Below are 57,671 nucleotides of genomic sequence, written 5' to 3'. Positions count from 1 at the left end.
GTTTTTACCGATAATACACGGCACTCCCATACAAATATCTTCCTGACCATATTCACCTTCAAGGAAAACCGAACACGGAATCATTTTTCTTTGATCGTTCAAGATACTATCTACCAAATACGCCACTGAAGCACCTGGAGCATACCAGGCGGAAGTTCCCAGCAATCCGGTTAAAGTCGCCCCTCCTACCATCGTATCGGCAGCCACCTTGTCCATTTCTTCCTGAGAAAGATAAGTGGAGACCGGAGTTCCGCAATAAGAAGCTAAACGTGTCAACGGAATCATGGTTGTATCCCCGTGACCACCAATTACCATTCCGTCCACATCATTTGACGGTTTGTTTAACGCTTTTGACAAATAATATTTAAAACGGGAACTATCTAAAGCACCACCCATTCCGATGATTCTGTTTTTAGGCAATCCGGTTGCTTTTAGAGTCAAATATGTCATCGTATCCATTGGATTAGAAACCACCACGATAATAGCATTTGGAGAATGTTGCAACACATTTTCAGCCACACCTTTCACAATTCCGGCATTGATTCCAATCAACTCTTCACGAGTCATTCCCGGTTTTCTCGGAATACCTGATGTAATTACCACCACATCGCTTCCGGCCGTTTTCGAATAATCATTTGTACTTCCTGAAACACGTGTATTAAAACCTGTTGTTGTGGCACATTGTGAGATATCCATAGCCTTACCTTCCGCAAAACCTTCTTTGATATCCAACAAAACCACTTCACTGGCGATTCCCCTGTAAGAAATCACGTCCGCACAGGTAGCACCTACATTTCCTGCACCAACTATTGTTACTTTCATAATCTTTTTATATTTTTTTTGGTTGATTAATAAATGAGGTGTTAAATATATTAAAATTCGTATTGAATAGAAAAATTAGTATTGACAAATTTTCCAAATCCGATTACCGGTTGCAAAAAAACTTTTTTAATCTGATATCTTCCGGAAATTTCCCCAATGACATTTGTTTTAGTTTTACTGATTTCTTCCAGTTTCATATTCAGAATATCCTGCAACGGAATCAACTCTTCAATTTCTCCTTTTTCACCCCCGACAATATATCTAAATTTACTGGTATTAACGATAAGCCCTCCCATCAGTTCAAAGTTTTTAAATTCTTTCGAACCGTTTAACTGAAACTGCCAGGTATCAACCAAACCGTTAAGCTGGTTAATTCCCAAACTTCCGTATTGGGTCGGAATCGTAATGAAGTCGAAACTTATATCTTCCTTGGAATACGCCACCAAAGCCGATAAATGGATTTTTCTTGGTTCCAGATTTTTGAAATACTGACTGAAATTATGTTTCAAACCGAAGCCATACACCTGATAATCGCCTTTTTTCAGTTTGGTTTTAGGAGAAAACTTCGCCACAAACTCCGTTCCGTACCACAAACCTATCGAACCCTGGAGATACGGATAAAATATCGTTTCCTGATTCACTCCCTCCGGAGTTTTCAGACGGATTTGTTCACCATCCAAATCACCAACCAAATACACTTGGGAATCATCCCCTAATGCGGTAGGCACGGTAGCCGATGTCGCTCCCTCAATCTGAAAAAAAGTAAAATCACTGTTCTTTATTTCAAAACTCCTGTCGCGTTTGGGCACAAAAAAAACATTCGAATGCAATCCCAGTGTCACATCCCACAACTTTCGTTTTTTGGGAGAAGTAATCCATCCGGAAGCGGCCTGATAAACCGCCGCATCCGTAGCTGGAGTTATGTATTGATCCGAGTAAAACAAAGCGTCATTAAGCAGATTTTCAACGTCCTGAAAAGTTTGCGAAGATTGTGCTTTTACCGTATTGGAAAAACACAAAAAAGCTACAAACAACCCTGCTGAGAAAAAAGATTTACGCATCAATCTTAGCGTAAGCGGCATTTTTCTCGATAAATTCCCTACGTGGCGGAACTTCATCCCCCATCAACATAGAGAAGACACGATCGGCTTCCGCCAAACTGTCAATCCCCACTTGACGTAACGTTCTGAACTCCGGATTCATTGTAGTTTCCCACAACTGTTCCGCGTTCATCTCTCCAAGACCTTTATAACGCTGGATATTGGTTCCTCCTCCTAATCTTTCGGAGATCTCATCACGTTGGGCATCGGTCCACGCATATTCTTTCTTATTTCCTTTTTTCACCATGTATAATGGCGGAGTAGCAATGTAAACATATCCGTTCTCAATCAGTTCTTTCATATAACGGAAGAAGAACGTCAGAATTAATGTTGAGATGTGACTACCGTCGACATCGGCATCACACATGATGACTACTTTATGATAACGCAGTTTTTCAAGATTCAAAGCCTTACTATCTTCTTCTGTTCCGATAGTCACCCCTAATGCCGTGAAAATATTACGGATTTCTTCGTTTTCGAACACCTTGTGATGCATTGCTTTTTCCACATTCAGAATCTTACCACGCAATGGCATGATTGCCTGAAACGCACGGTCACGACCTTGTTTAGCCGTTCCGCCCGCCGAGTCTCCCTCGACAAGGAATACTTCGCATTTTGCAGGATCCTGCTCGGAACAATCAGACAATTTACCCGGTAGTCCTCCACCGCCCATAACGGTTTTACGTTGCACCATTTCACGCGCTTTTTTCGCCGCATGACGTGCCTGAGCCGCAAGAATTACTTTCTGAACAATGATTTTAGCGTCATTTGGATTTTCCTCCAGATAATTCTCCAACATCTCCGCAACCGCCTGAGAAACAGGTGAAACTACCTCTCTGTTTCCTAATTTGGTTTTGGTCTGTCCTTCAAACTGAGGTTCTGCCACCTTAACCGAGATAATCGCCGTCAAACCTTCACGGAAGTCATCTCCGGAGATTTCGAATTTCAATTTATCAAGAAGTCCTGAAGCGTCCGCGTACTTTTTAAGCGTACGGGTTAATCCCATACGGAAGCCTTGCAAATGCGTACCCCCTTCGTGTGTATTAATATTATTTACGTAAGAGAAAATATTCTCCGAATAACTTTCATTATAAATCAGGGCAACTTCCACCGGAACCTCCCCTTTTTCGTTCTCCATACTGATTACATGGGTGATAATCGGCACTCGGTTTCCGTCCAGGAACTTAACGAATTCCTTCAATCCTTCTTTGGAATGAAAGGTTTCACCAACGAAGTTACCGTCTTTATCCGTTTCCCTTCTGTCGGTAAGAGTAATTGAGATTCCCTTGTTAAGATATGCCAACTCTCGCATACGCGCCGCCAACGTATCATACGAAAACTCCAAAGTCTGCTGAAAGATGGTTCCGTCCGGCTTAAACCAAACCGTTGTACCACGCTTATCGGTTTCACCAACCTGTTTAACCGGATACATCGCTTTTCCTCTTTCATACTCCTGCTCATACACTTTTCCTTCTCTGAAAACCGTAGCCTTCAGATGATCGGACAACGCGTTAACACACGATACCCCAACCCCATGCAAACCTCCGGAAACTTTATAGGAATCTTTATCAAATTTACCTCCGGCACCAATTTTGGTCATTACCACCTCAAGTGCGGAAACTCCTTCTTTTTTATGAATATCTACTGGGATACCACGCCCGTTATCTTCAACGGTAATGGAATTATCCTCGTTAATGGCTACAAAAATAGTATCACAATGTCCGGCCAACGCCTCATCAATCGAGTTGTCCACTACCTCATAAACCAAGTGGTGAAGTCCTCTTACACCAGTATCACCGATATACATCGAAGGACGCATCCTTACGTGCTCCATTCCTTCAAGCGCCTGAATACTGTCTGCCGAATAACTACTCTTTTTTACTTCTTCGCTCATAATCTAAATTCTGATTGTATTTTTTGTCTAACGAGCAAATATATGAAAACGAAGATGATTTTTAGTTAAAAATAAGCCTATTAAAGCTTTAAGTTATTAACAAAAACAGCGCAATTATTAACCTTATTTCGATTGCTAATTCATTTAAACCTTAACCCTTTTTCTTCAAAATTTCCATTTTCCCATTTGAGAACGGATTTCAAATTTACACTATTGGAACCAAAAAAAACAGCATCAAAGCCCGATTATAACCAATTCGTTAAAAAAATATTTCTATATTTACACGTAACATTTTAACATAAAAAAGTATGAGAAAGTTAATATTACCATTTGTTTTTGCATTATTCTTTAGTTATGCAAATGTTTTTGGACAAGCCAGAAGTGAATTGAATTTTGGTCTTGTAGGTGCTAATTATGAAATTCCTGTTCATGAAGATATTACAATTGCTCCCGGCGTCGGAACAGACCTGGATTTTGATTGGTTAAATCTGGGAGTAAAGGCGAACTATTATTTCGATAATGTATTTGGGATTTCAGATGATGCTTGGGATGTTTATGGTGGAGCCAATTTGGGATACGCTATTTTCACGGGAGACCATGATAACAACGACAATGATGATGACATTAATTTAGGCCTTCACGCTGGAGGGCGTTGGTTCTGGAATGACAAATGGGGAGTATATCTGGAACTTGCCGGCGGAAGTACTTCTGGTTTTTCTCCCGGAATTGGATTAACAGTGAAGTTATAACTTGCATAATTCTGCAATACATTAGAAGTCCTGAGAGAAATTTCAGGGCTTTTTTATTGCTTCTTTTGACAAATTTTCTCTGCAGAAATATGCTACAAAATTATTCAGATATGCTCAGCAAAACATGTTCATACCTTCCACTCTATCTTTAGCTCCTCTCGTTAAAAAATGTAATTCCCAAAGGACGCCACTCCTCCCAATAACTATCGGGACAGGACTAGAAAATTGCTTTTATTACTTTGAAATGTTTGAGAAATAAAAAACGTCAGCATTACTGCCAACGTCTTTTACAAACAAATCACATTTTGAAATTATATTGTCGTCACGACCAAATCACTTTTTACGTGAGCTGTATTTGCTCTACCGCTCGGATCTTGGTTCGTTTGCCATTTTGGAATCCATTTTCGAACGGTCTTAGCCGCGCTTTCCTGCGGGAAATGTTTATGAAAAATCGCTCTATAGAAAAATGCTTCTTTTGTAGCCGGTGTGTTGTATGGGAATAATGTTTCAGCTTTTGCAAAATCCACATCAGAAACTTGGGAAGCACAATAATCAATCAACGTATCAATCCAGTTGTAACCCACGCCGTCCGAAAACTGCTCTTTCTGCCGCCATAAAACCGATTCGGGTAAATACGGCTGCTCTAAGGTATCAAACGCTTTACGAAGGATGTATTTCTCAATTCCGTCATAGGTTTTCGGCATTTTTTCTTCGGGCTGAATTTTAATAGCCAATTCTAAAAAAGCCTTGTCCAAAAAAGGTACGCGGGCTTCCAACCCATGTGCCATGGTGGATTTATCGGCGCGAAGCAAATCGGCAGTCGACAGGCGTTGCACCCTTTCAATAGTTTCTTTCTGAAAATCGGTTACGCTTGGGGAATTTCTGAAATATAAGTAACCTCCGAAAATCTCATCAGAACCTTCTCCTGAAAGTACCACTTTGATTCCCATATCCGTAATCGCTTTCGACAGAAAATACATTGGCGTACTGGCACGAACGGACGTCACATCATAAGTTTCCAGATGCCAGATCAGTTTATCCAGAATTTCGATTCCCTCTTCTATCGTAAAATGAATTTCGTGATGCTCCGTCCCTAAAAAATCAGCCACGTCTCTTGCTGCCACGGCATCCGGAGCGGTCGCATCCAAACCAATGGAAAACGAATGCAGTTTTTCACCACCTTCCTCTTTCAATAATCGAGATGCGATTGACGAAATCAACGACGAATCCAATCCTCCGGAAAGCAGCACACCGATGGGCACATCGCTCATTAAACGTTTTCTTACCGCTTCGGTTAAGGTTTTACGAATCGCCTCTAAATCCAGTTTTCCAACCGCAAGTGATTCCTCTTCCCATTTCGGCCGATAGTATTTTACCAAACCGGTTTTTGGAGTGTAATAATGTCCCGGAGGAAAAGCTTCGAACGTTTCGCACTGATCGGCAACAGCTTTCATTTCGGATGCAAAATACAAACGGCCTTCACTGTCTTTTCCGTAATACAAAGGTTTCACTCCCAGCGGATCACGCCCGGCGATGAAATCGTCGCCATCGATTACCACGAAAGCGAAAATTCCGTCCAGCATATCACAAAAATCATATCCGAATTCTTCGTACAGATGAACAATCACCTCGGAATCGGAAGTGGTTCTGAAAGTATGGTGACGCAATACTGTTTCGCGCAGTTTCTGGTGGTTGTAGATCTCTCCGTTATGCACCATCCAAGCTGAAGATGTTCCCTGAATAGGTTGTTTTCCGGTGTGTAAATCTACTATCGACAAACGTTCGTGACTTAGAAGATGTCCTTTTTCGGTGATGTGTAAGTCGCTTTCATCGGGTCCGCGATGAGACATTCTTTTGGATAATTGCTTTACTAAAGCTTCGTCTGTCGTTTTTCCTATAACTGCCAATATTCCGCACATAATTATTTCGTTTTAAGTTTTATTATGAAACAAAATTGCGTTTTAAAGTTTTAATTATAAATCATAAACACATATTTAGTTACTATTTGAAACTTAATAATTCAATTTACGATTAAAATGAAATATACATCTTTAAAAATGGGTGTTTTGGATTACAGATTGTAATTTCACAGAACTATTTCACAGAGATTCGGAAAGGAGAAAGAGAGTCTCTCTAAATTTTTGCAGTTAGAGTAACAGCTTTTACTGATAAAGACACCCTCTTTTTTCAGAAACCTTAACAAAAAGTAAATGGCTTATCCTTTAGCCCTGATGGGAGTGACATCTTTTATACCTGACAGGTTTTAAAAACCTGTCAGGTATAAAAATACAACGGACAGCAGGAATAAGGCTCACTGACAATCCCGAACCTCCCGATAGCTATCGGGACGCTCCAAAAAAAATCCCAAACTTTCGCTTGGGATTCTGTTTTATTTTACCTGTTTTCCTTTGACGAAGGTATTTTTAGGCTTGACAGCCGGAACCATATCGATTGGCATGGTCATGATATCGGCGTCAAAAATGGTGAAATCGGCCCATTTGCCGGCTTCCAGACTTCCTTTTTCGTTTTCTTCAAAATTGGAATAGGCCGCCCAAATGGTCATTCCCTTCAGTGTTTCTTCACGCGTTAAGGCATTTTCAGACTGGAAACCTCCCTGAGGCCAGTTTTTCAGATCTTTTCGCGCGACGGCCGCATAAAAAGTGTACATCGGATTAACTTCTTCTATAGGGAAATCGGTTCCCAACGCTACTAAACCGGCTTTTTGCAGCATTTTTTTGTAGGCATAAGCATTTTTAATGCGATCCATACCGAGTCTTTCCGTTGACCAATACATATCAGATGTGGCGTGTGTGGGTTGAACAGATGGAATAATGCCGAGTTTAAAGTAATCAAAATCTTTTTCCTGCATGATTTGGGCGTGTTCGATTTTCCAGCGTCTATCTACTTTGCCGGTCAAAACTTCCTTGTAGATTTTCAGCAACACTGTGTTTGTGGAATCGCCAATGGCGTGTGTATTCATCTGGAAATCGGAATTCGCGATCTGTTTGGCAATCGCACGGATGTCTTTCACCGGTGACAATAACGCTCCGAAATGCTTCGGTTTATCCGAATAAGGTTTGTGCAGGCAGGCACCACGCGAACCCAAAGCCCCGTCACCCATAAATTTAAAGGAACGCACGTTGAGTCTGTCGGTTTTATAAATACCCTTTTTAGTATAATAATCCACATTTTCTTTGGATGCTTTTACCATGGCATAGATATTAATATCCATTCGGTCTTCCCGCTGCAAACTGTCAATCAGGTTTATGACATCCCTATCCAGTCCCGCTTCGTTTATGGTAGTCAGACCGTGATCAAACATTACTTTTTCAGCGGCTTTTAAAGCGCTGATTTGTGTTTTTCTGGATGGTTTCGGCATACTTTTATATACCAATTCCATTGGATTATCAATCAGGATTCCTGTCAGAGCGCCATTTTTAACTTCAACCTGACCGCCTTCGACTTTGGTTTTCGGAGTGATCCCAGCCAATTCCAAGGCTTTTGAATTTGCCAGCAGCGCATGTCCGTCAATACGGGTAAGCACCACCGGTATGTCCGGAAAAATTAAGTCAAGTATTTGATTGTTTGGAAATTCTTTGATCTGCCAGTCATTCTGATCCCAGCCCCTGCCCTCGATAAATGCCGGATTTTTTGATTTCCGAAACTGAGTTACCCTTTCAATAACTTCTTCAAAGCTTTTTGTACCTCTCAAATCCAGGGTCTGAAGATTCATTCCGTAACTATAAAAATGAGCATGGGCGTCATAAAACCCGGGGTAAATAAACTTATTCTTTGCATCATAAACATTCCCGGAAACAAATTCATTCATGATGTCCTCCGTTTTTCCGATGGCGACAATTTTACCTCCGGAAACCGCAAATGCTTCTGCCTTATCGAAGTTTTTATTAACCGTATAAACGGTCGCATTGGTTATGATAAAATCGACAGGTTGCTTTTGCGCATTGGCTAAAAAAGTAACCAACACAGAGAGTAGTGCAATTTTAAATTTCATTTTCAGCAGTTTTAAACTTCCTGACACCTTTGAAAGACAGGAAAATTGGTTGTCCAAATATACCAATTAAAGATTAGGATTACAAATACAGAAGCAATTCAGAATTAGACTTTTAAGTCACATTCTTTTACAATGATTTTGCCGTTACATTAAATTCTGCCTATTTCCTTATTTATTAAAGTTTCATTTTCATCATCAAAACAAACAAAGATTACTTTTTCAATCCCACTGTGCTTTGACAGAAAATCCGAAACGGTTTTGACTGCAATATGTGCCGCTTCTTCTTTTGGAAATCGGTACACACCGGTACTGATACTTGGAAATGCCACCGATTTACAATTGTTTTCCACAGCAAGTTGTAAGGAATTTTTATAGCAGTCGGCGAGTTTTTCGCTTTCATTGTTACTTCCGCCGTTCCAAATCGGACCGACTGTATGAATTACGAATTTGGCCGGAAGGTTTCCTGCAGTAGTAATCACCGCTTGTCCGGTCTTACAACTTCCTTGTTTGGCGAGGATTATTTTGCATTCGTCCAGAATTGTATTTCCTCCGGCTCTGTGAATTGCCCCGTCAACCCCGCCGCCGCCCATAAGCGATGAATTGGCTGCGTTAACTATTGCATCTACTGAAATTTTTGTAATATCACTTTTTATAACTTCGATCATAATTTCGCGATTTGAGATTGCATTACTGACAACCACTAATTTAGCAAATTATGAAACAACTTCAATTTCAAATTTGGAACCGTTTACCTCAACAATATCACCGATTTGTTTTCCCATAAGCTGCGAGCCTAAGGGCGAAAGCGGAGAAAGAGCCAATACAGAAACCCCGTCGATGGTGATTTTAGGTAATGCCGCACTGATGAAAAGTTGCAAGCCATTGGTTTTTACCAGACTCCCCATAATTACCCTGCGGCTTTCTGCTGAAACATCAATCTTACCCAAAACCTCTTTAAAATGAATTGCTTCCTGAAGCTTAGCGCTGAGTTTCTCCTGTTCAAGGTGCATCATGGACAAGGCTGTTTCGTGTTTGTCTCCGGCCGAACTTTTTGCATCGTTTTGCGCATCATCGGCCAGACCGGAAATCATATCGCGATAGACATCAATTTTATCCTGAAGTAAGGTTAAATGATGGTGAAGTATTTTTTGTTTGAAAGTCATATTTTAAGGCGCTAAGGCTCTGAGGTTCTAAGGTACTGAGGTCATGAGTTTGGCTTAAAACCTTAACACCTCAGTTCCTCAGTCCCTAAGAACCTTTTTAGAAATCAAATTTATAGTTTGCACCAAGCAAGAACTGGAAGCCCTGAACCGGATAATTCATCCAACGCTCGTATTGCTGGTTCGCGATGTTGTTCAGTTTCAGAAAACCTGTTAAACGTTCGCTGTGTTTGTATCCTAAGTGGGCATTTAAATCGAAGTAGCTATCTAATGTTACTGTTTTTGATAACGGTTCCGATAATGTTATATCGCTATAATAGAAATAGTCCTTACGATCTCCTACAAAGAAAACGTCGGCTCCGGCGTACCATTTTTTGGTAATATCCACATCCAGATCAGCACCTATTTTTAAACCAGGTAAGTTCCATGCTTCTCGCTGATCGGTTGTATAACTGTTGAAAGTACCGTTTACTCCGAAAGCTACATTTTTGGAAAAATCCATTTTAAGTTCACCGAAGAAACTCACCGTTTTAAGTTTGTCATATACCACTCCGAAAGAGTTGCCGTATTCATACGCGTCATTTACAAAAACAGTTACGAATGGATTTGCCGTAAAGAAAGCCTTATCTTCTTCCGCCATGTATGAACCTCTTACATTAAATGCTACCGTATTAGCTAATTTCCCTTTAAGCCCAACATAAATATCATATTGCTGATTGGTTGGAGCAATGCCCAGGGTTGGCGAAACGAATTTGTTTTCTTCCACGAAATCGGCGAAAGAATTTTGTTTCAGATTTCCTTCCGCGCCGGCGTAGGCAATCATAATATCCCCCACAAGCTTATAAGAGGCTTTTATCTGCGGGAAAATATAAAATTTACCATCTGTTTCATCATTGATTACTCCCCTACTGTAGAAAAACCCTGCTCCTGCCTCAACCGATAAATCATCCTTTTGCAATAAAATGGCAGGCACTACTCCGAAATTCAGGTAACTGTAACTGATATCCGAAATCTCGAAATAATCTTTTTCGAAACTTCCGCCAACGTAATCGGCTACGATATCGGCTTTGAATTTATAGTTTTCCACTTCAAAATCGAATCCCGGTTTGATAAAGAATCTGTTTTCTTCAGAACCGTGCGAATCCCAAAACCGTTTGAACTGCATGGAAGTTTCGTTCATTAAACCTTCTTTCACACCTACTTTAGCCCCTAACGTAACGGTTTGGTAGGTTTGTTGTTCATCAATTGCATTGATAGCATCTTCGGTAAAAGTGACAAATTCCGTTGGAAGTCCGTACCAGTTGTACATTTGGTGTTTGTATCCTAAATCTGCATTCCAGTCTACTTCGCGAGTGCGGCTGCCATACGTCACATCAAATGCCGTATTGTAGTAGTCGTCATCCAGTACCACATCATTAATTCCTCCCTGCGATGATAAATGACGTAACATACCGCCCACGTAATCATTGTTGCTCAGATCTTCGGTTACAAACAATTCCGCATTCACGGTTCCGTAGTTTCCAACACCTAACGTCGCATAATTTTTAAACAGACGCTCTTTCGCAGCTTTGTCAACATCGGCCGCTCTACCCTTTGCAGGTGTAAATGTTGATGCAACCGGAAAAGAAAAAATATTGTATTTGATTTCTTCTTTCTGTGCGTTGGTTTCGTCGTCGATAACCGGTGTTTCTTTTACTTTAAAAGCGTCGGAAATAGTTGGCGTGTAAGGTTTAACTACGTTTACCACTTCGGTTCCTATGTTTTCGTCTTTCTTTTGCGCGAAGGTTTTCATCCCTGTTAAGAGAAACGTTATGGCTGTTATGTATTTGAATGTCTGATTCATACTTTTTTTTGTTTGAGAAGAGAAAATAGATGATAGAGAATAGATGATAGAACTTCAAAACGCCTTTTTGTCTTTCATTTTTTATCTAAACTAAAATACTTCACCTCATTTCTATATTCTTTTCTCTATGTTCTTTGTTCTATTTTCTTGCTTCTTGTCTCTCGTTTCTATTTTCTACTTAGTAATCGATGAATTGCGTTTTGCTTCTTCTCCTTTAATGAAATCAAGTTCGGTTTGTGCTTCAGTGACGACTTCCTCAAAAGAAGCGAAATTTTTGATTACACTTTCCAGAATGTATGTTGCCTGGAAACTGTCTTTCAGTCCGTAGAAGTTTTTCGCCATAACGATTAATCCTTTGGCTCCGAAATATTTGTATCCGGAATAATCTTTGGCTAATTTCTGAACCACCTCGTTGGATTTTTCAAACTTACCTTCCTTGTTTTTAAAATAAGCGTCGTAATACAACGCTTCGGCCGCCAATTCCCCTTTGGCGATTTTCTGCAATTTAGCGTAGGCTTCTTTGGCTTTCACCTCATCATTGGTTTTGATGGCCGAACGCGCTACGATGATTTGCGCATCACTTTTCACTTTATCATCCGTTTTAGGGTTGGCCAGCACTTTATCCGCATAGACAACGGCATTGGCAAACTCCTTTTGCTCATAATAACATTTCATCAGATTGGATTGGGCGAAAGTTACGTTTTGCGGAAAATCGGCTTCCGATTCCAAACGCTGTAAAACCGGAATTGCCCTTTCGTAGGTTTTATTTTTTAGATGAATCTCGCATAACCGTGCCAATGACTGCTCGGTGTATTCACTTCTGGATTTACCGATTACGTATTCATAATTCGGAATGGCAGTAGTTCCCAATCCATCGGCAAAATACAATTGTGCCAGGTAAAAATTAGCTTTCAACGCGTGTAAGCCTTCCGGGAAATTCGCCAGATAACCACTGAAACCTGAAATAGCCTGCTTGCTGTTGTTCTGTAAATATTGTTTTTCAGCTGCGTTGTAGGTATCGTTATCCAAATCGGCATTAGAAACCTCCACGAAATCCAATGTTTTTACCCAAGCTGCGTATTCATTGACTTTGTTGTTGTCCATATAAATCAGACGCGCGGTTGCAACAGCTTCGTTTGCTTCTTCCGTACGCGGAAATTTCGAAACCACTTCTTTGAATTTCACTAACGCCTGTTGGTCCTTATCATTATTATAATACACCAATCCCTGACGTAAAATCGACTTGGAGACATAAGAACTCTCTTTATAATCATCTATTAACCTGTCGTAGGTTTCCACCGCTTTGGTTACGTTATTCTGCGTTACATAGGTATTTCCTAATTCGTATAAAGCATCATCGGCATATTTTGAATCGGCATGTTTTTTCATGAACGAATTCAGGTTTTCGATTTTCAGATCGTTTTTACCCACGAATCCGTAGGATATGGCTTTCTGGAAATGGGCATAATCCGCATCAACACTGTTAAGATCGACAGCTTTGTTATATGCGTCCATCGCCGGCCAGTATTTTGAGGTCACGAAATAACTGTCTCCCATTCTCAAATAGGCATCGTTCAGACGAACCTTATCGGCTTTTTCCGTTTTGATAAACTCCTGAAAATGGTTCGCTGCATTTTCATATTCTTTCAGTTTGAAGTAAGTATACGCCAAATTATAGCTGGCGTTTTTTGCTTCGGGAACTGATTTCGCTTCCGCTGAACCCGAAAATTGTTTGAAACTGATTAACGCATCACCAAACTGATCTAAATTATATTCGGTTTCCCCTTTCCAGAAAGTAGCTCTTGCGGTAAACTTGGCGTCTCTTGGCTCGGCAATTGACTTTTTGAACAAAGTCAGTGCTTCTTTGTAATTTCCGTCGGTGTACAATTCCAATCCGCGGTAAAAAGTCACCTTCTGATACGCTGGACGGTTTTGCGGATTTTTATTTTTCTCCAGCAAAGACAACGCCTCCTTATAATTTTTAGAAGTGATATATGAATTGATCAGCAGGTTTTCAATTTCCTGTTTGTAAGCGGTTTGCGGATATTTAGCCAGATAGGCCTGAAGCACTTCGGGTACACTTTGGTATGGATTTCCAATTTCGTAACTGATTTTGGCGTAATTCAGATAAGCGTCCTCCTGAATTTTTAGATCAAATTCCATTTCGGAAGCATTCTTGAAAGCATTTAGAGCTTCCTGTTTTTTTCCGACTTTCAGGTAACTTTCGCCTAAGTGATAATATGCATTTTGAGCTACAGCATCCTGACCTTCGATGATTTTATTGAATTGGGCAATCGCATTTTCAAAATCGCCGGCTTTATAGTAAGCATACCCTAATTGGTAGAAATCGGTATTGTTCCATTTCCCTTTTTTGCCTTTGTAATTCAGTAAATACGGAAGCGCTTTGTCGTATTGCTTCAGATTAAAATAGCTTTCGCCGATGATTTTGGACAATTCCGATTTTTCTTCGGCATTGGATTTTGACAATTGCGGCACACCCAAATCGATGGCTTTCTGGAAATTCCCTAATTTAAAATTCATATCTGCCTGAAAATAGGACATTTTTTCCTTGTACTTGTCCTGATCCTGAACCTGATCGAAGTATTTATTGGCATCTTTATAATTATCTGTTTCGTAAGCCATATACCCTAAATAGTATTTGGCCTGCGAACCGAATTCTTTGGAATTGGCTACTTTATTGAAGTATTTATCCGCTTCTTTTTTGTTCTTAGCCGAAAAATAGCAATAGCCTTTCTGGAAATTGAACTTCTCGCGCTCTTCATTCGACATCGAGCCTTCGTCTACTTTCTCAAAATATTTCAGAGCCTGCGGATAATTGGACTGGTCGAAATAATAATGCGCTACCTCGATAAATGCCTGATTTTGCTTGGAAGAGGTTGGATATTGCTCCACAAAATCCTCAATCAACACATCGGCTCCGGGTTGCTCCAGACGAATCGCACAATTCGCATTGTAATAAGCACAATCGGATTTCACCTCATAACTTACATTTGAAGATTTGACCCTGTTAAAAATGATCTGGGCCGCGTTGTATTGGCGATCTTTGTAAAGCGCCACGGCTTTGTCAAAATCGGTTAATTCGTGAGTATAAATGTTGGATTGTTGCGCAGAGAGATTTACAGCACTCAAAATGAGGGAGGTATAGAGAAACCTATTCAGTTTTCGCATAGTTTTTGGCTTTTTTTAAAATTCAAATATATCAAATTCCCGTGGTTATAACGTGTAATTTTATTCCTTTATTATACGGGTTTTCAACAAATTTGAGCGAAAAGAACAAAGAAGCAAGAGACAAGAGAAAAACCATTACGTTAGAAAAAAACAGAATCTAAAATGTAATAACAAACTTCCGTGAATTCCACCTCTTACATAGTGACTCTTGCTTCTTGGTTCTTGGTTCTTGCTTCTCCTTTTCCCTTTTCCCTTTTCCCTTCTTAGATTCAGTCAAATAATTTTTATACGTTTCTTTGAATAAGTTCGTTCTACTTATTACTTTTACACAAATTAAATCACACAAAATGTCACAAACGATACTTTCTCTAAAAGATGTTACCATTTACCAAGACAGCAACGCCGTTCTTGCCAATGTGAACCTTGATGTTAAACACGGTGAATTTCTCTATGTAATTGGAAAAACCGGTTCGGGAAAGAGTAGTTTTATGAAGACATTATATGCCGATTTACCTTTAACCGAAGGGACCGGTACTATTGTGGACTATGATTTAAATTCTTTAAAAGAGGATGACATTCCGTATTTAAGACGAAAACTGGGTGTGGTTTTCCAGGATTTCAAATTATTACCGGACAGAAATGTACATGATAATTTAGAATTCGTTTTAAGAGCCACAGGTTGGGCCGAAAAAGAGGAAATTCAGGTAAAAATTGAAGAAGTATTGGATAAGGTAGGCATGAAATCTATGACTGCCAAAATGCCGCACCAGCTTTCTGGAGGAGAACAACAACGTGTTGCTATTGCCCGTGCACTACTGAATGATCCGGAGCTTATCCTTGCTGATGAACCTACCGGTAACCTTGATCCGCAAACCAGTGTGGAAGTAATGGAAGTACTGAAAAAAATCAACCAGAACGGAAAAACCATCATTATGGCCACGCACGATTATGCGCTGATTATGAAATATCCTTCCAAAACATTGAAATGTGAGGATAAAACCTTGTTTGAGGTGGTTCAAAGAACGATTTAATGCTATCGATTTTAATTCCGACATACAACTACAATTGCATTCCTTTGACGGAGCGCTTGTTTTCGGAATTAACAAATCTTACCATTGACTTTGAGATACTTGTGGAAGACGACGGAGGAACATTGTTTTTAGCCGAAAACGATGCGATCAATAATCTCCCGAATTGCCACTATTACCATAATACCGGAAACATCGGGAGAGCAGGAAACATAAATCGGCTTTTCGGTAAATCCAAATTCGATTCGTGCCTACTATTGGATTGCGATATTTTCCCTGTCAAAAGTGATTTTATATCCCACTATTTACAAGCCATAAAAGAAGGGAACAACATTGTTTTCGGAGGAATTATCTATGAAACAGCTATCCCCGAAACTGAAAAAAAACTTCGCTGGGTATATGGAACGAAAAGAGAAGCATTGCCCCTTGCCATTCGAAAAAAAAAGCCTTACGAAACCACTTTAACATCAAACATACTGATTAGCAAATCCTTGTTTAATAACACTGAAATTTTCAATCAGGACATCACCTTATACGGTTATGAAGATTTGGTTTTGATTGAAGAACTTAAACGGAAAAATATCTCGATTTTTCATATTGACAACCCAGGATTCCATCTTAATCTTGAAACTTCCGAAAAATTTTTGCTCAAAACCAAAGAAGGTATTAACAACCTTGTCTTTCTGGAACAGCAAGGCATTCTTAAGCCCGACAGCACGAAAATAGTACGTTTGTTTTCCAAGCTGAAAAAAATGCGATTAAACAACTGGGTCGGATTTCTCTTTTCAATACTTAAGCCTTTTTTACGAAAAAACCTCATTTCAAATCGTCCGTCACTATTCCTATTTGATTGCTATAAAATTGGCTATTTTTGTTACTTAAAATCCAAATAATGGCATTATTTTCCGTTATCATCCCGCTTTTCAACAAGGCTCCCCATATTGAAAACACCCTTAAGAGTGTTCTCAGTCAAACTCTTGATGATTACGAAATCATAATCGTAAATGATGGATCCACCGATAATGGTTCAGAAATTGTAAAAAGCATTCGTGACTCAAGAATCCGGATTATTGACCAGTCAAATCAGGGTGTTTCCGCAGCAAGAAACAAAGGAATTGAGAATTCAAACGGGACATTAATTGCCTTTTTGGATGCCGATGATTATTGGTTTCCAGATCACCTTAAGGAATTGTCTGACTTATACACTAATTTCCCTGATTGCGGTATATATTGCTCCCGTTATAAAATTAAAACGACTTCAAAACATTTTTCAACACCCCATTTCAATGGTATTCCTGAAAATTTTTCGGGTATTATAGGCAATTATTTCTACTCTAACAGACCTTCCCGGATAACCTGGACATCAAGCCTGGCCATTCCGAAAGAAATACTAATTCAATATGGTGGTTTCACCGTTGGCGTAACCAATGGTCAGGATTTCGAATTATGGACGAAGATAGGGATTCATGAAAAAATTGCAATCGGAAGTGCATACACAAGTCTGTATAACTATCACATTCCCGGAAGTTTAGCCAAAACCAATATCGGTAAAATGAAACTGATGGATTTTAGCCAATTTAAAGAGGATGAGCTAAAAAACAAGGACTTAAAATCATTTCTGGACCTGCATCGTTTTTTCTATGCCATGTTATACAAATCAAATCGCAACTATAAAGAGGCTGTATTTTACTATAAAGATATCGACAAAAAAAATATCGGAATACTAAATCAGATTCTTTTCAATTTACCTTCTTCACTCCTGAAAATACTTTATCTGATCAAAAAAACTCTAAAAAAAACAGGGCTGGAATTTTCAACCTACAACTAGGATTTTCTTTTTTGATATACACCAAAAATGGCATCATTTTCTTTATTAATAGCCACAAAATCGGCTTCTTTTTGAATGATTTCCCTCAAGAGGTTCTTGGTTTCCTTATCGTCATTAAGAAAATTATGCGCGATGTCTTTCAGCAAAAGATGGGTGATATTCCAACCCAATTCGGTTTCTTCCAACTCATCAAAATTACTGATTAACCCTTTTCGTAAATTCTCCGAATCAGGCGCTTCAGATGGATCTACCATCAGCATACGCAGTAATCCCGGTCGGTACACTTTTTTCTTGATGCTTTTCCTGTCAATGCGCATTTTGTAACGTGACGGAAGGATTTTTAAAATACGATTAGACTCCTCCAATTGCGATGTTCTCCATTGCAAACGATTTGGGCCACAGTATTCGAAAACCACAACTTTTCCGTTTTCACTTAAAAGAGGATTGATACAATCGCTTAAAAAGGAAGGTATATTTTCAAAATGATGCAGACTGGAATTGAATACAACAACATCAAATTTTTGATCACCAAATTCTATTTTTCTGAAATCCCCCGAAAAATAATCAATCTTCAGATTGGCTTCAACTGCTTTCTTTCTGGCATTTGCAATACTCTCCGGTGATATATCCACTCCTACAATTGTATCAAACTTACCCGACTTTCCGAAATTCCTTTCATGAAGCCCTTCTCCGCAACCCACCGAAAGCAAACGCAAACCGTTGGCATTCCGAAAATATTTATCCGTTACATACTCCTCATAGATCACGTCTTCGTTACCCGAAATTTTATGATTCCATGATTTTACGATTTCCGGTATCACCCAGAAATCACTCACCGATTCGAAGGCATCCCATTTTGAGGAAACCCTTTCGTTGAAGGAAAACTTAAACAGTTTGGAAAATAAAAATGCAGCTCCCTTATTTTTCAGTTTGTGGTAAAAATCGATAAAATCGCCGAAACTTAGTAGTGTCATACGGATTTACAACTTGTTTTTATAGGTTATAAACGCGTCAAAATCCCTGATATAATCGGTCTCATCATACACTCCGGATGAAATCACCAGGCAAACCGCCCCCGAAGAAAAATTATCCAGTTCACGCCATACATTCGATTTGATAAGTAAGCCTTTATCGGGTTTGTTCATTGCAACTGTTTTTTCCTCATTTCCGTCTTTCAGTTGTACCTCAAAACTTCCCGAAAGCGGAATCAGCAATTCGAACTGCTCCTTATGTGCATGACCTCCTCTTTTTGCCGTACTCGGAACATCAAAAAGATAATACACTCTTTTGATTTCAAAAGGAATTACGTCTTTTTCAATTACAGCGATATTTCCTCTGTAATCTTCTATTTTGGGAAGGGAAATCAGTTCTATGTTCATATTACGAAAGTACTTCAATTTTCATCAAATCCAACCATTGCTTTCCGATTTTGTCTGTCGAAAACTGTGCCGCCGAAGGCAGCGTTTGTGCTTTACAGTTTCGGTATAAATCGGCATCACTTACAAAACGGTTCATCTTATTTTTCAGGTCTTCGAAATTCTGATTTTCTGCTAATAATCCGTTTTTCTCATTGACGATTACTTCGTTTGGACCCGAAATACCGTCGAAAGCCACAACCGGAGTACCGCAGGCCATAGCTTCGATAACCGACATCGGGAAACCTTCATATTTACTGCATACAACCAAAAATAAGGCGTTTTTTAAATACGGATACGGATTTTGCTGAAAGCCCGTGAAGTGAATTTTAGGATGACTTTCGACTAATTTTTCGACTTCCGCTCTTCTTTCTCCCTCGCCAATCAATATCAGATGAATGCTTTTTTGCGGTAAATCCGATTCCAGATACGCAGCGATCAATCTGTCAAACTGCTTTACATTATAATAATCGAACCTTCCCATTCCCATCACATACTGAAATTCAAAAGGAATCGTTTCACTGGATTTTTGTTGGATTTCTGACAGATTAATCGGGTTGTAAATCCGGTGCAGATTCTGAAAATCATACATTTTTTCAACGCTGACCTTTATGGCATCCGACACACAAACCACCGCATACTTATTTTTAAAAATGAGATTCGCCAGAAATTTGCTTTCCGGAATATAAGTGGCTGTATTTCCGCTGTGAACGGTATAAATGGTTTTGGTTTTGTAAACCCAATTGGCCATCAGTACTTCCTGAAAAGGTTTGATCCGGTATCTGAAATCAATAATAAAATCAAAATTTCCCTGCTGAAGATATTTTTTCAAAAAACGCAGCAATTGCAGCTTTCCGAAAATTCCTTTGTGTTGCTCCTTCATTTTGCCGATGTTCACCAAAGTTCCGGAATACGGATAGCCGACATCGTCCACCAATACAATATTGTGAACTTCAATTCCCTGATTACCAAAGTAAACCGACAGTGAAGACATCACCCGCTCCAATCCGCCGCTGTTTAAAGTGTAGCCGATAAGGGCTATTTTATGGTTCCGTTTTGGAATATTCATTCACTAATGTGTATTTTAGCAACTAATATAAAGTTTTATTCAGTACATGCAAAATTCTCCATTGGTAAGTATCCTTTGTCTGAGTTACAATCACGCCCAATTTGTGGAGGAAGCGCTGCATTCGGTGCTGTCACAAACCTATAAAAACATTGAACTTTTAATTGCGGACGACTGTAGTCCGGACGGTTCAAAATCCGTTATAGAAAACTGGCTGAAAAACCATCCGGAAGTTATTTTCGTTTCCAATCCGACGAATATCGGGAACACAAAAACCTTTAATAAATTGCTGGCTTTCGCCAAAGGAGAATACATTATTGATCTGGCTGCCGATGATGTTTTACTTCCTGATTGCGTTGAAAAGCAACTGAATGCTTTCACAAATTCGAAATTAAAAAATGTAGGTATCGTCTATGGAAACGCGGAAAGCATTTCGGAAACCAACACGCATTTGGACTATTATTATGAAATTAATGGTGACGGAAAAATCATAAATCCGCCGCCAAGCGGAAATATTTATTTATCGGTTTTAGGACAATACAACAAGATTTGTTCGGTTTCTTCGATGGTGAAACGGGAAGTCTATGATAAACTGGGCGGTTACGATGAGCATCTCGCTTATGAGGATTTAGATCTGTGGATAAGAGCCTCGCGGATTTATAATTTTGAATTCATTCCCGAGATACTGATTCAGAAACGGGAACTTGCCAGCTCGTTGGGATCGCAGTTTTTTGTAAAGAACAATGCCCGAACCCGAAAACTTAACCGTTCTACTTACACTATAATCCGCAAAGCTTTGCAACAAAACACTTCAAAAGAAGAAAACCGCGCGTTGTTAAAAAGGATTCATTACGAAATGTCAAAAGTCTTCAAAGCAGGTGATTTTTCACTTCTTGCAAAATATATCGGTACCGAATTAAGAGCCCGTTTCTTCTGATTTCGAATCGAAAAACAACTTTCTGAACATAAGAAGCATCAGTGCTAACGATATTACATTGGCAAAAAAATACGCCTTTACCGCGCCGAGTACGTTTTCATTCTGAATAAGTAAATAAGCCAGCCCGAAATAGGCTATATTGAAGATGATTTCTACCGCAAAATATTTTTTCATCATGGTTTTTACCAGAATCTGATAACCGAAAGCAAGGCTCATCACTTTTAATAAATCCCCGGACAATTGCCAGACAATGATTTCCTTTACCTCTGAAAATTCTTTTGTTAAGGCCAGATTGATTATAAAATCCTTAAAAATAAAAATACCTGTTAACAGCAGTAAAAACAAGGGAACCAAGGTTTTAAAATAATGTTTCAATTCGTTCAGAAACTCGGAATTCGTTTTTAATCCTGCCAGTCTCGGCATGTAATACATGGAAAGTCCCGAACTTAAAAAAAGCATGTAAAACCCTGAAACGCGGTTCACCGCATCCCAAATTCCGGCTCTTTCCACCGAATAGGAATTTATCAGCAGGTTTCGGATGGCAATCAGCGTAACCGGAACAATTACGGCACTTAACAGCGACATCACCGAGAATTTCCCGATAATCGGCAGGTATTTTTTACTGATCACTTTTTGGAAATCAAAACTGAAAAACTGCCTGTTATCCAAAACAAACAAAAGTGTTACCAACAACAAAACAACATCCGAAATTGCCGTTGCGATTAACGCTCCATCCAGTTTTTTGAGGTAAATCAGACTTATGGTAAGTACAAAACTAAAAACAGAGGAAAGAATCTGAATAAAAACGATTTTCCGAAATTGCTGCAATCCGTTGTAAACTGCCATCCAAAACGTATTCAATACAAAAAACGGAAGCAGTAAACCAAACAACCGAATGGCAAAATCATAATTAGAGGTTGCAAACAGAAAGGCACTTAAGAATCCGGAAAACAGCACAATGAATAGCCCCAAGCCTATCGAAATCATTGCAAAAATCCAGAAGAAGGTCGAATAAATTATGGAGAGTTCATCCTTATCGTCTTTATGTTCAACAAATAATCGAACCAATGAGGCGTTAACCCCCAAAGTCGACAACGATTTGAATAGGGCTGTAAAATTTTTAAAACTGCCAATCACTGCCATCCCGGAAGGCCCCAGAAACTGCGCCACAACACGAACGGAAATAAGCCCCAAAATAAAATTGACACCAATGGATAAGGAATTCATTGATACCACTTTAATCAGTTTATTTTCTCTGAAAAAACTCAAACTACAATTCTCGGATTATTCGGGCCGGATTACCTGCCACCACTACATTTTCGGGGACACTTTTGGTCACTACGGAATTACTTCCGATTACCGAATTATCACCAATGGTTACCCCTTTTAAAATGGTTACATCGGTACCTATAAAAACATTGTTCCCAATTTTCACTTCCTCAGAAGGTGGATTGGGATGAAACCGTTCCGACGAATTCAAATGATGAAAATCACTATCGGAAACGGATAAATTCAGACCAATAAGTACATTATCGCCAATTATGATTTTTTGCAGTGCCACTATTGAAAAACCGTTATTCAATCGGACATTATTGCCAATTTCGATAACACTCTCCGGATTTCTGACTTCGATGTATCCGTAACCCGAGTAAAAACCGGGGGATAACTCCACACCTACTTTCACTTTATCTCCAAAAACTATTTTCCCTTGTCCCTTCAATAGTATCGGATAAGCAATTTCGGGTTTTCCGGAAACCGATTGGCAATCCGACAACAACTTAAACTTCCGGATGCGAAGGCTAACGAAAAACAGTGTTTTTATTTTTTTGAAAATCCCCATTAATAAGCGTTTATGGTTTTTATGATATGTGCAATTTCCTTATCCCCCAAAACCGGACTCATAGGCAAACTCAGCACCTCATCATGCATTTGTTCCGTTATCGGAAAAGACAAATGATGAAAATCTTTCATCGCTTTCTGCCTGTGTGGCGCCACCGGATAATGAATCATCGTCTGAATGCCGTTATCCAGTAAATACTGCTGCAATTCGTCTCTTTTTTCGGTGCGGATGACAAACAGATGAAACACGTGATTGTCCGAACCGTCATAAAACGGTAAACGGATTTTGTTGTTTTTTATTTCCGACAGATAACGATTGGCCACAGCTCTTCGTTTATTATTTTCTATTGAAAGATGCGGTAATTTTATGCGCAAAAAAGCTGCCTGAAGTTCGTCCAATCGGGAATTGAACCCCAGATAATCGTTGTAATATTTTTTTTCGGAACCGTAATTGGATAGCGATCTGATGGTTTTTGCGAGTTTTTCATCGTTGGTAACCACGGCACCGGCATCGCCTAAAGCCCCTAAATTTTTACCCGGATAAAAACTGAACGTTCGGGTATGACTGCCTTTGAACTGCAATCCGTGTGCCTGAGCGGCATCTTCCACTATCAGTAAATCATACTTGTACCCGATTTCCATGATTTCGTCCATAGCTGCTAACTGACCGTACAAATGAACAATCAGCATACCTTTGGTTTTGGCTGAAATTTTGGCTTCAATCTGTTTCGGATCAATATTAAAGGTATCCGCATCGGGTTCGACTAAAACAGGTACCAGACCGGCATGGATAATTCCTAAAATAGAAGCAATATAGGTGTTGGCAGGTACTATGATTTCATCACCTTCCTTAAGATTACCCATTTCCATGTACGCTTTGAAAGTCAGAATAATAGCATCCAGACCATTCCCTACACCAACGCAATATTTCGAACCGCAATAGGCCGAAAATTCTTCTTCAAAAGCTTTTACTTCATCGCCTAAAATATACCAGCCTGTCGCTAAAAAGTTTTTCAGTTTTTCCTGAAAAGCAACTTCGAAAGGTTCATTTATGGCTTTTATGTCTAAGAATTTTATCATGTTAAATGGCTAATTCGGGGTAGTTTTTGGTTTCAATTCTGATGAAATTCTGAACCGATGTCCGGGCGCCGAAACTTTCTTTCCAATACGCCAGACCTTCGTTTAAAACGCGTCCATTTTCTTCCGAAGAACTTCCGAAACTCACGTATTTCTTATCAGCATACTTTCGGATGATGAAATCAAACAGAATGTCCAAAGCGGCCGTATCGGTTCGGTCATCACTTCCGGAACTGTATTGGAAATGCGCAACGGTTTCCGTTAAAAACATAACAACTCCCGCTTTCAGTTCATCATTCTGATACGCATTAAAAAGTTTGATGTTTTTTGGAAAAAGTGATACTAATTTCTCTATTTCTGCTAAGGAATGCACCGGTTGCACTCCGAAACGGCTTACGAGATTCGGAGTCAGTATCAAATTCCAGAAATCTTTATAGTTTTCATCTTCCCTAACTTCAATATTGAGTTTTTCAGCAAGCGTTAAAGCTCGTTTCCGGTTACGGTTAGGCTTGTATGTTTCGTTATTATCGATGACCAGATACACGTCCGAACGGTAGGTTTGCGCTTTCGTTAAAAAGGAAACATAATCGATTTCTTCGGCAATGGTTTGATTGTAGATTTTCGGTAATGCTTTTATACTAAGAGTATCAATTCCGCTTTTCTTAAGAAAATGCAATACAGCCTGAAAAACCTGAGTATATTCTTTTATTCGGATAGTCTTTTTCACAATAAAGCTTCCGTAACTGAGTCCCTGATGCGAATGGATTTCGCTGCCGTTTTTATTCGCAGGAAGCAACGCAATCAGTTTTTCATCATCAAAAACTAACAGTGAAAAATCTTCAAAACGATCGGAATGATACTCCATAAAATCCCTGTGAAACAGAAATGTTGCATTCTTGGCCTGATCAATAAAATCATTCCAGAGTGCATAATCGGATTTTTGATATTTTCGTACGGTATACTTTTTCACTAAACCTTGATAAACTCCCGAAAAGTAGTAATTTTTCTTCAAATTCAACCCATCTTTTACACAACCAATTATGCCTGATGAAAAATATTTCCTATTTTTAACACAAATCAAATTACAGTGAGGATTAAATTACTTTGCTTTTACAGTGTTCTTTTTTGTCTGTTTTCCGGAATTTCCTTTGGACAGGATATTGCTCTTTACAACCAATTCTTTGGAAGATATGACTTTACCTTCTTTGGAAATACACTGAATCCTGACGAAAACACCTATATGTACCCTAATTACATGCTAACCAGCTCCTCTGCGGATTTAAACCTCGTTTCCGGAGACGTAATTGAAAAGGCCTACCTCTATTGGGCAGGATCGGGCACAGGCGATTTTGATGTAAAATTAAACGGAATCGATTTAACGGCACAAAGGACATTTACAACTACGCAGACCAGTTCCGGTTATACTTTTTTCAGTGCGTTTTATGATGTAACCCCAATAGTAACCGCACAAGGAAACGGAACTTATACGCTGTCGGATTTAGATTTGAATGCCCTGATACCCACTTACTACCTCAACGCCACCAATTTTGCCGGATGGGCCATAATCGTAGTCTATAAAAACAATACACTTCCACTGAATGTTCTGAATATTTATGACGGATTGGAAAATTTATCACCTCCCACTCCGGGAACAATCGATTACCTGCACATCACCTTATCCAATCTTAATGTAATTGATAATCAGGATGCTAAAATCGGTTTTTTGGCCTGGGAGGGCGATCGGAACATTGCCGTTTCCGAATCTCTGAGCATCAACGGAAACGTTTTGGGTAATCCTCCGTTAAATCCGTCCAATAATGCTTTTAACGGAACAAGCACAATAATCGGAAGCAGTACGCTGTACAACATGGATCTGGATATTTATAACATTCAGAACAACATTCAGATTGGCGACACTTCTGCGGAAATTCAACTGACTTCAGGTCAGGATTTCGTTATGATAAACTCGATTGTAACCAAACTGAACAGTCAGTTACCGGATGCAACGGTTACTATCGATCAGACGGGGGTTGAATGTAATTCCAGGAACGTGGCTGTCAACTATACAGTTTCAAATATCAACGCTACTGATTTTCTGCCTGCCGGGACAACCATTACAATTTACGCCGACGGTATTATTGTGGGAACGAATCAAACCCAGAATGACATTCAGATTGGCGACAGCGAAACCTTCTATCAGTTCGTAACCATACCAAGTGGAATTTCACTCAATTTTACAATCGAAATTATTGTGGACCAACCGGGTTTAGTCACGGAATTACTGGAAAACAACAATAACGCCACAATGACCGCAACCCTTGCAGTCGGACCAACTCCCAATCCGCTTGACGATCTGGTTTCCTGCAACAGAGGCTATACAGAAGGCTTATTTGATTTTTCCGCGTATGAAAATACGGTAACTTCAGATCCAAACAGCACGGTAACATTCCATGAATCGCAGGTTGAAGCCAATGCCGGTGTAAACCCGATTGCGGATCCTTCCAATTATATGGCTGCAACAACGCCGAAGCAGATTTTCGTTCGCATCAACGGACCGGAATGTTTCACCACGACTTCCTTCTTTCTAACCGTAAAACCATGCCCTCCTATAGTTTACAACGCGGTTTCCGCTAATGGCGACGGCATGAACGACACCTTCCATATTGAAGGTTTGCGTGATGTTTTTGTTAATTACGAATTGTACATATACAACCGCTGGGGAAGAGAAATATGGAAAGGAAATAACAACACGCCGGAATGGGACGGTTACGTAAAAGACGGCATAGGAAACACACAGGCGCCAGACGGAACCTATTTTTATATCTTATACCTGAATGATCCGGATTATCCTAAACCGCTAAACGGCTATCTGTATCTGAATCATTAAACCTTTTCGACCGTTGGCAGCGACCATTTAAAAATCACGGCCATCAATCGAATGGCTATTATCAGTACCGAAGTGAATAAATAAATCAGATCTTCGGGAATTTTGATACTTTTCAGAAAAAAGAAGAAAACGCCGCCCACAATGCAAATCGTGGCATAGATTTCTTTACGGAAAATCACCGGAACTTCTCCACACAAAATATCGCGGATCACACCGCCAAAACAAGCGGTCATGGTTCCTAAAGCGATACAAATAGGAGGCTCCAATCCTTTTTCCAATCCTTTTTCCAATCCGATTAAAGTAAAAACTCCCAATCCGATGGTATCAAAAAGGAACATGGAAGTACGGAAACGATCCAATTTTTTTCTAAAAATCAGTGCCAAAACAAAACCTGCAGTAATTATATAAACATAGTTTAAATTCATCATCCATCCCACCGGAGTTCTTCCGATAAGGACATCGCGCAGGGTTCCGCCACCCACAGAAGTCACAAAGGCAATAATCAGTACCCCAAAAGGATCCATCTTTTTATTCATTGCGGTTAAGGCGCCCGAAACGGCAAAAGCCATGGTTCCTAAAATATCCAGTAATTCAAACATCTTTACATATTTCGGGTGAAGTAATTGTAGTCTTTCAATACGGTTCGCATAAAATCGGAATCGCTGTCCGATTGGCTTTTAATCCCCGTAACGGATTCTATTTTTTGTCGGAGTTTAAAAATCAGTCGGAAATCTTTCGCTTTCAATGCCGATTCGAATGTTTCCTTTATAATTCGGGCATCATTATCTGAAAGTTTTATTACCAACGGATACGTCGGCACATAATCATCATCAATTTCCTGAAGAATGGTATGATTGATATTGATGTTGTTTTTTAGCGAAATAACCGCTGTTCCCGCCGCCATGTCTCCCAAACGTTGGTTTTTACTGCTCACGGAAATCGCAATTAAACCGATAATCCCGCTTCCGATACTGATTTCAATCAATCTGAAAAGCCAACGCATCAGGTAATCGCCAAAACCAGCCTGATATCCGTCGAGCTTAATCACCTTGATCTTCATTATTTTTTTTCCGAAGGTTTGCCCTTCCATCAGGCTTTCCTGAACCAACGAATAAAAAATGACTGGTAATCCGAAGAGCATTATAACAGCTGTCTGCGACCAATTATCTGCACTTTCCATATAGTCATTAAGTCCTATCAGATAGAAAAAAATATAATAAACAACGATAACATACGCCGCTTTTATCAGCATATCAAGCAACTGCGCAACAATTCTGTCCCCCACGGAAGCGGCCTGAAAATTTATGTTCACATTTTGTGTCGTGGTTATTGATAATTCTGACATATTTCATATTTTAGCCTCTTTATGAGAGAAGTCGCGTTTATAAAACAAAATAAAGAAAAATGGCTTGAATTTGAACAGGCTATTTTTGGCAAAGCTAAAAAAAATCCGGATGAATTGGCAAGTTTGTACATTCATTTGGTGAATGATTTATCGTATGCCCAAACCTACTATCCCAAAAGTAAAACGGTGGTTTATTTAAACCATCTCGCTTCTCAGATTTATCAGAAAATTTATAAAACCAAACGCGAGGAAACCAATCGGCTGGTTTATTTTTTCAAAACCGAAGTTCCGCTCTTGGTCTACGAATACAGAAGGTACATTTTATATGCTTTCCTGCTGTTTTTCCTTTGTACAGGAATTGGAGTCATCTCGGCGCATAATGATGCCACTTTTGTACGTCTCATTTTGGGTGATTCTTATGTGAACATGACATTGGAAAACATCGAAAAAGGTAATCCGGTAGCAGTTTATAAAGGCGGCAGTAATTGGGGCAGTTTCATCGGAATCACGCTTAACAACTTGATTGTGGGCGCAAAATGTTATGTCTACGGGATTTTTGGCGGTATCGGAACGTTTTTTGTTTTGATACAGAATTCCATCATGTTGGGATCATTCCAGTATTTTTTCTATCATGAAAACGTGTTTTGGGAAAGCGTTCGCGGTATCTGGATTCACGGTGCCATGGAAATCTTCGGAATGGTCATTGAGGCCGGATGCGGATTCATTTTAGGGGCCAGCATACTGTTTCCGAAAACGTATTCCCGCGTCAATTCTTTTAAAACCGGATTTAAGGACAGCTTAAAAATATTCCTGGCCACGATTCCGTTTACCATTGCAGCCGGTTTTCTGGAAGGGTTTATCACCCGTTATTCCATTGACATGCCAAGGGTTCTAAACATTTTCATAATTCTGGGAACGCTGTCGATTATCGCTTATTATTTCCTGGTGTATCCTTTTATCGTTAACCGAAAAACAACTAAAAATCATGTTTCAACTCTTTAAAAAAAGAAACTTCGGCGAATTGGTCGGTGACACCTTTACGTTCTTTAAAATGCACGGTAAGCATTACTTCCGAAATTATTTTATCATAAACGGCGGTTTTTTACTGGTGCTTCTGGTTTTGGTTTATTTCCTGATGAAGGTGTTTTTTGAAGGATTGTATTCCAATTTCGGAGGCGGCACAAATACAATGAATACCAATTTCGACGCATATATAAGTGATAATCTGACTTTAGTCATCATTCTGGGTATTTTTACAGCCATTTGCATCCTTTTCCTGAGTCTTTTGAGCTATGCTTTCCCTGTGGCTTATCTGAATCTGATGGAAAAGAAATCCGATTTCACAACCGATGAAATCATTACGGTAATCAAAAGTAAATTGGGCAAAATCGTTGTCTTTTTTATTGCCTCGTTGTTTATTCTAATCCCCCTGATGGCAATTCTGATTGGGCTGGGCTTTGCCTTAGCATTCATCCTGATTGGTATTCCTTTACTGATGATATTGATTCCGGCGATGATGTGTTGGTATTCGCTCAGTTTTTACGATTATATTTCAACAGATAAAGGCTATTTTGAAGCATTGGGCGACGGTTTCAGTTTATTAAAACAAAAATTCTGGCCAACGGTGGGGTCGACTGCGGTTATGTACCTGATTATGCAGATAGTAGTCGGCTTTGTGAGTATGATTCCGTATGTAATAGGAATGATTTCAATGTTTACCACTTTGGAAAGTCAAAATCCGACAGCCGGTTTTGGAGGAGAACAACTCTCATTCTTTATGCTGATGATGGGGATTACCATGATACTGTCGATAGTAATGAATTTCGTCTTCCAGAATTTCATTTTGGTAAACCAAGGAATCATTTACTACAGCCTTCGTGAGGAAAACGAGAACAATACACCGAAAAGCGAAATTGATCTGATTGGAACTTACAGTGAATAAAGTACTTTTTTACATATTATTTTTTATCTCAGGCATTGTTTTTTCCCAAACGGAAAAAGACACTATTGCCTATGCCTATGAACAGTCTGTTCAGGCAGATTCGGCAATCACACCCGTTCATTTCAGGGAGAATTTTCAGCGCGATTACACATCCGAAGAATTTCAGTACCAACCGATTGTAAAAGACACGTCCCGCTGGGATAATTTCAAAGCCTGGCTTCAATATTGGTTAGACCGTATTTTCTCTTTCGGAAACGGTGAAGGGAATGCTACTTTTTTTGAAGTCGTTGTTAAGGTACTGGCTATCCTGATTGTACTTTTTGTGGTCTACCTTATCGTGAAAGCCATCATCAACAAAGAAGGCGGCTGGATTTTCGGTAAATCATCCAAAAAGAAAATCAGCACTTCCGACTATCACGAAGAAGACATCCACAATATCGATTTCAAAAGCATTATCGAGAAAAGCAAAGCGGCCAATAACCATCGTTTGTCGATTCGTTACTATTACTTATGGCTCTTGAAAAAAATGTCGGATAACGGCGTAATCGAATGGGATATTGAGAAAACCAATTCCGATTACCTCTACGAAATACAACGCAATTCACTCAAAGAAGATTTTCAGTACCTGTCTTATATTTATGATTACAGTTGGTATGGCGAATTTCGAGTTGACGACGCCCTGTTTGAAAAAGCCGAAAAAGCCTTCGTTAAAACCATTAATTCCATCTAAATGAACAGGACACTCAAAATATACATTGCGTTTTTTGTGCTGATTGTTATCGGAATTATAGTGATTGACGCCAACCGCAAAAAACCAATTGACTGGACAACATCCTACGCGACGAAGGACAAAATTCCGTTTGGACTTTATGTTTTAGACAAAGAAATCGACAGTTTATTACCGAAACAGAAGGTCCAGCGATTCAACGGCACTCTTTATGAATATTTAGATCCGAAATACAATTCTGCCGATTCGACTTACAATGTAAAAGGCACGATTCTGATGATTTCTGAAAACAACGAATTCGACGAACCATCGTTGAATGAACTGATTTGGTTTGTGGAACACGGAAATACGGCTTTTTTGAGTATGAAAGATTTTCCTCAAAAGCTGATGGATACCTTAAATACCGATTTCGGAAACCAGTATTCCTTAACCGACAGCGTGTATTTCAATCTGACCAACGATGTTTTCAGTCATCAGAAATATACTTTCAAAAAAGGCGCCAGTCGCTCCTATTTCAGTAAAACCGACTCGCTGAAGACTACCGTTTTGGGACATCAGGAGATTGACACTGCCAAGTTTGTGAATTTCATAAAAGTACCTTACGGAAGAGGTCATTTCTATCTGCATACCCAGCCAGCCGTTTTTTCTAATTATTATTTGCTGAATAAAAACACCGCCAGTTATTGTGCAAACATTTTATCGTATCTACCTAAAGGAACCGTTTTCTGGCAGGCAAGAGGATATAAAAATGACGAACTTTCGGGTTCACCGATGCGCTACATCCTGAGTCAGCCGGCTTTAAAATGGGCGTGGTATCTGTTTTTAATCGGAATGCTGACGTTCATTATTTTCAATGCTAAACGAAGACAACGCATTATCCCGATAGAAGTACCCTTGCAGAATACTACGGTGGATTTCACCAAAACCATCGGAAATTTATACCTACAGGAAGGGAATCATTATGTGATCATTGATAAAAAAATCATCTATTTCCTGGAAAAAATACGCACCGATTATCTGATTGACACGTTCAATCTGGATGACACTTTCATTAATCGCCTGCATCAGAAAACCGGAAAAGACAAAACCGATATTGAATATGTGGTACGACTGATAAAAAAGCACCGAAACAATATGGAGAGCACCGAAAAAGACGTTATCGAAATCAGTAAAGCAATAGAAAAATTAAAGTAATATGGATACTTTCGAAAATAACCACACACCGCTAACCGAAACTTCAACCCCTGATTTTTCAACTGAGGCGACACAAACAACAACATCTTCGGATGAGAATGTAAACTTTCAAACCCGAATCAATCTGGCGCCGTTGTTACAAAGCGTAAACGAGATTAAAGCCGAATTGAGTTCGGTTATCGTAGGTCAGCAAAAAATGATCGATCAGTTATTGGTTGCCGTTTTGTCTAACGGGCACGTACTTTTGGAAGGTGTTCCGGGCGTGGCTAAAACCATAACTGCCAAATTGCTTTCCAAAACACTGGCATTGGATTTCAGCCGAATTCAGTTCACGCCGGATTTAATGCCTTCGGATATCATCGGAACTTCTGTTTTTGATTTATCGAAATCGGAATTCCAGTTCAAAAAAGGACCCGTTTTTTCCAATTTCATCCTGATTGACGAAATCAACCGTGCCCCTGCCAAAACACAGGCCGCACTTTTCGAAGTAATGGAAGAACGTCAGATTACAGTTGACGGACAAGCTTATAAAATGGACGCTCCGTTTTTGGTTATCGCTACTCAAAACCCGATTGAGCAGGAAGGAACATACCGTTTGCCGGAAGCGCAATTGGACCGTTTCCTGTTTAAAATCAGCATCGATTATCCGAAACTTGAAGAGGAAATCAGTATCCTTCAAAAGGAAAACGCATTACAGGACCGAAACAAACTGGAGAACATCCGTCAGATTCTTTCAAAAGTTGAAATCGGCAATTACCAAAGTCTGGTAAAACAAATCATGATTGAAAGTCATTTGGTGGAATACATCGCCAAAATAGTGATGAATACCCGTGAAAATGCATTCCTGTATTTAGGTGCTTCGCCGCGTGCTTCCATTGCGATTTTAAATGCAGCCAAAGGTTTTGCAGCGCTTCGCGGACGTGATTTCGTGACTCCGGAAGACATCAAAGATGCAGCAGTTCCCGTATTACAACACCGTGTTATGGTTACGCCGGAACGTGAAATGGAAGGCATTACTTCCACAGAAATTATCCGCCAGATTATCGATACCGTAGAAATTCCGCGCTAATGCATTTTTTTAAGAAATTATACCTTAACAATCTGTTTTTCTATGTGCTTTTGGGCATTATAGCCAGCTTTGTTTTGGCTTATTTTTTCCCGAGTCTGTACAAGGTTTGCTGGCTCTTTGTGTTTTTACTGATTGCTTTTACGGCTTTAGATATCGTATTGTTGTTTGCAAGTCGTCAAGACATAAAAGCAACGCGAAACGCACCGGAAAAATTTTCTAACGGAGACGAAAATCCCATCACAATCAAACTGAAAAACCAGTATTCTTTTGCTGTATTTGTAAAGGTGATTGATGAAATTCCGTTTCAGTTTCAGATGCGTAATTTCGAAATTAACCGAAAAATAGCCGCCAATGAGAAAGATCATTTCGACTATCATTTACGGCCAACCGAACGCGGAGAATATTTCTTCGGAAACCTGAATGTGTATATCTCCTCACCGCTTCGATTGATTTCAAGACGATTTACCTTTGCCAACAATCAGATGGTGCCAACGTATCCGTCTTACATTCAGTTACGAAAATACGACCTGATGGCTTTTTCCAACAATCTGTTGCAATACGGACTGAAACGAATCCGCCGTATCGGACATACAATGGAGTTTGAGCAGATTAAGGAATACGTTCAGGGTGATGACATCAGAACTTTAAACTGGAAAGCCACAGCGAAACGAAATCAGCTAATGGTGAATCAGTTTCAGGATGAAAAATCGCAAACGGTTTACATGGTTATCGACAAAGGCCGTGTGATGAAAATGCCTTTTAACGGACTGAGTCTGCTGGATTATGCCATCAACGCGAGTTTGGTTTTATCCAATGTGATTCTGAAAAAAGGCGATAAAGCAGGACTGTTTTCGTTCTCCAAAAAAGTCGAAAACCGTGTCATTGCCGAACGCCGTCAGTCGCAAATGAATCTGATTCTGGAAAACCTTTATAACATCAAGACAAATTTCTTTGAAAGCGATTACAGCCGTTTGTATGTGGATATCAAGAAAAACATCAACCACCGAAGTCTGATTATCCTCTACACAAATTTCGAAACCGTAGATGGTTTACACCGTCAACTCCCCTATTTAAAAGGAATTGCTAAAAACCATTTGTTGGTGGTTGTTTTCTTCAGCAACACTGAATTAAATGAATTAATCCATAAAAAAGCAACGACTGTTCAGGATGTATACGATCAGACCATAGCCGAAAAATTTGCCTTCGAAAAACGACTGATTGTGAGCGAACTTAAGAAATACGGTATTTATTCGGTACTGACGCAACCGGAAAACCTTACTTTGGATACGATTAACAAATACCAGGAAATTAAAGCGAGGGGAATTTTGTAACAGGGCAACCGCATGAGTTTTTTGATTTCGTATTTTAGTAATATTTCGAAACCTTAATTTTGTGTATAACTTAGTAAAATCCAGTTTTTGTTTTTAAATCTGCGGAGCCTGCGAGAAAATTGCACGCAGACTCCGCAGATTTACGCAGAAAAATCTGTTGCCTTTTCAAAAATAGTTACTATTTTAATTAAACTCATGCGTTTGCCCTGAATTTTGTAAGATGTTCGGAATAACTCCTTAATTTTGTCATTCAGTCCTATAAAAATGAAACAAATCACTTCCGTTCAGAATCCGTATATCAAATCCCTGGTACAACTTCAGGAAAAAGCCAAAACCCGCAAACAAACCGGAACGTTCCTGATTGAAGGGCAGCGTGAAATCATGTTGGCACAAAAAGGAGGTTACGAACTCGAAACGATCTTGTTTTTACCCGAATTAATTTCCGAAAACGAAATCCGACAACTCACAAGACAAAAAGTCGAGCTGATTGAAATTTCCAAAGAAGTCTACCAGAAATTAGCCTATCGCGATACAACTGAAGGCATTCTGGCCATAGCCAAAACCAAATCATTGCAGTTATCAGATTTAAAACTATCCGAAAACCCACTAATTTTAGTCGCCGAAGCCACTGAAAAACCGGGAAACATCGGAGCGCTTTTACGGACCGCCGATGCCGCCAATCTGGATGCGGTGATTATTGCCAATCCGAAAAGCGACATGTACAATCCTAATGTGGTGCGTTCAAGTGTCGGATGTTTATTTACCCGACAAATCGCCGTGGGTTCGACCGAAGAAGTAATTGCTTATCTGAAAGAAAAAAACATTTCGATCTATTGTGCGACTTTACAGGATTCGACCTATTATCATACGCAGAACTACTCCACTCCTTCCGCATTGGTTGTTGGAACAGAAGCTACCGGTTTGACCGAGGCATGGAGAAACGCGAGTACCAAAAACATCATTATTCCGATGCAGGGCGAAATTGATTCGATGAATGTTTCGGTGGCGGCTGCGATATTGATTTTTGAGGCTAAGAGACAGAGGGGGTTTTAGAGGTAAGGGAGAAGGGAGAAGGGAGAAGGGAGAAGGGAGAAGGGAGAAGGGAGAAGGGACAAGAGACAAGAGACAAGAGACAAGAGACAAGAGACAAGAGACAAGAGACAAGATAACAGAAGGGAAAAGGGAGAAGGCAGACTAGAAATTGAATACGGAAGACTGAAATTTTAAGACGGAAGATAAAAAATGTGACCCGGAAGACTTTTTGAAGCACCCGGAAGACCGTTTGAAGCACTTGGAAGTTCCTTTGAAGCACCCGGAAGATCGTTTGAAGCACCCGGAAGATCGTTTCAAGGACCCGGAAGACCGTTTCAGGGCATTTTTCGGAAGACAGAAGACAGAAATCGGTCAACACTAATCAGTGAAATTCAAGCAGATAGCAGAATTTGGGGAACAGAATATAAAAATCGGGATTATGAAATATAAATTATCTTTAGTAGCGCTTTTCATTGGTTTAAGTATATCGGCGCAAATGGCTTCGCCTCAGGTGGATGAATTGGTGGAAAAAACCATGAAGACTTTCAATGTTCCCGGAATTGCGGTGGCTATCGTAAAAGACGGGAAAGTGGTGCATTCCAAAGGTTATGGCGTACGTTCTATCATCACGCAACAAAAAGTGGATGAGAATACGCTCTTCGGAATCGCATCCAACAGTAAAGCCTTCACTGCAACGGCCTTAGCCATCTTAGTGGATGAAAAAAAACTGGATTGGGATGATAAGGTAATCAAGTATATTCCCGATTTCAAAATGTACAACGAGTATGTGACCAATGAATTCACTATCCGTGATTTATTGACACACCGAAGTGGACTCGGAATGGGCGCCGGCGATTTAATGCTTTGGCCGGAAGGAAGTGATTTTACCACAAACGACATCATTCATAATTTGCGGTATCTGCAACCGGTATCAAGCTTCCGAACTAAATTCGACTATGACAATCTGCTTTACATCGTTGCCGGAGAAATCATTCATAAAGTATCCGGAAAATCATGGACAGAATTTATTGAAACCCGAATCATGCTTCCGCTTCAGATGGCGAAAAGTAAAGGAACCTGGTCAAGAATCCCGGACACCACAAATGTCGTTACGCCTCATGTACCCTTAAAAGGAAAACTGGGGATTACCAAACAAAGCAAAAACAGCATCATGGATCCTGCTGGAGGAATTTTTTCCAATATTTCCGATATGAGCAAATGGGTACTGACCCAATTAAACAAAGGAAAATACGGATCCGAAAATAAAGTGTTGTTCAGTGAAGCGCAACACAACGAGATGTGGGCGCCACAGACCATAATTCCGACGAACACTGCTCCGCCTTACAATACACACTTCAGCGCTTACGGATTGGGCTGGTTTTTGAGCGATGTGAAAGGTTACAAACAGGTGACCCATACGGGAGGCCTTGAAGGAATGGTAACACAGGTAACCTTGATTCCGGAACTTAATTTAGGTATCGTTGTTTTAACCAACCAACAATCCGGAGCCGCTTTTTCTGCCATTACCAATACCATAAAGAATACGTATCTGGAAATCCCATACAAGGATTATGTTGAAATGTACAGCAAGCGAAATCAGGAAATGACTGGTAATGCCGATAAATCTACGGAAGAAGTCTGGGCAACAGTTGTCAAAAACAAAAACGCTCAAAAAGCAAATCTTGACAAAATTGTAGGTACTTATGCCGACAATTGGTTGGGTGAAATCAGCATCAGTGAGAAAAAAGGGAAATATTATTTTGCATCGAAACGTTCTCCGAAATTATCCGGTGAGGTTTTCTTTTACAAAGACAACACTTTTACCGTGAAGTGGTTCAACCGCAATATGGAAGCAGATGCTTTTGTATATGCAACTTACGATACAACCGGAAAAGCCGTTAACATCAAGATGAAACCGATTTCGGAACTGACGGATTTCAGTTATGACTTTCAGGATTTGGATATCAACCGGATTAAATAAATACTAAAGAAACGAAAACTGGAAGCCTTTGAAAGCTGGAAGCTTTAATCAAACAGATTAAATACAATAGTTAGTGGCTAGTTTATCAAACGCGACGTCCTAAAATAGGTTTACTAAAATTTACAATGAAACATCGAATAATAAGTCTTTTAAAATGGTACACGTTATCTCTTTTATTCTTCTTTTTTACAATATTTATAATAACTTTTTATATTAAAAACATTGGAGATAGAGAAAAAGTAATTACACATTTTCCAAAAATAGCTTTAAAAAATCAGTTTGGTCAACTAAAGACAATTGATGATTACAAAGGGAAATTGATACTTATTGATTTTTGGTTTTCAGGTTGTGAACCTTGTCTTGAAGAAATGAAATTCTTTCCAGAACTATTAAAGAAACATGATGATTTGGTAATATTAAGCATGAGTGTTGATTCTCCAAAGTGGACACAAAGTTTGTTAAACCAAAAAAGAAAACCTTGGGATTTTTTAGAAGAAAAAAAACTTAATTGGACGTTCTATAATGTGAACAAAGAAAATCTAAATTCCTTCAAAGTAAATTCATTTCCAACCTATTTTATTATAGATAAAAATGGAACTTTATTAGGCTCCCCTAAAAGTGGACTTTACGCAGTAGAAAACAAACTTGGTAGTATATTTACAGCTAATCTTTCTTTTAAAAAATATATTAGTACATGTTCAAAAAAAGATATAATTAAAATATTTCGTTTATATACAATATTATTTATTTTGTTTTCTTTAATCTATGTTATTGTAAAATATTTTAAACGAAATAAATCCAAAAACAGCCACTAACAACCGTTTTGAGCAAGCTAGCGGGACGATACAGGACAATCCGACCGGAATTGCGCTCGAACCCTTATCCTATACCAATTTGGTAATTACCCCTGTCGCCATTCCTCCTGCAAACCAGGGACCGTTCGCAGTGTAAGCACATCCGCCTCCGTAAATATTAGCCTTTATTCGTGATTTTACGATTTTACCGTTGACAGAATCAGTATAGGGTGTATTCTGATCTACAAAAACAGTAAAAATTCCTCCCCTTATATTACCTAATTCAGGCTCGGTAATCAGCAAAGGGACAGGGATAAACCCGTTTGCCTTCAGTACCCAGTCGCTTAAATCAAACTTCCCGTCCAAAGAATCCTTAAAGGAAATATTCTTCTGCCCGTATGAAGACAGCGTGAAGATGAAAATGATCCAGACAAAAAAATCTTTAACCATATTTAAGGTGAATATTAGTTGCTTCATGACTTAAAACAGAAATTCAACATTTTAACCATTATCCAATCTGTCAGTTTTATTTCAGATAATTACGCAGCGGTAACGAAGTATCGATCAGGCATTATAAATTCAATCGGTCACCTTACCATTTTCCAATGATTTGAAACAAGTGAAAAAAAGTTAAAAACACCTGCACAGATTCATCACATAACAATTTAATTTATAAACAGTTACTCAAACAAATATGAGATAATATTTGTACTTTTAATACTAATTTTAATACATATAAAAATCTTTCCTCGATACTAATCACATGATTGAAATCCGATCATTCTGCCATGGAATATTACCAACAACATATTGACGCTGTCGTTAAACAATTTGACAGTAATATTATAAACGGGCTTGATGAATCTGCCCTTCAGTCGGCAAGGAAAAAATATGGAAAAAACGTTCTTAAGAGAAGCCTTTCAGGAAACATCTTTACTATACTGTTCAGACAATTTACAAGTCCGCTTGTTATTATTTTAATAGCCGCTTCCACAGCCTCATTTTATCTGAAACAGCCACGGGACGGCCTCATTCTTATGATTATTGTCATTATAAACGGGTTGTTTGGATTTTATCAGGAATGGAAATCGGAAAACATTCTGGCTTCCATTAAAAAATTGGTAGTCGAAAAATGCACGGTCGTAAGAAAAGAGAAGGCAATCGAAATATTCGCCGAAGATCTTGTGCCGGGCGATATTGTACTGTTATCCGAAGGTGTGGGCATCCCGGCAGATATTCGACTGATTGAATCCAGCGGGTTTTCCACCAATGAATTCATACTTACCGGCGAATCGAAACCTTCAGACAAAGACTATCTCTTTACGACAGAGAAAACCATCCCGGTCGCGGAGATAAAAAATTGCGTGTTTATGGGAACCACCGTTGCGAAAGGAACAGCAACCGGAATTGTTTACGCAATTGGAACACGGACAGAAATCGGAAAAATAAGTTCATCGTCACAAAAAATCAAATCTGCGGATGCTCCTATTCAAAAGGAAGTAAAAGATGTTGCAAGAAAACTTATCTATGCCACGTTAATCATCGGAATTTTGCTGTTTGCTGCTCGTTTGGCACTGAATGATTCAACGGCAATGGCACTCGTTTTTGCCATAAGTGTAGCAGCGGCAATGGTTCCCGAAGGACTTCCGACAGAGATAGTCATGGCACTTTCAATTGCTGTAGGGAGACTGGCAAAAAGGAATGCCATCGTAAAAAAGATTGCCTCGGCACAAACATTGGGTTCGGCCACCGTAATTGCTTCCGATAAAACAGGAACAATTACAAAAAATGAAATGACCATTACAGATTGCCACTTCAACGGAATGGTGTTTTCCGTATCCGGTTTTGGCTATATGCCAAAAGGTGAAATCCTGAATGCACAGGGTGAGGCTCTAAAAAAAGAGTCGCTGGGCGATCTGAAAGTCTTTTTCCTTTCAGGATTTCTTTCTTCTACAGGGAAGATAAATCCTCCCGATAACTATCATCCGAGTTGGTACTGCATAGGTGATCCCACGGAAGCCGCTTTTGCCACATTGGCTATGAAAGCAGGATTCACTTTGGAAGAAGTTGAAAAAGATTATCCTTTAATCGAGTCATTTGCTTTTGATTCTTTCAGAAAGAGAGCAGCAATTATCAGAAAACATCACAAAAAGGTAATCTCTTTCGTGAAGGGTTCCTTGGAATCGATTCTGGATGTTTCCACGAAAATGATCATCAACGATAATGTGGAAAAACTTACAGAAGCACGTAAAGAGGAAATAATTTCCCTGTCGTCCGCATTTGCTGAAAATGCACTGCGAATAATTGCGATTGGTTTTAAAGACCTTTCTCACAAGGAAAATTACACCATAGAAGATGCGGAACAGGATTTAACCTTTGCCGGATTTGTCACCATGTTCGATCCGCCGCATGAAACCGTGAAAGAGGCTATTGAATCTGTTTTCAAAGCCCACATGAAGGTGTTCATGATTACAGGGGATAACGAAGTAACGGCGAAAGCCATTGCTAAAAATATCGGGCTGATGAACGAGTATAATGAATTTCCGGAAGTTATTAACGGGACCGCATTACAACTTAAAAGTGATAAAGAAGTTTGTTCCTTGTTTCGTAAACGGGCGGTTATTTTTTCGAGAGTATCGCCTGATGACAAATTCAGAATCGTAGATCTCTTAAAAAAACAAGGAGAAATTGTGGCCGTAACCGGTGACGGGGTAAACGACACCTTGAGTCTGAAACGGGCCGATATTGGTGTTGCCATGGGATTGAACGGGTCTAAAGTAGCGCAGGAAGCTGCAAACATTATTTTGCTGGATGATAATTTTGCCACCATTGTGACAGCCATCAGGGAAGGAAGAACGATTTTCAGAAATCTTGAAAAAGCGATAAAAGTAAACATATCAGCTAATATTGCAGAATTAACATGTGTTTTGGCAGGTTTTGCAGGCCTGTATTGGGGAATTGACACACCTATAGTTGCTGTACAGATTCTGCTTATAGATATGGCTGGCGAACTGTTTCCGATTCTGATGCTGACATATGATCCTCCCGAAAAAGATATTATGAAAATTCCGCCGAGAAATCCAAAAGATAAAATATTGTCGAAAAAAGCCATGAACGAAGTCCTATTCGCCGGTATCTTGATAGGGCTTACCGCATATGGCGCTTTCCTGATCGAATACTTTCATGACGATCCGTTGGTCAACCATCATGAAAAAGCAATGACAATTACATTTGTTTCCATTATTTTCGGACAATACGCCAATATTCTTTCCAAACGAACCGGCGGAAATGCTCTGGGAAGTTATTTTTTATCAAACCGTAATTTGCTGTTCGGATTCGGATTATCCATTGCCAGCGTACTGCTGATTGTTTATGTGCCTGTTTTAAATCTGTATTTTCATACTTCCTCTTTAGAATTGGTTGATTGGGTATACCCTATATTTTCAGGAATACTTTGCCTGTCAGTTTTTGAACTTCGAAAAAAAATTAAACTATAGAATAATGGAACATCACCTCTTAAATACGCTGAAAGTAAAATCACTTGGTATTGACACCTATAGTGAAAACATCATTTTCATAAGAAGCGATTGTCACATCTGCCGATCCGAAGGCTTTACCGCCTTAACACGACTCGTTGTGCATCATAACGAGAAAACGATCATTGCAACTTTAAATGTAGTCCATTCAGAATTATTATCGGGTAATGAGGCAGGACTTTCCGATATAGCTTTAGAAAGGCTAAATGTTCGTGAAGGTGATCTGATAGCAGTATCGCATCTGAAGCCGATTGAATCCTTAAGTGATGTACGTGCAAAAATATATCATAATAAAATCAATGAAAAGGCTTACCATAAAATCATCAGTGATATAACCGACGGACTTTATTCCGACATTGAAATTTCAGCGTTCATAGCCGGATGTGCGGGAAACAACATGGATCTGGACGAAATCACATGGCTAACTAAAGCAATGATTAAAACCGGATCGAGACTAAAATGGAATCAGCAAGTCATAGCAGACAAACATTGTGTGGGAGGATTACCGGGAAATCGGACAACACCAATCATTGTGGCAATCATAGCAGCATCGGGTTTAACAATTCCAAAAACATCATCACGCGCCATAACTTCTCCCGCCGGAACAGCCGATACAATGGAAACGATTACCGTGGTAAATCTGTCAACCAAGAAAATAAAGGACGTGGTGAATAAAGAAGGTGGATGCTTTGCATGGGGAAGTTTAGCAAAACTAAGTCCTGCCGATGACATTCTGATAACAGTGGAAAAGGCTTTGGACATTGACAGTCCGGGACAAATGATTGCCTCTGTACTTTCAAAAAAAGTTACTGCGGGATCCACTCATGTCCTCATTGAAATTCCGTTTGGAGAAACCGCAAAAGTGAGAACCCATGATGAAGCTTTAAAATTGCAATATTATTTCAAGGCAGTTGGTGATGCCGTTAAATTGAATGTTGAAGTATTAATTACCGATGGCTCGCAACCGATAGGAAAAGGTATTGGCCCCGCATTGGAAGCGATGGATGTACTTTCGGTATTACGAAACGAAAAACAAGCTCCAAAAGATTTAAAGGATAAATCACTGGTAATTGCCGGAGCATTGTTAGAGTTGTCCGGAAAAGCTGAAAAAGGAAAAGGAATTTCGGAAGCGAAAAAAATTCTTGAAAGCGGGAAAGCTTATGAAAAATTTCAAAAAATTTGTCTGGCGCAAGGAGGATTTAAAGAACCGGGATTTGCGAAATTCCATATCAATATCACTTCTGAAACCGCCGGTATTGTTAAATCGGTTGACAATCGGAAATTAGCAAAAATCGCCAAGTTGGCTGGTGCCCCCCGAGATCCGTCAGCCGGAATTTATTTCAATGCACCCATCGGAACCAAAATAGAAAAAGGTCAAACGCTATATACCATTTACTCGGAATTAGAAAGGGAATTACAATATGCTGTCGACTATTTAAAATCTGTGAATTCAATTATAACAATCGTTTAAGATGAAGAAGATATTTTTTGCTTTACCCGGTAATGAAGCACTTACCAAATCACTAACAGAAAAATGTGGGGCCGAATCAGGCAAAGCAACTATCCGTCAATTTCCGGATGGGGAAACCTATATAAAAATTGAATCGGATGTAAAAGACAAACTGGTGGTATTAGTTTGCACGTTAAATTATCCAGATGATAAGTTATTACCGCTTTATTATCTGTCTGAAACAGCTAAAGAGTTAGGTGCAAAATCCATCTGTATTGTAGCTCCTTATTTAGCCTATATGCGCCAGGACAAACGATTTCTTTCGGGAGAAGGAATTACTTCAGCTTATTTTGCCAAACTTATTTCGTCTTTTACGGATTACCTTATTACTGTTGACCCGCATCTGCACAGAAGAAGTTCCTTATCCGAAATATATACCATCCCGACAACTCTAATTCATGCCTCCGATGTCCTTTCAAAATGGATTCGATACAATATTGAAAAACCACTGTTGGTGGGGCCTGACAGTGAAAGTGAACAATGGGTTTCTGAGGTTGCTCATCAGGCCGATGCTCCTTTTATTATTCTTGAAAAAATCAGACACGGCGATAATGAGGTGGAAATTTCCGTTCCGCATATTGAGCAATATAAAAACCATACTCCTGTTTTAGTCGACGATATTATTTCCACGGCGCGAACCATGATAGCAACAATCGGGCATCTGAAAAATATGGGGATGAAAAAACCGGTTTGCATCGGAATTCACGGCATCTTTGCCAATACTGCTTATTCTGATTTATACACGGCAGGCGCACAGGAAGTGATAACCTGCAACACTATTCCGCATATTTCAAACAGAATCAAGATTGACGAAAGTATTGCCTTGCTGATTGACCGTTTATAAAAATGACGTTTCTTGTCTGCGGAGGAAAAGTGCTTGTCATTCATATCTAATGACTGTGATGCTATTTTATTGCAACACTATAACCTTAAGAAAATCCTCTGTAAGTTACCTGCGTCAAGTATTTTAGTTTGCTTTTCTGAGTTTGATCCGGTAGTTGCTCATCTGTAAAAAAATCTTCCCTGTTTTCATCCCTTCTCCATGCATTTTTTTCCGATCTATATCCGTACCCTTCCCCACAAAGTTCAATGGAATTTTCATCTGTTCTATTTCAAAACTCACTTCTACCCTATTCGGCAAAATCATTTCCTCATTTTCATATTTCATCGCAAGTATATAAGTGCCATCCTTTTTAGTATTAATTTCCGATTCCGTAATACGCAGGTTAACGGTATCCAATAGTAATGTGGCTATGGAAAAATCGGCACGTTTGTCTGTTGGTATCACATTAATGACCTTATACAATTTCCCGTTTCTTGTTTCCGTACCTCTGTCAACTGTAATAAAGGGATATTCAAACAATTTATTCAGCGTAAAATCAAGTCCGCGTTTTGGTATCATTACAAAATCATCCGAAGAAAATTTTGTTGGCTTCCCTTTTTCACAAGTCATAACCGCATGCTTGGTGGGCATATTTATAAAACTGATATCCACATCCAATTTCAGGTTGGCGGTAAACTGTTCTATAACATCCATACGCTGCTTAATTTTAAGCAAATCGGCATCTACTGATTGTGCGTTCAATTTTGGCACACAAACAGTCAACAACCACACTAACATAATTAAGTAACGTGTCATCCTATATCTTTTTTATGAAATAAATAGACTCCTGTTCCCATAAACAATAGAGTGTACAGGATAAGTAAAACGGAATTCTGATAAATAATCTGCCATTCAATCCGGCTGTAAAAAAAGTATTGCCAGGTATCATTGAGCTTGGCAAAAAATAATCGGTCCAACAAATAATTATCAAATTCCACTTTTAGTAAAACATTGGAAAATATGAGAAAAAATGCTGCTATGATCCATGTTTTGGTGGCCTCTTTAAAAATAACAGCTATGGTTAAACTAACTACGGAAAAAAACACCATGGACAATGTTCCCGAAACAAAAGCCAATTGCAAACGATGAAAAGCATCATTTGATTCGAAAAAATTGAGTGTATTTAAATACACAACCAGGTCACCTTTACCGAAAATACCGTAGGAAAGCACAAATGCCGTAATTGCCATCAGTAAAACGACCATTATGGTAAACCCGACAGCCACAATATATTTGCTCAGAATAAATTTCCACTTGCTTACCGGTTGCAGCATAATGGTTTGAATGGTACGGTCTCTATATTCTGAAGTAAGCGAGCCGGAAATTATAATCATCAGAATTAAAGGCAGATGAAACCATAACATATTCAGAATAAGGTACACCAATAAATTACCATTTAACAAATTGCCTTTTAAATAAAATGTTTTTTTTAGGTTATCCAATAAAATGTCAATAATACTGCTTCCCTGATAATAGGCGCTGAAAAGAACAATTGCCTCTATTAAAAAAAGACAACCCAATGCATAATAGGTTTTGCTTTGCTTAAAAAGTTTACTGATTTCAGCAATTATAAGCGATTTCATATTGTTGCGGTTTCAAAAAGCCGTTCCAAACTTAATTCCGGTGAACACGAAGTTATGCAAATGCCTTCAAGGTATAATTGCCGAATCAATTCTGCGACCATTTCAGTACTTACCGACACCAATGCACAATTATCTTTGAATGATACTTCGTAAGCTTTTAAAGATTGGGAGGATGAAATATTTTCGGCACAAATACGATATGTACCGGTGTTATCTGCTATCAGTTTCTGAGCTGGACCAGTGTTTACAATCCTTCCTTCTTTCAGTACATACAAGGTATTACAAATAGCGCTTAATTCCCCAATGATATGGGACGATAAAATGATGGCCAGATTTTCTTTCTCCGCCAGATCAACAATCAGTTTTCGGAGTGTGGCAACCCCTAACGGATCCAATCCGGTAAAAGGTTCATCCAATACCAAACAGGCCGGATTATTTAACAAGGCAATGGCAATCCCTAATCGCTGTTTCATCCCCATAGAAAAATTTCTTACCGGGTCTTTTCTGTCCAATGGCAATCCGACTTTTGACAGCTCACTAATCAAAAAATCCTGATTCACGTTAACCCCCTGAATACTGCCAAATATTTTTAAATTATCATAAGCATTGAGATATTCATATAAAGCAGGTTTTTCTATGATACCTCCAATGGGCTTTACCCGGTTGGCACTAATTTGCACTGTACCGGAATCGGGGGTTACCAAACCAAAAAGAATTTTAAAAAGGGTCGTTTTTCCGGCTCCGTTGGCACCCAACAAACCGCATATTTCTCCTGTGGCACAGGATATGTTTACACTATCCAGCACCTTTCGGTTATCGTAAGATTTACTCAGATCGTGTCCGGAAATAATCATGATTGCAGTTTTGATTCTGATTGAAGAGTATGGTAATCAAATTTTGGCTTATAATCTTTTTCTAAAAAGGTACGCGACCAAAATTTATCCCGAAACAAGAAAAACGGGTCTTTCACCATAAAATAGGGAATAAAATGATACCATTTCACACCTTTCTTTCGGTAGTATTCTTTTACCTCATTACTGATACCCAGTTCATCTGCCGCAACAATTGCTGCCATCCGTTGGCATTTCGATATGATATAAGTATCAGCAATCCGTCTGTTAAAACCGTGCATGTAAAACTGATCTTTCGCCCTTTTATAATTTTGAAATCGGGACCACCCGTCCATTATCACCAAAAAAATATGTACAAAAGAAAACAAAAAACAAATGAGCCAGATTATAATAACCAACATTGATGATTCGACATAGGCTGACCTCAACTTTTCTCCAAAAAACCAAGCTTCCAAAATAAAGAGAACAAGGGAGTAATATAAAAGCTTACCCACACGTATGTAGGATATAATTATATGGGGCTGTTTTGGCAGAATTGGAAAAATCATATTCATAAGTCAAATATTTTTTATTGTATTTTAAAAGAATAACGATAACTGATAACCAACTGCCGATTGGGTAAGTATTCAAAACTTAACCGTGCTTTTCCTTAGGGATCGTACGATTCGTAATTCCATACGAACCGGAACTATTTGTTTGCTTTTTTGTTCTGATAATTAATCAATTAATGCGAATCAAGAGTTTGATCTATAACTTTTTGATTTTCAACGCAGCCCTGACAGGTTTTAAAAACCTGTCAGGGCTAACAATGAAGGATGTCAGTATTTTATTTCACCCCTTATTATGCATAATTCCAATATTTTACATCAAAGCTTTTGTTAAAGTTAAATAAAAAACTACAAATTCAAGCTACAATTTTTCGTTTTGTTTTTAAGAGATTATCTTACAAAAAAATAACACTTTTGCTTATCCGGTTAAAAACATACCTTCAACCCAATTTTCGACTTTAACAAAACAAACTCTTAAACATTATCATTTTACCATAAAAAACCTCTTTTTACGATGAAAATATTAAAAAAATCGTCAAAACAACCAACACAATCAAATGAATTTAACTAAATTTACCTAATAAATTTACTACAAATACCCTGCTTCCGCTGCTAAAACACGAAACAGTAAATTAATGGTAAATAAAACTGATCTAAATTTCAATCCGATGAAAACAATTAGAAACTTCTCAGTACTTCTTTTGATAACCGCATTATTAGTTTCCTGCAGTTCCCTTACTGTAAATACAGATTACGATAAGTCGGTCGATTTTTCAAAATACAAAAGCTTTTCTTTTTACGAACTAACCGACAAAAGTGGTTCTGTAAGTGAGTTAAACAAAAAGCGAATTGTTAATGCCGTAAAAAATGAAATGACAAAAAAAGGTTTTGTCGAATCGGCAGAAAATCCGGACGTTTTGATAAACATTACCACCATTTTAGCGGATAAAAAATCGATTACCGCAAATACCAATTATTACAATTACGGCGGATACTATCGCCCGTACTATTGGGGTGGCGGATATGCAGGGGCAACAACTTCGTATGACGTTTATGAATACAAAGACGGCTCCGTGATTATTGATGTAATCGACGCATCCAACAAACAGTTGATTTGGCAGGGTATCGGTAACAAGGAAATAGATTCGCCTTCTAAAAACCCGGAAAAAACCATCAATGAAGCCGTTGCGAAAATCATGGAAAATTTCCCTCCTAAAGCAAAAAAATAACATATCAATTAACAACTGAAAATAATTCAACAGAAACCAAAATTCAAAAACACTACACAACAATAAACCAACACTAATAATAAAAAAACAAGACTATGAAAAAACTACCCATCTTAATAACTTGCTTGCTACTGCTTTCCACATTTTTTGTGCAGGCACAAACCAGTGGTCAGGGCTCCTCAAGATCCATTAGGTTAAACCTTTACGGCTCTTATGCATTTGAGGACAGTTTTGACTCGTATTACGACTATGGCTATTATTACAACGGAAAAATAGAGGCAGGTTTCCTCTATGGAATCGGGGTCGAATTTGAAGCCGCTCCAATGACTTTCTTAGAACTATCCTGGCAAATGATGGATACTAGTGTACCGGCACAATACTACAACGGCGGAATTTTTGATGAAAATGCCAACTTTGACCTGGGACTGGACTACATCATGCTGGGCGGAAATCGCAGTTTCAGAAAACCAGGCTCAAAAGTGGAAGGCTTTTTTGGTTTGAGTGCCGGTGTGGGCATCATAAAATTAGAGAACCCTAGCAATGGCAATTCAGATTCCACAACAAAATTCGCATGGGGAATGAAAGGCGGCGCAACCATCTGGGCTACTGAAAAAGTAGGGGTTAAACTTCAGGCACAACTGTTATCCGTCGCTCAATCAGTCGGTGGTGGCGTATATATCGGCACAGGCGGACCTGGGGCCGGTGTAAGCAGTTATTCTTCAATTTACCAGTTTACGCTGGGGGGAGGGCTAGTTTTCAACGTTGGGAATTAACACAACTGGATCCATTTAAATTTATTTAATAGAAAAACCCTACGCAACTTTTAAAGTTATGTAGGGTTTTTTGATGCTTATTATACGGAAATTAATCCGTTAGGGCATCGTTACTAATTCATGATTTCACCTTAATCATGGTTTTCGATACTCTTATAAGCATCGATGACTTTCTTCACTAATCGGTGACGAACGATGTCTTTGTCGTCAAGATAAATGATTCCGATGCCTTCGATATCTTTCAGAACCAGAATCGCTTCTTTCAGTCCCGAAATCGTTCTGCGCGGCAAATCCACCTGACCAGGATCTCCGGTAATGATGAACTTGGCATTTTTTCCCATACGCGTTAAGAACATTTTCATTTGCGAATGTGTAGTGTTTTGTGCTTCATCCAGAATTACAAAAGCATTATCCAGAGTACGTCCGCGCATAAAAGCCAAAGGTGCAATCTGTATGATTCCTTTCAGAATATAATCGTCCAATGTTTGCGGCGGTAACATGTCGCGTAAAGCATCATATAACGGCTGCATATACGGATCAAGTTTCTCCTTCATATCACCGGGAAGGAACCCTAAATTTTCACCCGCTTCCACGGCAGGGCGTGTTAAAATGATTCGTTTTACCTGCTTTTCTTTTAAGGCTTTTACCGCCAAAGCCACACCGGTATAGGTTTTCCCTGTTCCCGCCGGACCTACGGCAAATACCATGTCGTTTTTGTGCACATATTCAACTAATTTCTGTTGATTGGGCGTCATGGCTTTAATCAGCTTACCTCCTATTCCATGCACCAGAATTTTGTCATGATCCGCCATACGGTGTTCGTCCTGACTGTTCGCCTGCACAATGCGCTCAATTACATTATCATCAATGGAATTGTAACGCGAAAAATGAGTAATTAATCGGTTAAAGCGTACTTCAAACTCATCCAAAATTTCCTTTTCTCCGTAGGCTTTCACCAGCGTGCCCCGGGCTACAATTTTTAATTTCGGATATAATTTTTTAATTACTTCAAGATGAGAATCTTGAGCACCCCAAAATTCTTTCGGAGTGATGTCTGTCAATTCGATGGTTCTTTCGTTCAAAAGCAGCAGGATTTAATTAAAAAATAAGTTAGCTTTGCATTATCTCAAATCTAGTGAATTTTAGAAAAACTTTCTGTAATAGTTATAAACAAAATGATGTCAATAATTACGCTAACTACCGATTTTGGCCTGAAAGACCACTTTGTTGGCACGTTAAAAGGCAAGATTATTACAGAACATCCTCAGGCACAGATTATTGATATTTCCCACAATGTGGATTTGTTTAACATTTCCGAAGCAAGTTACACCATCAATGCGGCTTACAACAGCTTTCCGAAAGGTTCCGTACACATAATCGGCGTTGATTCCGAACGTACTCCGGAAAATAAACACCTTGCCATGCAGTGGAACGATCATTTTTTTGTTTGTGCCGATAACGGAATCCTCAGCATTCTCACTCAAAAAATCGTCCCTCAGAAAATAGCTGAAATCAACATTCACGATCGCCTGCAGGAAAGCGCTACGGATATGGACGTGTTCGTGAAAGTGGCCTGTCATTTATCTAAAGGCGGAGCAATGAGCGTTATCGGCAAGGAAATCACATCGATTAAAGAAATTAATGAAATTCAAGCGGTTGTGGCATCTGATTACAAATCTATAAAGGGTTCCGTAGTTTACATAGATCATTTTGGCAATTGTGTAACCAATATTTCCCGAAAACTGATTCAGGAAACCGGAAAAGGACGCTCGTTTGAAGTTCGTTTCGGCACAAAAAACATTATTAAAAGCATTCATAAAAATTATTCCGATTTTAAAGTATCCGATAAATTCTCACTAAAAGACTTTGAAGGCGAACGACTGGCCCTATTTAACGAAGCCGGTTTTCTGGAAATTGCCATTTACAAAAGCAATCCGTCAACAGTTGGATCGGCCACATCCCTACTCGGACTTAAATTTAGGGATACGGTTACGATTCAATTCATATAACCGAACAACAAATAACCAAATTAACGAACAACCAAATAACCAAAAAAATAGTATGTTTGTACGCATTGTAAAACTGAGTTTTCACGAAGAAAACATCCCTGCATTTTTAGAGAATTTCGAACAAATGAAAGAGAAAATACGAAATGCGCCCGGAAACCGTTTACTTGAATTGTATCAGGATAAAAACAATCCGTGTATCTTTTTCACTTACAGCTATTGGGATGCCGAAGAAGACTTGGAAAATTACAGAAATTCGGAACTGTTTTACGACGTTTGGACATTCACCAAAAAACTGTTTAACGACAAACCCGAAGCGTGGAGCGTGGATAAGTTGGTAACTTTAGATTAAATTACGAATTATAAATTACGAATTACGTTTTAGGTAATCAAATAACCAAATTACCGCATAAACAAATAAACACAAAGAATGAAAGCATTATTATTAAGAGAAATCAAATCCTTTTTCGGTTCGCCGATCGGGTATTTGGTTATCGCTATTTTCCTTTTGCTCAACGGATTGTTCCTTTGGGTTTTTGAAGGGGAATTCAATATTTTAAAAAGCGGTTTCGCCGATTTGAGTCCGTTTTTCACCTTAGCCCCGTGGATTTTAATTTTCCTGATTCCGGCCGTAACCATGCGAAGTTTCTCCGATGAGAAAAAACAGGGAACCATCGAATTGATGCTGACCAAACCTTTAAGCACCTGGGAGATTGTGAACGGAAAATTCTTCGGCGCTTTCTTACTGATTGTTATCGCTATAATTCCCACACTAATCTATGTTTTCGTTATTTCTGATTTGGGTAATCCGACAGGAAACCTAGATATGGGAAGCACTATCGGATCGTATTTCGGATTGTTGTTTCTGATTGCGGCGTATTCAGCCATCGGGATTTTCACTTCCACCCTTTCCGATAATCAGATTGTGGCGTTTATTTTAGCTGTTTTCCTTTGCTTTTTCTTTTACTTCGGATTTGAAGGCTTAGCTTCTTTTATGGGTGATTTCGGCGGATTATTCTCTAGTTTCGGATTCGATTATCACTTTAAAAGCATGAGCCGCGGCGTTTTGGATACCCGTGACATCTTATATTTCGTTAGCGTTACCATTGCCTTTTTAGCAGGAACGGTGTATCAACTTAAATCCCTGAAATGGTAATGAAAGAAGCTAAAAAACAAGGATTAAAGCAGTTAGGATTACTTATCATCGGGTTAATTGCGCTGAATATTTTCGGAAATTACTTTTTCAAACGATTTGATTTAACGGCAGACAAACGCTATACGTTATCGGAAGCATCATTAAACATCATCAAGCAGATTGACAGTCCACTTTACATCGACGTCTTTTTAGAAGGTCAGTTCCCGGCCGAATTCAAGCGTTTGCAAGGCGAAACCCGTCAGACCTTAGAAGAATTCAAAGCTTACAATTCCAATATCATTTTCCAGTTTGTAAATCCGCTTGAAAAAGAAGAAGAGCGCGAGGCGAATATGAAAATGTTGTACCAACGCGGTTTAACACCTGTAAGCATCACGGTTGACGACAAAGGAAAACAATCTCAGGAAGTGGTTTTCCCGTGGGCAATTGCGACCTACAACGGAAAAACGACGAAAGTTCAGTTGCTGAAAAACATGATGGGCGCTTCTACCGAAGAAAAAGTAGTGAGTTCTGTTCAGCATTTGGAATATGCTTTAGCCGATGCGTTTAATAAAATCACCAAAGCAAAAGAAAAGAAAATCGCCGTAATCAAAGGCATTGGCGAACTACACGACATACAGATTGCCGATTTCCTTAAAACCGTTCGCGAAAGTTATTACATCGGGCCATTTACCATGGATTCTGTGGCTAAAAGTCCGCAACGTTCATTGGAAGCCCTTAAAAAATACGATCTGGCAATTATAGCAAAACCTTCAAAACGTTTTACCGAAGAAGAAAAAGAGGTGTTGGATCAGTTCATCCTTAACGGAGGAAAAACACTTTGGCTGGTAGATGGCGTTCAGGCGGAAATGGACAGTTTATACAACGAATCCGGTTCTATTTTAGCGTATCCGAAAGATTTGAACCTTACCGATATGTTCTTTAAATACGGGGTAAGAATCAATCCGCTTTTGGTAAAAGACGAACAAGCAACACCGATAAAACTGGCAACAGGTGAACCAGGAAGCAAAACGGAATATCAGCAATACCCGTGGAAATATGCACCGTTTGTGTATCCGCAATCGCAGCATCCTATCGTAAAAAATATCGAAGGTGTTAAATTCGAATTTGCCAATCCGATTGAATTACTGAAAAACGATATCAAGAAAACGGTTTTGATGGAATCATCCCAATATTCTAAAGCTATCGGAATTCCTACGGAAGTGAATCTTGAAATGGTAACCGAAGAAACGAGTCCGAAAGATTATCCTGAAGGCGGTTTATTGCCGATGTCGGTACTTTTGGAAGGAAAATTCCATTCGATGTATGAAAACCGTGTACTTCCTTTTAAAGACAAAACGTTTATCAATCAGGGAAAAAACAACAAAATGATTATCATTTCGGATGGGGATGTCATTAAAAACCAGTTAGATCAGGCTTATCAGCCTTTAGAATTGGGGTATGACAAATGGACGAATAACCTGTTCGGAAACAAGGAGTTTTTATTAAACTGTGTAAATTATCTGTTGGATGACAACGGACTTATTAACATTCGAAGCAAGGATGTCGATTTACCGTTATTGGACAAAGAAAAAGTACATGAAAATTATACCTTCACACAAATCCTAACTGTCGGATTACCAATAGTTGTACTGGCTGTTTTCGGATTCCTGTTTACGTTCCTCAGAAAACGAAAATATGCGCGTTAGTTGTTAATAAAAAATGTTTTTAAGTTAAGTAGTTTAGAATATATTTGTGAAGTGTAAAATGAAAATAAAATTTTACATACCTAAAAAAGAAAGAAGATGAAGTTTATAGTATCCAGCTCCTATTTGTTAAAACAATTGCAGGTTTTAGGTAGTGTTATCAACAGCAGTAACACCCTTCCTATTTTAGATAATTTCTTATTTGAATTAGACAACAACCAGTTACGTGTTTCGGCATCCGATTTAGAGACTACCATGTCTTCTACCCTAGAAATTGATTCCACAAGTCAGGGTAGCGTTGCCGTTCCTGCAAAATTATTACTGGAAATCCTTAAAACGTTCCCCGAACAACCTTTAACATTTACTGTTGAAGACAACAATACTATCGAAATCAGCTCTAATTCCGGTAAATATGCATTGGCATACGCTCCGGGTGAGGAATTCCCTAAAGCGGTTGTTTTAGACGAACCGTCTTCTACATTAGTTCCCGCCGAAGTATTGGCAACCGCCATCAGCAAAACCATTTTCGCTGCCGGAAACGATGATTTGCGTCCGGTAATGTCGGGAGTTTTCTTCCAGTTCTCTACAGAAGGGTTAATCTTCGTAGCGACGGATGCACACAAATTGGTAAAATATGCACGTACCGATGTAAAAGCTTCTCAGGCAGCCGATTTCATCATGCCAAAGAAACCTTTAAACATTTTAAAAGGAATCCTGGGAACATCGGATGCAGAAGTAAAAATTGAATACAACGATTCGAACGCAACCTTCTCTTTCGACAATTATACACTGACATGTCGTTTGATTGACGGTAAGTATCCGAATTACGAAGCGGTAATTCCGAAAGAGAATCCGAATAAATTAATAATGGACAGATCACAATTCTTAAGTTCTGTTCGTCGTGTGGCCATCTTTGCTAACAAAACCACGCATCAGATCCGTTTGAAAATCGCGGGTGCCGAATTGAACATTTCTGCAGAAGACATCGATTACTCCAACAAAGCAGAAGAACGTTTGACTTGTGATTACCAAGGTGATGATATGCAGATTGGTTTCAACTCCCGTTTCTTAACCGAAATGCTGACAAACCTTCAATCTGACGAAATCCAATTGGAAATGTCGTTACCAAACCGCGCCGGAATCCTTACTCCTGTTGACGGATTAGACGAAGGTGAAACAGTTACCATGCTGGTAATGCCGGTGATGCTGAACAATTAGTAGCAGTCACAGTTGACAGTCGCAGCAAACAGTGAAAACTGAGACTGAAGACTCATAAAAGTCTATAACCAACCCTTTTATACCAAAGAACCGCAATCCAGTTATGAGGAATTGCGGTTTTTTATTTTGGATTATTGGACTACTTAGATTGTTAGACTTTTTAGACTTCTTAGATTTTTGGATTTTTGGATTTTCTATTAAAACTCCCCTTGCGTTTACTAACGACTAACTACAAATTACTAACCACTATCATTTATTCTCATGAAAAGCTAAAATTGGTGTTTCGATGTGATAGGATAGTTTTTGAGTCAGGCTGTGAGTGAACAGTTCCTGAAAGAAGTTGCGTTTGTGGGTAACCATCGCCAGCATGTCAATATTTTGATGTTCCACAAAGTCAAGGATGGTTTCTTTCACATCATCATGCGGAATCATAAAGAACTCAACAGGTTCATTTTTAAAAGGGACTTTCCAGAATTCCATACCTTCTTCGGTTGTATTGAAACCATGGGTTCTTACGGTTATGCATTTCACTTTGGCATGAAATTTCTTGGCAATGGCAACTACCCGGTGCAAAGCCTCACTGTCCTGATCGTTAAATGTTGTGGTAAAACCTATATTCTGTATACGCGTAAATTTTGCTTTGTTGGGCACACTCAAAGTCGTTATCGGCACATTCACAATGGTATTTCCGGTATTGGAGCCCAAAAAGACTTCTTGCATACCGGAAGCACCGCTGGTACCCATTACAATCATGTCGATTTTCTCTTCACTGCACATGTCTTTCATGATACGAATCAAATCACCGTGGCGCAATACGTGACTCATTTTCACATCATCAAGCTGGTGTTTCTCTGCAATCTTACGCAAAAGCGGAATCTGATCCTTAAAATTCTCAAAGTTATTCAACTCGATGGAATCGTATATTTCAACCAATGTCACCGGAACTTCTCCAAATGACACTGTAGGCAAATCATAAACATGGAGCACAATTACCTCAGCATCAAATGATTTTGCCATTTCCAAAGCATATACAAACGCATTGTTTGCTGTTTCAGAAAAATCGGTTGGAAAAAGTATCTTTTTCATATATGTATAATTTATTTATTAGAGGTCATATATGGTATCGCTTTTTTATTTATTGTATTTGCTTGCGCAAACTCTTTGCCAGCGGCGATTTCATAGGTATTGATTTTCAAATCATTACATAAAGTTACTAAAAGAAACGCAAATAAAATCTGATTAATATCAGTTTTGCAATTATTTAACCCGAAACAACGAAATGAAATATATCCCATGAAAAACTACACGGACAAAAAACCAGAAAATCCACATCATATCGGTAACTCGCAGCCTTTACCGTATCATCTTAAAAAAGCTTTGTTTTTATCAGTCATTTACGGATAAAATAGGTTTTTTTATATGATAAGAAAGTTTCTGGGCAAAACTACGGGTGAACAAGTCTTCAAAGAAGTTGCGTTTACGTGAAGACATCACTAAAATATCAATATCCCGATTGTCAACAAAATCCAATACGGTTTGCTTTACATCATTGTGAGACACTAAAATAAACTCAACAGGCTCACTTTTGAAATTTTTTTTCCAATACTCCATTCTTTCATCCGATACATCAAAATCATCTGTTTTAACCGTCAGACATTTTACGACAGCCCGGAACATGGTGGCAAAATTTATAACTTTCATTAAAGAAACATTATCCCTCTCGCTGAATTTGGTTGTAAAGCCAATGTTTTTTATCCTGATAAACTCAGCCTCTTCCGGAACTGCAAGAACCGGTACGGATAAATTTGCAATCGCATTACCGGTATTTGAGCCTAAAAAAACTTTTTCCAAACCCGTTGCTCCCTTTGTGCCCATCACCACAAGATCAATATGTTCCTCTTTTATGATTCCCTTTATATTCTCAAGCAAATCCCCGTGCTTTAACACATGACTCATTTTAACGGTATTCATGTTATGCTTTTCTGCCAATTCCCGCAGGTGAGGAACATAATCTTTAAAATTTTCAAACTGATTAATTTCCATACTTTCATATACCGTCATCAGGTTTTGAGGAATCTGCGTATATGCCAAATTGGGCAAAACGAAAGTATGCAAAACCACCACTTCAGCATCATACGCCTTTGCCAGATTTAATACGTAAACAAATGCATTATCGGCCGTTTTAGAAAAATCTGTTGGGAAAAGAATCTTTTTCATAACACCTGACTTACAGTTAATTATATAAAATTACCAAAATAAACCTACACAAATCACTATCTTTAACAGTTTTACGACTATCTGCAAAAAAACAGGTGTATAAGGTTTCTTAGGTAGTTTCTGAGTAACTGAGTGGCTGAGTTTCTTAGTTTTTGAAGCGCTAAGGCATTGAGACACTTAGGCACTAAGACACACAATTACTCTTTACTCTTTACTCT

The 57,671-nt window shown here is 39.0% G+C and carries 52 protein-coding genes (1 of these 52 running past the window's edge); 26 read left to right on the top strand and 26 right to left on the bottom strand.

What is annotated here, in order from left to right:
• The 3 genes in view from FLJC2902T_RS14660 to gyrB are tightly spaced (at most 50 nt apart) and all read right to left on the bottom strand, a layout consistent with a single transcriptional unit that may run on beyond the window.
• A protein-coding gene (locus tag FLJC2902T_RS14660; protein WP_023580584.1) for a malate dehydrogenase crosses the window boundary here: on the bottom strand, nt 1-822 show its 5' portion. 114 nt of this gene lie to the left of the window's left edge; only the first 822 of its 936 coding nucleotides appear in the window; it begins with the start codon at nt 820-822; its stop codon lies off the left edge, out of view.
• A gap of 50 nt (nt 823-872) precedes the next feature.
• Nucleotides 873-1,904, bottom strand: coding sequence for a DUF6588 family protein (locus FLJC2902T_RS14655; RefSeq protein WP_245594760.1), 1,032 nt, complete (start codon nt 1,902-1,904; stop codon nt 873-875).
• A complete protein-coding gene (gyrB, locus tag FLJC2902T_RS14650; RefSeq protein WP_023580583.1) occupies nt 1,876-3,816 on the bottom strand; it encodes a DNA topoisomerase (ATP-hydrolyzing) subunit B in 1,941 nt (646 codons plus the stop codon). Before gyrB ends, FLJC2902T_RS14655 begins: the two co-directional genes overlap by 29 nt.
• A gap of 308 nt (nt 3,817-4,124) precedes the next feature.
• Here gyrB and FLJC2902T_RS14645 point away from each other — a divergent pair, with 308 nt between their 5' ends.
• Complete coding sequence (locus FLJC2902T_RS14645) at nt 4,125-4,565, top strand: hypothetical protein (protein WP_023580582.1); 441 nt, start codon at nt 4,125-4,127, stop codon at nt 4,563-4,565.
• Nucleotides 4,566-4,876: 311 nt separating this feature from the next.
• On the opposite strand, the gene asnB is transcribed toward FLJC2902T_RS14645, so the two are convergent.
• The 6 genes from asnB to FLJC2902T_RS14615 all read right to left on the bottom strand — a co-directional run bounded on the left by asnB (nt 4,877) and on the right by FLJC2902T_RS14615 (nt 14,769).
• Nucleotides 4,877-6,484, bottom strand: a complete 1,608-nt coding sequence (gene asnB / locus FLJC2902T_RS14640; RefSeq protein ID WP_023580581.1) for an asparagine synthase B — start codon at nt 6,482-6,484, stop codon at nt 4,877-4,879.
• A 470-nt stretch (nt 6,485-6,954) separates the two neighbouring features.
• Nucleotides 6,955-8,577 carry an amidohydrolase gene (locus FLJC2902T_RS14635; RefSeq protein WP_023580580.1) on the bottom strand — a complete coding sequence of 541 codons (1,623 nt, stop codon included), beginning with the start codon at nt 8,575-8,577 and terminating at the stop codon, nt 6,955-6,957.
• Between the two features lie 149 nt (nt 8,578-8,726).
• Nucleotides 8,727-9,242 (bottom strand): O-acetyl-ADP-ribose deacetylase, encoded by a 516-nt coding sequence (locus tag FLJC2902T_RS14630; protein WP_023580579.1) that lies wholly within the window; start codon nt 9,240-9,242, stop codon nt 8,727-8,729.
• Between the two features lie 48 nt (nt 9,243-9,290).
• Entirely contained in the window at nt 9,291-9,740 is a 450-nt protein-coding gene (locus FLJC2902T_RS14625; protein ID WP_023580578.1) for a GreA/GreB family elongation factor, read from the bottom strand.
• A 97-nt stretch (nt 9,741-9,837) separates the two neighbouring features.
• On the bottom strand, nt 9,838-11,580 hold the full coding sequence (locus FLJC2902T_RS14620) for a TonB-dependent receptor (protein WP_023580577.1): 1,743 nt from the start codon (nt 11,578-11,580) through the stop codon (nt 9,838-9,840).
• Between the two features lie 174 nt (nt 11,581-11,754).
• On the bottom strand, nt 11,755-14,769 hold the full coding sequence (locus tag FLJC2902T_RS14615; RefSeq protein ID WP_023580576.1) for a tetratricopeptide repeat protein: 3,015 nt from the start codon (nt 14,767-14,769) through the stop codon (nt 11,755-11,757).
• Between the two features lie 347 nt (nt 14,770-15,116).
• On the opposite strand from FLJC2902T_RS14615, the gene FLJC2902T_RS14605 reads away from it, so the two are divergent.
• From FLJC2902T_RS14605 to FLJC2902T_RS14595, 3 genes are read left to right on the top strand one after another with little or no spacing between them, the layout of a single operon-like run.
• Nucleotides 15,117-15,800 (top strand): cell division ATP-binding protein FtsE, encoded by a 684-nt coding sequence (locus tag FLJC2902T_RS14605; protein WP_023580574.1) that lies wholly within the window; start codon nt 15,117-15,119, stop codon nt 15,798-15,800.
• Nucleotides 15,800-16,690, top strand: a complete 891-nt coding sequence (locus tag FLJC2902T_RS14600; RefSeq protein WP_035679053.1) for a glycosyltransferase family 2 protein — start codon at nt 15,800-15,802, stop codon at nt 16,688-16,690. The genes FLJC2902T_RS14605 and FLJC2902T_RS14600 overlap by 1 nt, the downstream gene beginning before the upstream one ends.
• Nucleotides 16,690-17,625 (top strand): glycosyltransferase family 2 protein, encoded by a 936-nt coding sequence (locus tag FLJC2902T_RS14595; RefSeq protein WP_035679050.1) that lies wholly within the window; start codon nt 16,690-16,692, stop codon nt 17,623-17,625. The genes FLJC2902T_RS14600 and FLJC2902T_RS14595 overlap by 1 nt, the downstream gene beginning before the upstream one ends.
• Here FLJC2902T_RS14595 and FLJC2902T_RS14590 read toward each other — a convergent pair.
• From FLJC2902T_RS14590 to FLJC2902T_RS14580, 3 genes are read right to left on the bottom strand one after another with little or no spacing between them, the layout of a single operon-like run.
• Nucleotides 17,622-18,599, bottom strand: a complete 978-nt coding sequence (locus tag FLJC2902T_RS14590; RefSeq protein WP_023580571.1) for a methyltransferase domain-containing protein — start codon at nt 18,597-18,599, stop codon at nt 17,622-17,624. The two genes, FLJC2902T_RS14595 and FLJC2902T_RS14590, sit on opposite strands and share 4 nt — an antisense overlap.
• A 6-nt stretch (nt 18,600-18,605) precedes the next feature.
• Nucleotides 18,606-19,004 (bottom strand): sugar 3,4-ketoisomerase, encoded by a 399-nt coding sequence (locus FLJC2902T_RS14585; protein WP_023580570.1) that lies wholly within the window; start codon nt 19,002-19,004, stop codon nt 18,606-18,608.
• Nucleotide 19,005: 1 nt separating this feature from the next.
• On the bottom strand, nt 19,006-20,109 hold the full coding sequence (locus FLJC2902T_RS14580) for a glycosyltransferase (RefSeq protein WP_023580569.1): 1,104 nt from the start codon (nt 20,107-20,109) through the stop codon (nt 19,006-19,008).
• A gap of 46 nt (nt 20,110-20,155) precedes the next feature.
• Between FLJC2902T_RS14580 and FLJC2902T_RS14575 the strand changes: the two genes are divergently transcribed.
• Nucleotides 20,156-21,043 carry a glycosyltransferase gene (locus FLJC2902T_RS14575; RefSeq protein ID WP_035679048.1) on the top strand — a complete coding sequence of 296 codons (888 nt, stop codon included), beginning with the start codon at nt 20,156-20,158 and terminating at the stop codon, nt 21,041-21,043.
• Here the strand turns inward: FLJC2902T_RS14575 and FLJC2902T_RS14570 are convergent.
• From FLJC2902T_RS14570 to FLJC2902T_RS14555, 4 genes are read right to left on the bottom strand one after another with little or no spacing between them, the layout of a single operon-like run.
• On the bottom strand, nt 21,023-22,270 hold the full coding sequence (locus tag FLJC2902T_RS14570) for an O-antigen translocase (RefSeq protein ID WP_023580567.1): 1,248 nt from the start codon (nt 22,268-22,270) through the stop codon (nt 21,023-21,025). The genes FLJC2902T_RS14575 and FLJC2902T_RS14570 overlap by 21 nt on opposite strands.
• Nucleotides 22,271-22,313: 43 nt before the next feature.
• A complete protein-coding gene (locus tag FLJC2902T_RS14565; protein ID WP_035679043.1) occupies nt 22,314-22,883 on the bottom strand; it encodes an acyltransferase in 570 nt (189 codons plus the stop codon).
• Nucleotides 22,883-23,962, bottom strand: a complete 1,080-nt coding sequence (locus FLJC2902T_RS14560) for a DegT/DnrJ/EryC1/StrS family aminotransferase (protein ID WP_023580565.1) — start codon at nt 23,960-23,962, stop codon at nt 22,883-22,885. Before FLJC2902T_RS14560 ends, FLJC2902T_RS14565 begins: the two co-directional genes overlap by 1 nt.
• A gap of 1 nt (nt 23,963) precedes the next feature.
• Nucleotides 23,964-24,929: a GNAT family N-acetyltransferase gene (locus tag FLJC2902T_RS14555; RefSeq protein ID WP_035679081.1), complete on the bottom strand. Its 966-nt coding sequence runs from the start codon at nt 24,927-24,929 to the stop codon at nt 23,964-23,966.
• 117 nt (nt 24,930-25,046) lie between these two features.
• On the opposite strand from FLJC2902T_RS14555, the gene FLJC2902T_RS14550 reads away from it, so the two are divergent.
• Nucleotides 25,047-26,846, top strand: coding sequence for a T9SS type B sorting domain-containing protein (locus tag FLJC2902T_RS14550; RefSeq protein ID WP_023580563.1), 1,800 nt, complete (start codon nt 25,047-25,049; stop codon nt 26,844-26,846).
• Here FLJC2902T_RS14550 and FLJC2902T_RS14545 read toward each other — a convergent pair.
• On the bottom strand, nt 26,843-27,445 hold the full coding sequence (locus FLJC2902T_RS14545) for a trimeric intracellular cation channel family protein (protein ID WP_023580562.1): 603 nt from the start codon (nt 27,443-27,445) through the stop codon (nt 26,843-26,845). The genes FLJC2902T_RS14550 and FLJC2902T_RS14545 overlap by 4 nt on opposite strands.
• Before the next feature lie 2 nt (nt 27,446-27,447).
• Nucleotides 27,448-28,191 (bottom strand): RDD family protein, encoded by a 744-nt coding sequence (locus FLJC2902T_RS14540; RefSeq protein WP_023580561.1) that lies wholly within the window; start codon nt 28,189-28,191, stop codon nt 27,448-27,450.
• A gap of 21 nt (nt 28,192-28,212) precedes the next feature.
• Between FLJC2902T_RS14540 and FLJC2902T_RS14535 the strand changes: the two genes are divergently transcribed.
• The 10 genes from FLJC2902T_RS14535 (at nt 28,213) to FLJC2902T_RS14495 (ending at nt 38,282) form a co-directional block, all read left to right on the top strand.
• Nucleotides 28,213-29,193: a stage II sporulation protein M gene (locus FLJC2902T_RS14535; RefSeq protein ID WP_023580560.1), complete on the top strand. Its 981-nt coding sequence runs from the start codon at nt 28,213-28,215 to the stop codon at nt 29,191-29,193.
• The gene (locus FLJC2902T_RS14530; protein ID WP_035679039.1) at nt 29,177-30,133 is read left to right on the top strand and encodes a hypothetical protein; all 957 of its coding nucleotides are present in this window, start codon (nt 29,177-29,179) and stop codon (nt 30,131-30,133) included. The genes FLJC2902T_RS14535 and FLJC2902T_RS14530 overlap by 17 nt, the downstream gene beginning before the upstream one ends.
• Nucleotides 30,114-30,863, top strand: coding sequence for a hypothetical protein (locus FLJC2902T_RS14525; protein ID WP_051364432.1), 750 nt, complete (start codon nt 30,114-30,116; stop codon nt 30,861-30,863). The genes FLJC2902T_RS14530 and FLJC2902T_RS14525 overlap by 20 nt, the downstream gene beginning before the upstream one ends.
• Nucleotides 30,864-32,054: a DUF4350 domain-containing protein gene (locus tag FLJC2902T_RS14520; protein ID WP_023580559.1), complete on the top strand. Its 1,191-nt coding sequence runs from the start codon at nt 30,864-30,866 to the stop codon at nt 32,052-32,054. It abuts the gene before it with no gap.
• A gap of 1 nt (nt 32,055) precedes the next feature.
• Nucleotides 32,056-33,123 (top strand): AAA family ATPase, encoded by a 1,068-nt coding sequence (locus tag FLJC2902T_RS14515; protein WP_023580558.1) that lies wholly within the window; start codon nt 32,056-32,058, stop codon nt 33,121-33,123.
• A complete protein-coding gene (locus FLJC2902T_RS14510; protein WP_035679035.1) occupies nt 33,123-34,454 on the top strand; it encodes a DUF58 domain-containing protein in 1,332 nt (443 codons plus the stop codon). The genes FLJC2902T_RS14515 and FLJC2902T_RS14510 overlap by 1 nt, the downstream gene beginning before the upstream one ends.
• Before the next feature lie 264 nt (nt 34,455-34,718).
• A complete protein-coding gene (locus FLJC2902T_RS14505) occupies nt 34,719-35,507 on the top strand; it encodes a TrmH family RNA methyltransferase (RefSeq protein ID WP_023580556.1) in 789 nt (262 codons plus the stop codon).
• A gap of 208 nt (nt 35,508-35,715) precedes the next feature.
• On the top strand, nt 35,716-35,868 hold the full coding sequence (locus FLJC2902T_RS16285; RefSeq protein ID WP_155958922.1) for a hypothetical protein: 153 nt from the start codon (nt 35,716-35,718) through the stop codon (nt 35,866-35,868).
• A 57-nt stretch (nt 35,869-35,925) separates the two neighbouring features.
• Nucleotides 35,926-37,467 (top strand): serine hydrolase, encoded by a 1,542-nt coding sequence (locus FLJC2902T_RS14500; RefSeq protein ID WP_035679069.1) that lies wholly within the window; start codon nt 35,926-35,928, stop codon nt 37,465-37,467.
• A gap of 125 nt (nt 37,468-37,592) precedes the next feature.
• Nucleotides 37,593-38,282 (top strand): TlpA family protein disulfide reductase, encoded by a 690-nt coding sequence (locus tag FLJC2902T_RS14495; RefSeq protein ID WP_023580552.1) that lies wholly within the window; start codon nt 37,593-37,595, stop codon nt 38,280-38,282.
• A gap of 69 nt (nt 38,283-38,351) precedes the next feature.
• Here FLJC2902T_RS14495 and FLJC2902T_RS14490 read toward each other — a convergent pair whose 3' ends face one another.
• Complete coding sequence (locus tag FLJC2902T_RS14490; protein WP_155958921.1) at nt 38,352-38,738, bottom strand: hypothetical protein; 387 nt, start codon at nt 38,736-38,738, stop codon at nt 38,352-38,354.
• A 311-nt stretch (nt 38,739-39,049) separates the two neighbouring features.
• On the opposite strand from FLJC2902T_RS14490, the gene FLJC2902T_RS14485 reads away from it, so the two are divergent.
• From FLJC2902T_RS14485 to FLJC2902T_RS14475, 3 genes are read left to right on the top strand one after another with little or no spacing between them, the layout of a single operon-like run.
• The gene (locus FLJC2902T_RS14485; protein WP_035679032.1) at nt 39,050-41,758 is read left to right on the top strand and encodes a cation-translocating P-type ATPase; all 2,709 of its coding nucleotides are present in this window, start codon (nt 39,050-39,052) and stop codon (nt 41,756-41,758) included.
• A 4-nt stretch (nt 41,759-41,762) separates the two neighbouring features.
• Nucleotides 41,763-43,268 carry a thymidine phosphorylase family protein gene (locus tag FLJC2902T_RS14480; RefSeq protein WP_023580549.1) on the top strand — a complete coding sequence of 502 codons (1,506 nt, stop codon included), beginning with the start codon at nt 41,763-41,765 and terminating at the stop codon, nt 43,266-43,268.
• Between the two features lies 1 nt (nt 43,269).
• Complete coding sequence (locus tag FLJC2902T_RS14475; RefSeq protein WP_023580548.1) at nt 43,270-44,151, top strand: ribose-phosphate pyrophosphokinase; 882 nt, start codon at nt 43,270-43,272, stop codon at nt 44,149-44,151.
• A 123-nt stretch (nt 44,152-44,274) separates the two neighbouring features.
• Here the strand turns inward: FLJC2902T_RS14475 and FLJC2902T_RS14470 are convergent, their stop codons facing one another.
• From FLJC2902T_RS14470 to FLJC2902T_RS16545, 4 genes are read right to left on the bottom strand one after another with little or no spacing between them, the layout of a single operon-like run.
• Complete coding sequence (locus tag FLJC2902T_RS14470; protein ID WP_035679030.1) at nt 44,275-44,946, bottom strand: hypothetical protein; 672 nt, start codon at nt 44,944-44,946, stop codon at nt 44,275-44,277.
• Entirely contained in the window at nt 44,943-45,773 is an 831-nt protein-coding gene (locus tag FLJC2902T_RS14465; protein WP_035679027.1) for an ABC transporter permease, read from the bottom strand. The genes FLJC2902T_RS14470 and FLJC2902T_RS14465 overlap by 4 nt, the downstream gene beginning before the upstream one ends.
• On the bottom strand, nt 45,770-46,627 hold the full coding sequence (locus FLJC2902T_RS14460) for an ABC transporter ATP-binding protein (protein ID WP_023580546.1): 858 nt from the start codon (nt 46,625-46,627) through the stop codon (nt 45,770-45,772). Before FLJC2902T_RS14460 ends, FLJC2902T_RS14465 begins: the two co-directional genes overlap by 4 nt.
• Complete coding sequence (locus FLJC2902T_RS16545) at nt 46,624-46,848, bottom strand: hypothetical protein (protein WP_245594759.1); 225 nt, start codon at nt 46,846-46,848, stop codon at nt 46,624-46,626. The genes FLJC2902T_RS14460 and FLJC2902T_RS16545 overlap by 4 nt, the downstream gene beginning before the upstream one ends.
• 992 nt (nt 46,849-47,840) lie before the next feature.
• Here FLJC2902T_RS16545 and FLJC2902T_RS14450 point away from each other — a divergent pair.
• Both FLJC2902T_RS14450 and FLJC2902T_RS14445 read left to right on the top strand, forming a co-directional pair.
• Nucleotides 47,841-48,401 (top strand): DUF4136 domain-containing protein, encoded by a 561-nt coding sequence (locus tag FLJC2902T_RS14450; protein ID WP_023580545.1) that lies wholly within the window; start codon nt 47,841-47,843, stop codon nt 48,399-48,401.
• A gap of 95 nt (nt 48,402-48,496) precedes the next feature.
• Entirely contained in the window at nt 48,497-49,174 is a 678-nt protein-coding gene (locus tag FLJC2902T_RS14445) for a hypothetical protein (RefSeq protein WP_023580544.1), read from the top strand.
• Between the two features lie 131 nt (nt 49,175-49,305).
• On the opposite strand, the gene FLJC2902T_RS14440 is transcribed toward FLJC2902T_RS14445, so the two are convergent.
• Nucleotides 49,306-50,256: a PhoH family protein gene (locus FLJC2902T_RS14440; RefSeq protein ID WP_023580543.1), complete on the bottom strand. Its 951-nt coding sequence runs from the start codon at nt 50,254-50,256 to the stop codon at nt 49,306-49,308.
• A 96-nt stretch (nt 50,257-50,352) separates the two neighbouring features.
• On the opposite strand from FLJC2902T_RS14440, the gene FLJC2902T_RS14435 reads away from it, so the two are divergent.
• The 5 genes from FLJC2902T_RS14435 to dnaN all read left to right on the top strand — a co-directional run bounded on the left by FLJC2902T_RS14435 (nt 50,353) and on the right by dnaN (nt 55,236).
• Nucleotides 50,353-51,183 carry an SAM hydrolase/SAM-dependent halogenase family protein gene (locus FLJC2902T_RS14435; protein WP_035679023.1) on the top strand — a complete coding sequence of 277 codons (831 nt, stop codon included), beginning with the start codon at nt 50,353-50,355 and terminating at the stop codon, nt 51,181-51,183.
• 52 nt (nt 51,184-51,235) lie between these two features.
• Nucleotides 51,236-51,532: a putative quinol monooxygenase gene (locus tag FLJC2902T_RS14430; protein ID WP_023580541.1), complete on the top strand. Its 297-nt coding sequence runs from the start codon at nt 51,236-51,238 to the stop codon at nt 51,530-51,532.
• A gap of 78 nt (nt 51,533-51,610) precedes the next feature.
• Nucleotides 51,611-52,336 (top strand): gliding motility-associated ABC transporter permease subunit GldF, encoded by a 726-nt coding sequence (gldF, locus tag FLJC2902T_RS14425; protein WP_023580540.1) that lies wholly within the window; start codon nt 51,611-51,613, stop codon nt 52,334-52,336.
• Nucleotides 52,336-54,021: a gliding motility-associated ABC transporter substrate-binding protein GldG gene (gene gldG, locus FLJC2902T_RS14420; RefSeq protein WP_035679065.1), complete on the top strand. Its 1,686-nt coding sequence runs from the start codon at nt 52,336-52,338 to the stop codon at nt 54,019-54,021. The genes gldF and gldG overlap by 1 nt, the downstream gene beginning before the upstream one ends.
• 96 nt (nt 54,022-54,117) lie before the next feature.
• On the top strand, nt 54,118-55,236 hold the full coding sequence (gene dnaN, locus FLJC2902T_RS14415) for a DNA polymerase III subunit beta (RefSeq protein ID WP_023580538.1): 1,119 nt from the start codon (nt 54,118-54,120) through the stop codon (nt 55,234-55,236).
• Between the two features lie 249 nt (nt 55,237-55,485).
• Here dnaN and FLJC2902T_RS14410 read toward each other — a convergent pair whose 3' ends face one another.
• Both FLJC2902T_RS14410 and FLJC2902T_RS14400 read right to left on the bottom strand, forming a co-directional pair.
• On the bottom strand, nt 55,486-56,322 hold the full coding sequence (locus FLJC2902T_RS14410) for a universal stress protein (protein ID WP_023580537.1): 837 nt from the start codon (nt 56,320-56,322) through the stop codon (nt 55,486-55,488).
• Nucleotides 56,323-56,622: 300 nt separating this feature from the next.
• The gene (locus FLJC2902T_RS14400; RefSeq protein ID WP_023580534.1) at nt 56,623-57,453 is read right to left on the bottom strand and encodes a universal stress protein; all 831 of its coding nucleotides are present in this window, start codon (nt 57,451-57,453) and stop codon (nt 56,623-56,625) included.
• Between the last annotated feature and the right edge of the window lie 218 nt (nt 57,454-57,671).

The organism is Flavobacterium limnosediminis JC2902, from assembly GCF_000498535.1.
GTDB classification, from domain to species: domain Bacteria; phylum Bacteroidota; class Bacteroidia; order Flavobacteriales; family Flavobacteriaceae; genus Flavobacterium; species Flavobacterium limnosediminis.
Note: the sequence above shows the minus strand (reverse complement) of the source record. Positions and strands in the feature narration are given on the sequence as shown.

Excerpts from the sequence above, each read along its gene's own strand:
- FLJC2902T_RS14655 (WP_245594760.1), bottom strand. The coding sequence starts at position 1,904 with ATGCCGCTTACGCTAAGATTGATGCGTAAATCTTTTTTCTCAGCAGGG.
- gyrB (WP_023580583.1), bottom strand. The coding sequence starts at position 3,816 with ATGAGCGAAGAAGTAAAAAAGAGTAGTTATTCGGCAGACAGTATTCAG.
- FLJC2902T_RS14645 (WP_023580582.1), top strand. The coding sequence starts at position 4,125 with ATGAGAAAGTTAATATTACCATTTGTTTTTGCATTATTCTTTAGTTAT.
- asnB (WP_023580581.1), bottom strand. The coding sequence starts at position 6,484 with ATGTGCGGAATATTGGCAGTTATAGGAAAAACGACAGACGAAGCTTTA.
- FLJC2902T_RS14635 (WP_023580580.1), bottom strand. The coding sequence starts at position 8,577 with ATGAAATTTAAAATTGCACTACTCTCTGTGTTGGTTACTTTTTTAGCC.
- FLJC2902T_RS14630 (WP_023580579.1), bottom strand. The coding sequence starts at position 9,242 with ATGATCGAAGTTATAAAAAGTGATATTACAAAAATTTCAGTAGATGCA.
- FLJC2902T_RS14625 (WP_023580578.1), bottom strand. The coding sequence starts at position 9,740 with ATGACTTTCAAACAAAAAATACTTCACCATCATTTAACCTTACTTCAG.
- FLJC2902T_RS14620 (WP_023580577.1), bottom strand. The coding sequence starts at position 11,580 with ATGAATCAGACATTCAAATACATAACAGCCATAACGTTTCTCTTAACA.
- FLJC2902T_RS14615 (WP_023580576.1), bottom strand. The coding sequence starts at position 14,769 with ATGCGAAAACTGAATAGGTTTCTCTATACCTCCCTCATTTTGAGTGCT.
- FLJC2902T_RS14605 (WP_023580574.1), top strand. The coding sequence starts at position 15,117 with ATGTCACAAACGATACTTTCTCTAAAAGATGTTACCATTTACCAAGAC.
- FLJC2902T_RS14600 (WP_035679053.1), top strand. The coding sequence starts at position 15,800 with ATGCTATCGATTTTAATTCCGACATACAACTACAATTGCATTCCTTTG.
- FLJC2902T_RS14595 (WP_035679050.1), top strand. The coding sequence starts at position 16,690 with ATGGCATTATTTTCCGTTATCATCCCGCTTTTCAACAAGGCTCCCCAT.
- FLJC2902T_RS14590 (WP_023580571.1), bottom strand. The coding sequence starts at position 18,599 with ATGACACTACTAAGTTTCGGCGATTTTATCGATTTTTACCACAAACTG.
- FLJC2902T_RS14585 (WP_023580570.1), bottom strand. The coding sequence starts at position 19,004 with ATGAACATAGAACTGATTTCCCTTCCCAAAATAGAAGATTACAGAGGA.
- FLJC2902T_RS14580 (WP_023580569.1), bottom strand. The coding sequence starts at position 20,109 with ATGAATATTCCAAAACGGAACCATAAAATAGCCCTTATCGGCTACACT.
- FLJC2902T_RS14575 (WP_035679048.1), top strand. The coding sequence starts at position 20,156 with ATGCAAAATTCTCCATTGGTAAGTATCCTTTGTCTGAGTTACAATCAC.
- FLJC2902T_RS14570 (WP_023580567.1), bottom strand. The coding sequence starts at position 22,270 with ATGAATTCCTTATCCATTGGTGTCAATTTTATTTTGGGGCTTATTTCC.
- FLJC2902T_RS14565 (WP_035679043.1), bottom strand. The coding sequence starts at position 22,883 with ATGGGGATTTTCAAAAAAATAAAAACACTGTTTTTCGTTAGCCTTCGC.
- FLJC2902T_RS14560 (WP_023580565.1), bottom strand. The coding sequence starts at position 23,962 with ATGATAAAATTCTTAGACATAAAAGCCATAAATGAACCTTTCGAAGTT.
- FLJC2902T_RS14545 (WP_023580562.1), bottom strand. The coding sequence starts at position 27,445 with ATGTTTGAATTACTGGATATTTTAGGAACCATGGCTTTTGCCGTTTCG.
- FLJC2902T_RS14540 (WP_023580561.1), bottom strand. The coding sequence starts at position 28,191 with ATGTCAGAATTATCAATAACCACGACACAAAATGTGAACATAAATTTT.
- FLJC2902T_RS14535 (WP_023580560.1), top strand. The coding sequence starts at position 28,213 with ATGAGAGAAGTCGCGTTTATAAAACAAAATAAAGAAAAATGGCTTGAA.
- FLJC2902T_RS14530 (WP_035679039.1), top strand. The coding sequence starts at position 29,177 with ATGTTTCAACTCTTTAAAAAAAGAAACTTCGGCGAATTGGTCGGTGAC.
- FLJC2902T_RS14520 (WP_023580559.1), top strand. The coding sequence starts at position 30,864 with ATGAACAGGACACTCAAAATATACATTGCGTTTTTTGTGCTGATTGTT.
- FLJC2902T_RS14515 (WP_023580558.1), top strand. The coding sequence starts at position 32,056 with ATGGATACTTTCGAAAATAACCACACACCGCTAACCGAAACTTCAACC.
- FLJC2902T_RS14510 (WP_035679035.1), top strand. The coding sequence starts at position 33,123 with ATGCATTTTTTTAAGAAATTATACCTTAACAATCTGTTTTTCTATGTG.
- FLJC2902T_RS14505 (WP_023580556.1), top strand. The coding sequence starts at position 34,719 with ATGAAACAAATCACTTCCGTTCAGAATCCGTATATCAAATCCCTGGTA.
- FLJC2902T_RS14500 (WP_035679069.1), top strand. The coding sequence starts at position 35,926 with ATGAAATATAAATTATCTTTAGTAGCGCTTTTCATTGGTTTAAGTATA.
- FLJC2902T_RS14495 (WP_023580552.1), top strand. The coding sequence starts at position 37,593 with ATGAAACATCGAATAATAAGTCTTTTAAAATGGTACACGTTATCTCTT.
- FLJC2902T_RS14490 (WP_155958921.1), bottom strand. The coding sequence starts at position 38,738 with ATGAAGCAACTAATATTCACCTTAAATATGGTTAAAGATTTTTTTGTC.
- FLJC2902T_RS14485 (WP_035679032.1), top strand. The coding sequence starts at position 39,050 with ATGGAATATTACCAACAACATATTGACGCTGTCGTTAAACAATTTGAC.
- FLJC2902T_RS14480 (WP_023580549.1), top strand. The coding sequence starts at position 41,763 with ATGGAACATCACCTCTTAAATACGCTGAAAGTAAAATCACTTGGTATT.
- FLJC2902T_RS14475 (WP_023580548.1), top strand. The coding sequence starts at position 43,270 with ATGAAGAAGATATTTTTTGCTTTACCCGGTAATGAAGCACTTACCAAA.
- FLJC2902T_RS14470 (WP_035679030.1), bottom strand. The coding sequence starts at position 44,946 with ATGACACGTTACTTAATTATGTTAGTGTGGTTGTTGACTGTTTGTGTG.
- FLJC2902T_RS14465 (WP_035679027.1), bottom strand. The coding sequence starts at position 45,773 with ATGAAATCGCTTATAATTGCTGAAATCAGTAAACTTTTTAAGCAAAGC.
- FLJC2902T_RS14460 (WP_023580546.1), bottom strand. The coding sequence starts at position 46,627 with ATGATTATTTCCGGACACGATCTGAGTAAATCTTACGATAACCGAAAG.
- FLJC2902T_RS16545 (WP_245594759.1), bottom strand. The coding sequence starts at position 46,848 with ATGGCAGCAATTGTTGCGGCAGATGAACTGGGTATCAGTAATGAGGTA.
- FLJC2902T_RS14450 (WP_023580545.1), top strand. The coding sequence starts at position 47,841 with ATGAAAACAATTAGAAACTTCTCAGTACTTCTTTTGATAACCGCATTA.
- FLJC2902T_RS14445 (WP_023580544.1), top strand. The coding sequence starts at position 48,497 with ATGAAAAAACTACCCATCTTAATAACTTGCTTGCTACTGCTTTCCACA.
- FLJC2902T_RS14435 (WP_035679023.1), top strand. The coding sequence starts at position 50,353 with ATGTCAATAATTACGCTAACTACCGATTTTGGCCTGAAAGACCACTTT.
- FLJC2902T_RS14430 (WP_023580541.1), top strand. The coding sequence starts at position 51,236 with ATGTTTGTACGCATTGTAAAACTGAGTTTTCACGAAGAAAACATCCCT.
- gldF (WP_023580540.1), top strand. The coding sequence starts at position 51,611 with ATGAAAGCATTATTATTAAGAGAAATCAAATCCTTTTTCGGTTCGCCG.
- gldG (WP_035679065.1), top strand. The coding sequence starts at position 52,336 with ATGAAAGAAGCTAAAAAACAAGGATTAAAGCAGTTAGGATTACTTATC.
- dnaN (WP_023580538.1), top strand. The coding sequence starts at position 54,118 with ATGAAGTTTATAGTATCCAGCTCCTATTTGTTAAAACAATTGCAGGTT.
- FLJC2902T_RS14410 (WP_023580537.1), bottom strand. The coding sequence starts at position 56,322 with ATGAAAAAGATACTTTTTCCAACCGATTTTTCTGAAACAGCAAACAAT.
- FLJC2902T_RS14400 (WP_023580534.1), bottom strand. The coding sequence starts at position 57,453 with ATGAAAAAGATTCTTTTCCCAACAGATTTTTCTAAAACGGCCGATAAT.